This is a genomic window from Kitasatospora sp. NPDC051170 (assembly GCF_044455705.1).
Taxonomy (GTDB): domain Bacteria; phylum Actinomycetota; class Actinomycetes; order Streptomycetales; family Streptomycetaceae; genus Kitasatospora.
In genome coordinates this window covers 1-56,080 of record NZ_JBITFA010000026.1, presented here as the reverse complement: position 1 = coordinate 56,080, position 56,080 = coordinate 1, and the positions used below count along the sequence as shown (strand labels likewise).

At 74.6% G+C, this 56,080-nt stretch carries 51 protein-coding genes (1 of these 51 cut by a window edge); 25 read left to right on the top strand and 26 right to left on the bottom strand.

Annotation, left to right across the window (positions count from 1 at the left end; all coding sequences use genetic code 11):
- Positions 1-938 carry the 5' portion of a hypothetical protein gene (locus ACIBCA_RS35480; protein ID WP_396287296.1) on the bottom strand. The gene continues 547 nt to the left of window position 1, outside the view, so only the first 938 of its 1,485 coding nucleotides appear in the window; the start codon lies at positions 936-938; the stop codon falls past the left edge of the window.
- 313 nt (positions 939-1,251) lie between these two features.
- Between ACIBCA_RS35480 and ACIBCA_RS35475 the strand changes: the two genes are divergently transcribed.
- From ACIBCA_RS35475 to ACIBCA_RS35460, 4 genes are all read left to right on the top strand, one after another.
- Positions 1,252-1,797 carry a hypothetical protein gene (locus ACIBCA_RS35475; RefSeq protein ID WP_396287269.1) on the top strand — a complete coding sequence of 182 codons (546 nt, stop codon included), beginning with the start codon at positions 1,252-1,254 and terminating at the stop codon, positions 1,795-1,797.
- Between the two features lie 141 nt (positions 1,798-1,938).
- Positions 1,939-2,715 (top strand): LamB/YcsF family protein, encoded by a 777-nt coding sequence (locus tag ACIBCA_RS35470; protein ID WP_396287268.1) that lies wholly within the window; start codon positions 1,939-1,941, stop codon positions 2,713-2,715.
- Between the two features lie 68 nt (positions 2,716-2,783).
- The gene (gene pxpB / locus ACIBCA_RS35465; protein ID WP_396287266.1) at positions 2,784-3,440 is read left to right on the top strand and encodes a 5-oxoprolinase subunit PxpB; all 657 of its coding nucleotides are present in this window, start codon (positions 2,784-2,786) and stop codon (positions 3,438-3,440) included.
- A 72-nt stretch (positions 3,441-3,512) separates the two neighbouring features.
- Positions 3,513-4,379, top strand: a complete 867-nt coding sequence (locus ACIBCA_RS35460; RefSeq protein ID WP_396287264.1) for a biotin-dependent carboxyltransferase family protein — start codon at positions 3,513-3,515, stop codon at positions 4,377-4,379.
- On the opposite strand, the gene ACIBCA_RS35455 is transcribed toward ACIBCA_RS35460, so the two are convergent.
- Together ACIBCA_RS35455 and ACIBCA_RS35450 are read right to left on the bottom strand one after the other, a co-directional pair.
- Positions 4,357-5,310, bottom strand: coding sequence for an aminoglycoside phosphotransferase family protein (locus ACIBCA_RS35455; protein ID WP_396287263.1), 954 nt, complete (start codon positions 5,308-5,310; stop codon positions 4,357-4,359). The genes ACIBCA_RS35460 and ACIBCA_RS35455 overlap by 23 nt on opposite strands.
- A gap of 23 nt (positions 5,311-5,333) precedes the next feature.
- A complete protein-coding gene (locus ACIBCA_RS35450) occupies positions 5,334-6,113 on the bottom strand; it encodes an alpha/beta fold hydrolase (RefSeq protein ID WP_396287261.1) in 780 nt (259 codons plus the stop codon).
- Positions 6,114-6,257: 144 nt separating this feature from the next.
- Here ACIBCA_RS35450 and ACIBCA_RS35445 point away from each other — a divergent pair, with 144 nt between their 5' ends.
- From ACIBCA_RS35445 to ACIBCA_RS35435, 3 genes are all read left to right on the top strand, one after another.
- On the top strand, positions 6,258-6,794 hold the full coding sequence (locus tag ACIBCA_RS35445) for a PadR family transcriptional regulator (protein WP_396287259.1): 537 nt from the start codon (positions 6,258-6,260) through the stop codon (positions 6,792-6,794).
- A 59-nt stretch (positions 6,795-6,853) separates the two neighbouring features.
- Positions 6,854-7,567: a class I SAM-dependent methyltransferase gene (locus ACIBCA_RS35440; RefSeq protein ID WP_396287257.1), complete on the top strand. Its 714-nt coding sequence runs from the start codon at positions 6,854-6,856 to the stop codon at positions 7,565-7,567.
- 239 nt (positions 7,568-7,806) lie between these two features.
- Positions 7,807-8,652, top strand: a complete 846-nt coding sequence (locus ACIBCA_RS35435) for an undecaprenyl-diphosphate phosphatase (RefSeq protein WP_396287256.1) — start codon at positions 7,807-7,809, stop codon at positions 8,650-8,652.
- A 178-nt stretch (positions 8,653-8,830) separates the two neighbouring features.
- On the opposite strand, the gene ACIBCA_RS35430 is transcribed toward ACIBCA_RS35435, so the two are convergent.
- Complete coding sequence (locus ACIBCA_RS35430) at positions 8,831-10,333, bottom strand: HEAT repeat domain-containing protein (RefSeq protein WP_396287254.1); 1,503 nt, start codon at positions 10,331-10,333, stop codon at positions 8,831-8,833.
- Between the two features lie 288 nt (positions 10,334-10,621).
- Between ACIBCA_RS35430 and ACIBCA_RS35425 the strand changes: the two genes are divergently transcribed.
- Positions 10,622-11,152 carry a hypothetical protein gene (locus ACIBCA_RS35425; RefSeq protein WP_396287252.1) on the top strand — a complete coding sequence of 177 codons (531 nt, stop codon included), beginning with the start codon at positions 10,622-10,624 and terminating at the stop codon, positions 11,150-11,152.
- A gap of 102 nt (positions 11,153-11,254) precedes the next feature.
- Here ACIBCA_RS35425 and ACIBCA_RS35420 read toward each other — a convergent pair whose 3' ends face one another.
- Positions 11,255-12,751, bottom strand: coding sequence for a hypothetical protein (locus ACIBCA_RS35420; protein WP_396287251.1), 1,497 nt, complete (start codon positions 12,749-12,751; stop codon positions 11,255-11,257).
- A gap of 479 nt (positions 12,752-13,230) precedes the next feature.
- Here ACIBCA_RS35420 and ACIBCA_RS35415 point away from each other — a divergent pair, with 479 nt between their 5' ends.
- Complete coding sequence (locus tag ACIBCA_RS35415) at positions 13,231-14,463, top strand: phosphotransferase (protein ID WP_396287250.1); 1,233 nt, start codon at positions 13,231-13,233, stop codon at positions 14,461-14,463.
- A 54-nt stretch (positions 14,464-14,517) separates the two neighbouring features.
- Here ACIBCA_RS35415 and ACIBCA_RS35410 read toward each other — a convergent pair whose 3' ends face one another.
- The 4 genes from ACIBCA_RS35410 to ACIBCA_RS35395 form a co-directional block, all read right to left on the bottom strand.
- Complete coding sequence (locus tag ACIBCA_RS35410; RefSeq protein ID WP_396287249.1) at positions 14,518-15,933, bottom strand: acyl-CoA dehydrogenase family protein; 1,416 nt, start codon at positions 15,931-15,933, stop codon at positions 14,518-14,520.
- Between the two features lie 229 nt (positions 15,934-16,162).
- On the bottom strand, positions 16,163-16,246 hold the full coding sequence (locus ACIBCA_RS35405) for a putative leader peptide (RefSeq protein WP_350526312.1): 84 nt from the start codon (positions 16,244-16,246) through the stop codon (positions 16,163-16,165).
- A 116-nt stretch (positions 16,247-16,362) separates the two neighbouring features.
- Positions 16,363-16,857 carry a hypothetical protein gene (locus tag ACIBCA_RS35400; protein WP_396287248.1) on the bottom strand — a complete coding sequence of 165 codons (495 nt, stop codon included), beginning with the start codon at positions 16,855-16,857 and terminating at the stop codon, positions 16,363-16,365.
- A 751-nt stretch (positions 16,858-17,608) separates the two neighbouring features.
- Positions 17,609-17,872 (bottom strand): DUF397 domain-containing protein, encoded by a 264-nt coding sequence (locus ACIBCA_RS35395; RefSeq protein WP_396287246.1) that lies wholly within the window; start codon positions 17,870-17,872, stop codon positions 17,609-17,611.
- Between the two features lie 342 nt (positions 17,873-18,214).
- On the opposite strand from ACIBCA_RS35395, the gene ACIBCA_RS35390 reads away from it, so the two are divergent.
- Complete coding sequence (locus ACIBCA_RS35390) at positions 18,215-18,745, top strand: PTS-dependent dihydroxyacetone kinase phosphotransferase subunit DhaM (protein WP_396287245.1); 531 nt, start codon at positions 18,215-18,217, stop codon at positions 18,743-18,745.
- Between the two features lie 58 nt (positions 18,746-18,803).
- Here ACIBCA_RS35390 and ACIBCA_RS35385 read toward each other — a convergent pair whose 3' ends face one another.
- Both ACIBCA_RS35385 and ACIBCA_RS35380 read right to left on the bottom strand, forming a co-directional pair.
- A complete protein-coding gene (locus tag ACIBCA_RS35385) occupies positions 18,804-19,292 on the bottom strand; it encodes an NUDIX domain-containing protein (RefSeq protein ID WP_031071449.1) in 489 nt (162 codons plus the stop codon).
- 203 nt (positions 19,293-19,495) lie between these two features.
- Positions 19,496-19,768 (bottom strand): hypothetical protein, encoded by a 273-nt coding sequence (locus tag ACIBCA_RS35380; RefSeq protein WP_396287243.1) that lies wholly within the window; start codon positions 19,766-19,768, stop codon positions 19,496-19,498.
- A gap of 339 nt (positions 19,769-20,107) precedes the next feature.
- Between ACIBCA_RS35380 and ACIBCA_RS35375 the strand changes: the two genes are divergently transcribed.
- On the top strand, positions 20,108-21,199 hold the full coding sequence (locus ACIBCA_RS35375) for a polysaccharide deacetylase family protein (RefSeq protein WP_396287241.1): 1,092 nt from the start codon (positions 20,108-20,110) through the stop codon (positions 21,197-21,199).
- 165 nt (positions 21,200-21,364) lie between these two features.
- Here ACIBCA_RS35375 and ACIBCA_RS35370 read toward each other — a convergent pair whose 3' ends face one another.
- Positions 21,365-22,138 carry a glutamate racemase gene (locus ACIBCA_RS35370; protein ID WP_396287238.1) on the bottom strand — a complete coding sequence of 258 codons (774 nt, stop codon included), beginning with the start codon at positions 22,136-22,138 and terminating at the stop codon, positions 21,365-21,367.
- Between the two features lie 66 nt (positions 22,139-22,204).
- On the opposite strand from ACIBCA_RS35370, the gene ACIBCA_RS35365 reads away from it, so the two are divergent.
- Entirely contained in the window at positions 22,205-23,362 is a 1,158-nt protein-coding gene (locus ACIBCA_RS35365) for a glycosyltransferase (RefSeq protein WP_396287295.1), read from the top strand.
- Positions 23,363-23,369: 7 nt separating this feature from the next.
- Here ACIBCA_RS35365 and ACIBCA_RS35360 read toward each other — a convergent pair whose 3' ends face one another.
- Both ACIBCA_RS35360 and ACIBCA_RS35355 read right to left on the bottom strand, forming a co-directional pair.
- Positions 23,370-24,041 carry a thiol:disulfide interchange protein DsbA/DsbL gene (locus tag ACIBCA_RS35360; RefSeq protein WP_396287237.1) on the bottom strand — a complete coding sequence of 224 codons (672 nt, stop codon included), beginning with the start codon at positions 24,039-24,041 and terminating at the stop codon, positions 23,370-23,372.
- A 114-nt stretch (positions 24,042-24,155) separates the two neighbouring features.
- Complete coding sequence (locus ACIBCA_RS35355) at positions 24,156-25,430, bottom strand: glycosyltransferase family 4 protein (RefSeq protein WP_396287236.1); 1,275 nt, start codon at positions 25,428-25,430, stop codon at positions 24,156-24,158.
- Between the two features lie 432 nt (positions 25,431-25,862).
- Here ACIBCA_RS35355 and mscL point away from each other — a divergent pair, with 432 nt between their 5' ends.
- The 4 genes from mscL (at position 25,863) to ACIBCA_RS35335 (ending at position 31,242) form a co-directional block, all read left to right on the top strand.
- Entirely contained in the window at positions 25,863-26,312 is a 450-nt protein-coding gene (gene mscL / locus ACIBCA_RS35350) for a large conductance mechanosensitive channel protein MscL (RefSeq protein WP_396287234.1), read from the top strand.
- Between the two features lie 376 nt (positions 26,313-26,688).
- Positions 26,689-27,477, top strand: coding sequence for a DUF6643 family protein (locus ACIBCA_RS35345; protein WP_396287233.1), 789 nt, complete (start codon positions 26,689-26,691; stop codon positions 27,475-27,477).
- 260 nt (positions 27,478-27,737) lie between these two features.
- Positions 27,738-28,613: an MOSC domain-containing protein gene (locus tag ACIBCA_RS35340; RefSeq protein WP_396287231.1), complete on the top strand. Its 876-nt coding sequence runs from the start codon at positions 27,738-27,740 to the stop codon at positions 28,611-28,613.
- A 232-nt stretch (positions 28,614-28,845) separates the two neighbouring features.
- Positions 28,846-31,242, top strand: coding sequence for a right-handed parallel beta-helix repeat-containing protein (locus ACIBCA_RS35335; protein WP_396287229.1), 2,397 nt, complete (start codon positions 28,846-28,848; stop codon positions 31,240-31,242).
- Positions 31,243-31,420: 178 nt separating this feature from the next.
- On the opposite strand, the gene ACIBCA_RS35330 is transcribed toward ACIBCA_RS35335, so the two are convergent.
- Together ACIBCA_RS35330 and ACIBCA_RS35325 are read right to left on the bottom strand one after the other, a co-directional pair.
- A complete protein-coding gene (locus tag ACIBCA_RS35330) occupies positions 31,421-32,572 on the bottom strand; it encodes a PLP-dependent cysteine synthase family protein (protein WP_396287228.1) in 1,152 nt (383 codons plus the stop codon).
- A gap of 119 nt (positions 32,573-32,691) precedes the next feature.
- Entirely contained in the window at positions 32,692-33,867 is a 1,176-nt protein-coding gene (locus ACIBCA_RS35325) for an ROK family protein (RefSeq protein WP_396287294.1), read from the bottom strand.
- Positions 33,868-33,983: 116 nt separating this feature from the next.
- On the opposite strand from ACIBCA_RS35325, the gene ACIBCA_RS35320 reads away from it, so the two are divergent.
- Positions 33,984-35,276 carry an MFS transporter gene (locus tag ACIBCA_RS35320; RefSeq protein ID WP_396287227.1) on the top strand — a complete coding sequence of 431 codons (1,293 nt, stop codon included), beginning with the start codon at positions 33,984-33,986 and terminating at the stop codon, positions 35,274-35,276.
- A gap of 138 nt (positions 35,277-35,414) precedes the next feature.
- Positions 35,415-35,987: a HutD family protein gene (locus tag ACIBCA_RS35315; RefSeq protein WP_396287226.1), complete on the top strand. Its 573-nt coding sequence runs from the start codon at positions 35,415-35,417 to the stop codon at positions 35,985-35,987.
- A gap of 28 nt (positions 35,988-36,015) precedes the next feature.
- Here ACIBCA_RS35315 and ACIBCA_RS35310 read toward each other — a convergent pair whose 3' ends face one another.
- Positions 36,016-36,771 (bottom strand): acyltransferase, encoded by a 756-nt coding sequence (locus ACIBCA_RS35310; RefSeq protein ID WP_396287225.1) that lies wholly within the window; start codon positions 36,769-36,771, stop codon positions 36,016-36,018.
- 135 nt (positions 36,772-36,906) lie between these two features.
- Between ACIBCA_RS35310 and ACIBCA_RS35305 the strand changes: the two genes are divergently transcribed.
- Complete coding sequence (locus tag ACIBCA_RS35305; protein WP_396287223.1) at positions 36,907-37,680, top strand: maleylpyruvate isomerase family mycothiol-dependent enzyme; 774 nt, start codon at positions 36,907-36,909, stop codon at positions 37,678-37,680.
- Positions 37,681-37,758: 78 nt separating this feature from the next.
- Here the strand turns inward: ACIBCA_RS35305 and ACIBCA_RS35300 are convergent, their stop codons facing one another.
- Positions 37,759-38,532, bottom strand: coding sequence for an enoyl-CoA hydratase family protein (locus ACIBCA_RS35300; protein ID WP_396287222.1), 774 nt, complete (start codon positions 38,530-38,532; stop codon positions 37,759-37,761).
- 222 nt (positions 38,533-38,754) lie between these two features.
- Here ACIBCA_RS35300 and ACIBCA_RS35295 point away from each other — a divergent pair, with 222 nt between their 5' ends.
- Both ACIBCA_RS35295 and ACIBCA_RS35290 read left to right on the top strand, forming a co-directional pair.
- The gene (locus tag ACIBCA_RS35295; RefSeq protein WP_396287220.1) at positions 38,755-39,573 is read left to right on the top strand and encodes an ATP-grasp domain-containing protein; all 819 of its coding nucleotides are present in this window, start codon (positions 38,755-38,757) and stop codon (positions 39,571-39,573) included.
- A gap of 270 nt (positions 39,574-39,843) precedes the next feature.
- A complete protein-coding gene (locus tag ACIBCA_RS35290) occupies positions 39,844-42,120 on the top strand; it encodes a glycosyl hydrolase family 18 protein (RefSeq protein WP_396287218.1) in 2,277 nt (758 codons plus the stop codon).
- 76 nt (positions 42,121-42,196) lie between these two features.
- On the opposite strand, the gene ACIBCA_RS35285 is transcribed toward ACIBCA_RS35290, so the two are convergent.
- The gene (locus ACIBCA_RS35285) at positions 42,197-43,435 is read right to left on the bottom strand and encodes a geranylgeranyl reductase family protein (RefSeq protein ID WP_396287216.1); all 1,239 of its coding nucleotides are present in this window, start codon (positions 43,433-43,435) and stop codon (positions 42,197-42,199) included.
- 146 nt (positions 43,436-43,581) lie between these two features.
- Between ACIBCA_RS35285 and ACIBCA_RS35280 the strand changes: the two genes are divergently transcribed.
- Positions 43,582-44,946: a dipeptidase gene (locus tag ACIBCA_RS35280; protein WP_396287215.1), complete on the top strand. Its 1,365-nt coding sequence runs from the start codon at positions 43,582-43,584 to the stop codon at positions 44,944-44,946.
- Here the strand turns inward: ACIBCA_RS35280 and ACIBCA_RS35275 are convergent.
- Both ACIBCA_RS35275 and ACIBCA_RS35270 read right to left on the bottom strand, forming a co-directional pair.
- Positions 44,922-45,779: a DUF4184 family protein gene (locus tag ACIBCA_RS35275; RefSeq protein WP_396287214.1), complete on the bottom strand. Its 858-nt coding sequence runs from the start codon at positions 45,777-45,779 to the stop codon at positions 44,922-44,924. The genes ACIBCA_RS35280 and ACIBCA_RS35275 overlap by 25 nt on opposite strands.
- 138 nt (positions 45,780-45,917) lie before the next feature.
- Positions 45,918-46,988 carry an NUDIX domain-containing protein gene (locus ACIBCA_RS35270; protein ID WP_396287212.1) on the bottom strand — a complete coding sequence of 357 codons (1,071 nt, stop codon included), beginning with the start codon at positions 46,986-46,988 and terminating at the stop codon, positions 45,918-45,920.
- A gap of 397 nt (positions 46,989-47,385) precedes the next feature.
- Between ACIBCA_RS35270 and ACIBCA_RS35265 the strand changes: the two genes are divergently transcribed.
- Entirely contained in the window at positions 47,386-48,303 is a 918-nt protein-coding gene (locus ACIBCA_RS35265; RefSeq protein WP_396287211.1) for a PfkB family carbohydrate kinase, read from the top strand.
- A 57-nt stretch (positions 48,304-48,360) separates the two neighbouring features.
- Here the strand turns inward: ACIBCA_RS35265 and ACIBCA_RS35260 are convergent, their stop codons facing one another.
- The 5 genes from ACIBCA_RS35260 to ACIBCA_RS35240 all read right to left on the bottom strand — a co-directional run bounded on the left by ACIBCA_RS35260 (position 48,361) and on the right by ACIBCA_RS35240 (position 53,458).
- The gene (locus ACIBCA_RS35260) at positions 48,361-49,119 is read right to left on the bottom strand and encodes a C40 family peptidase (protein WP_396287209.1); all 759 of its coding nucleotides are present in this window, start codon (positions 49,117-49,119) and stop codon (positions 48,361-48,363) included.
- A gap of 361 nt (positions 49,120-49,480) precedes the next feature.
- A complete protein-coding gene (locus ACIBCA_RS35255) occupies positions 49,481-50,911 on the bottom strand; it encodes an acyl-CoA synthetase (RefSeq protein ID WP_396287208.1) in 1,431 nt (476 codons plus the stop codon).
- Between the two features lie 144 nt (positions 50,912-51,055).
- Entirely contained in the window at positions 51,056-52,018 is a 963-nt protein-coding gene (locus ACIBCA_RS35250; protein WP_396287207.1) for an electron transfer flavoprotein subunit alpha/FixB family protein, read from the bottom strand.
- 45 nt (positions 52,019-52,063) lie between these two features.
- Complete coding sequence (locus ACIBCA_RS35245) at positions 52,064-52,849, bottom strand: electron transfer flavoprotein subunit beta/FixA family protein (RefSeq protein ID WP_396284525.1); 786 nt, start codon at positions 52,847-52,849, stop codon at positions 52,064-52,066.
- A 270-nt stretch (positions 52,850-53,119) separates the two neighbouring features.
- On the bottom strand, positions 53,120-53,458 hold the full coding sequence (locus ACIBCA_RS35240; protein ID WP_396287206.1) for a TlpA family protein disulfide reductase: 339 nt from the start codon (positions 53,456-53,458) through the stop codon (positions 53,120-53,122).
- A gap of 271 nt (positions 53,459-53,729) precedes the next feature.
- Here ACIBCA_RS35240 and ACIBCA_RS35235 point away from each other — a divergent pair, with 271 nt between their 5' ends.
- The gene (locus ACIBCA_RS35235) at positions 53,730-54,500 is read left to right on the top strand and encodes a lysophospholipid acyltransferase family protein (RefSeq protein ID WP_396287204.1); all 771 of its coding nucleotides are present in this window, start codon (positions 53,730-53,732) and stop codon (positions 54,498-54,500) included.
- A 200-nt stretch (positions 54,501-54,700) separates the two neighbouring features.
- A complete protein-coding gene (locus tag ACIBCA_RS35230) occupies positions 54,701-55,975 on the top strand; it encodes a TolB family protein (protein WP_396287203.1) in 1,275 nt (424 codons plus the stop codon).
- Positions 55,976-56,080 lie beyond the last annotated feature (105 nt).

The following is a 56,080-nucleotide window of genomic DNA, read 5'->3' as shown; positions in this document are numbered from 1 at the left end:
CGGGCGCCGGGGGTGGCGAACGCCTGACGGTCCTGTTCGGCGCGGAAGAGCGGGCCGGCCTCCAGCAGGCGGGTCTGGAGCTGGGTGTGGCGGCGGATGCAGTCCTTGACGATGTCGACGAGTTCGGCGGCGCGGCGCTTGTGCTCGGCGTCCTCGGCCTCGTCGCGGGCCTTGCGGATGTTGGTGAGGATCGCGTTCTCGTGCCGGTAGCGGTCGGCGATGTGGTCGAGCGCCTCGTCGATGAGGTCGGGGACGGCCTGCATCCAGTCGACGGCGCGGACGTTGCGGCGGGTGGCCTCCAGGGCGCGGCGCAGCGTCTCGGCGTACTGGACGGTGCGGTAGCGGGCCTGTTCGGCGGCGAGCTGGGCGTCGGCAAGGCGGCCGCGGCGGATGAGCACCTCGAGCTTGACCTCGGCGGCGATCTGGGCCGAGGTGACGTCGGTGTCGAGGGCGCCGACCAGGACGTTGACGGCCTCGTCGGTGGTGCGCAGGTAGACGCCGCCGTCGGGGCCGGGGACCTCTTCGATCAGCTTGAAGTCGTAGTCCCGGCGCACGTAGGCGCCGTCGGCGCCGAAGGTGCCGTAGACGGCGCGGAAGCCGCGGTCGACGCTGCCGACGTTGATCAGCGACTCGAGCACCCAGCGGGCGACGCGCTCGTGCTCGGCGGCGTGCCGGGCGGGGGCCTGGGCGGCGACGCGGGGCAGCATCCGGGCGAGGACTATGTCGCGGTCGGCGCCGGTGTCGAAGTCCATGTGGAGGGTGACCAGGTCGATCGCGGCGAGGCCGACCTCGGCCATCGCGTAGCCGCCGTACTCGCCGGCCAGGTTGACCTTGCGGTTGTCCAGGTCGTGCAGCGGGGCGGTGCAGGCCAGCGCCTTGAGCCGGCGGGCGAGGCCCTCGTCGGCGGCGGGCCCGGGCGCGGGGCGCGCGGCGGGCACGGCGGCGGCGCCGGCGACGGCGGGCCGGAGTCCGGGCTCGGTGGGCGGGTCTGCGATGGCGGTCACGGTGGACAAGATTAGGGGTTCGCACCGACATCGACCGAAACGGACCTCCAGGCCAGGGCATGTTGAACACGTTCAAATATAGGGTCTAGAGTCGTGCCGTGCAGGCGGGACAAGGCCCGGCCTGCGATTTCGGCGGGCCCGGCCATGCCCGGGCCCGCCCTGCACGGAGGTGTGTGCGATGGACGGCCGACCCGCGAATGTCCCGCCTGCGGATGTCCCGCCCGCGGCTGCCCTGCCAGCGGTTGTCATGCCCGCATCCGTCCTGCCTGCGGATGTCCTGCCCGCGGATGTCCTGCGACGTGTCCGGCGCTGGCTCTGGTTCTTCCTGGTCTGCCTCGTCCTCAGCGGACTGACCGCCTTCCCCCTGGAGACCGAGACCCGGCTGGTGGTCGACCTCCTCCACGGGCCCTTCGCCCCGGTCGCCGACCTCATGCCCGGCGCCACGGCCTGGTTCGAGCACGTCCACCAGGGCATCGTCGAGACCGACGAGCACTACCCCTTCCTCCGGTACGGCACCGACTGGCTCGCCTTCGCCCACCTGGTGATCGCCGCCGCCTTCTGGGGGCCGCTCAAGGACCCGGTCCGCAACATCTGGGTGATCCGCTGGGCCGTCCTCGCCTGCGGGGCCGTCATCCCACTGGCCCTGTTCTGCGGGCCGGTGCGAGGGATCCCCGTGGTGTGGCGATTCATCGACATGTCGTTCGGGGTCTTCGGCGTCATCCCCCTGCTGATCGTGCTGCGGGCCCTGCGACCGCTGGAACGTTCCTTCGTGGGAGGACCGGCCGAGAGCTGAGCGGGCCGCGCCCCGGCGCAGCCCCCGGGCGCGCGCCGGGGCGCCGCGCGCCCGTACGTGCGCCGGGGGTCGGGTCACGGAACACGGGCGTCATCCGCAGGCCCTACCATCTGGCTCAACAGCAGCTGGGAGGCGGACTGCGTGGCCGATGCGGTGATCGATCTCAATGCGGACCTCGGCGAGGGATTCGGGCGCTGGACCCTGACCGACGACGAGGCGCTGCTGTCCGTCGTGACCAGCGCCAACGTCGCCTGCGGCTTCCACGCCGGCGACCCGTCGACGATGCGCCGGGTCTGCGCGCTCGCCGCCGAGCGGGGCGTGCGGATCGGCGCCCAGGTCTCCTACCGCGACCTCGCCGGCTTCGGCCGCCGCCCCATGGACGTCCCGCCGGAGGAGCTGGCCGACGAGATCGCCTACCAGATCGGCGCCCTCCAGGTCTTCGCGCTCGCCGCCGGCTCCCGGGTCTCGTACGTCAAACCGCACGGCGCGCTCTACAACCGGGTCGTCGACGACTCCGAACAGGCCGAGGCCGTCGTCGCGGGCGTGCTGCGGGCGGGCGCGATCTGCGGCGGGCCGCTGCCCGTCCTCGGGCTGCCCTCCTCCCGGCTGCTCGCGGTGGCCGAGGGCGTCGGGCTGCCGGTCGTCACCGAAGCCTTCGCCGACCGCGCCTACACCCGGACCGGCACGCTCGTGCCGCGCCGCGAACCCGACGCGGTGGTGCACGACCCCGAGTCGGTGATCACCCGGGCGGTGGGCATCGCCCGGGACGGGTCCGTCGAGTCCTCGGGCGGCGAGCGCATCGGCGTCGCCGCCCGCTCCCTGTGCGTCCACGGGGACACCCCGGGGGCCGCGCAGCTGGCCTGGCGCATCCGGGGGGCGCTGGCCTCGGCGGGCATCCGGGTGGAGGCGTTCACGTGACGGCGGGGGCGGGGCCCGGGGCTCGGCCCGACGAGGGTCGGGCCCTGGGTCACGTCGCGCGTCGCGTCGTGCGTCGCGTCGGTGAGCGGGCGCTGCTGGTCGAGCTCGCCGACACGGACGAGGTCTCCGCCCTGTACGCCTGGGCACGAGATGCGCGGGCGGCGGGCGCGCTGGGCGAGGTCGAGGAACTGGTACCCGCGGCCCGCACCCTCCTCCTGGACGGCGTCGCGGACCTCGACGCCGTCGCCGCCCTGCTGCGCACCGCCCGTCCACGCGGGGCCACGGCGGCGGGCGGGGCGCTGGTGGAGGTGCCGACGGTGTACGACGGCGCCGACCTGGCCGAGGTCGCCGCGCTGTGGGGCGTCTCCGAGGAAGCGGCCGTGCGCATCCACACCGCGCCCGAGTACGTGGTCGCCTTCTGCGGGTTCGCCCCCGGCTTCGGCTATCTGACGGGCCTGCCCCCGCAGTACCACCCGCCGCGCCGGGCCACCCCGCGCAGCGCCGTCCCCGCCGGCTCGGTCGCCCTGGCCGGCGCGTTCACCGGCGTCTACCCGCGCTCCTCCCCCGGCGGCTGGCAGCTGCTCGGCCGTACGGCGCTGCTCCTGTGGGACGCGGCGCGGCGGCCGGCGGCGCTGCTGGAGCCGGGGGTTCGGGTGCGGTTCGTCGCGGTACGGGCCCCAGGTGCGCCTTCGGGTCTCGCCGGGGGCGCGGCACTACGTATGTAGTGGCACTACTCGCGTAGTGACACTACAGATGTCGTGGCCGTCCGGCCCCTCCGCCCGGCAGAGGAGAACGAGTTGAGCGAGCTGCTGACAGTGCGGCCAGGGCCGCTGACCACCGTGCAGGACCTCGGGCGGCGCGGCGTCGCGCACCTCGGGGTGCCCAGAGCCGGGGCGCTGGACGAACCGGCGCTGCGGGCGGCGAACCGGCTGGTCGGCAACGAGCCCGGGGCGGCCGCCCTGGAGACCACGCTCGGCGGGGTCGCCCTGCGGGTGGTCGGGCGCCCCGCGGTGATCGCGGTGACCGGCGCGCCCGCGCCCGTCCTGGTGGACGGCCGACCGGCGGCCTGGGGAGCGGCGGTCACGGTACCGGCCGGGGCCGTGCTGGAGGTCGGGACGGCGACCGCCGGGGTGCGCAGCGTGGTGGCCGTGGCGGGCGGCATCGCCGTCGCGCCCGTGCTCGGCAGCCGCTCGACGGACCTGCTCGCGGGCCTGGGCCCCGCCCCGCTCGCCGCCGGCGACCGCCTGCCGGTCGGCCCTCCTCCCCCGCACGCGCCCCGGCCCGACCTGGTGCCGCTGCCCGGCCCCGGGGCCGAACTGGTCCTGCGGCTGCGCCTGGGCCCGCACGCGCACTGGTTCACGCCCGGGGCGCTCGCCCGGCTCGGCCACGACCGGTACGCCGTCTCCCCCGCGAGCAACCGCATCGGCCTGCGCACCCAGGGCCCGCCGGTGGAGCGCGCCCGGGCGGGCGAACTGCCCAGCGAGGGCATGGTGCTGGGAGCGGTCCAGATCCCGCCGGACGGCCAGCCGGTGGTCTTCCTCGCCGACCACCCGACGACGGGCGGCTACCCGGTGATCGGCGTCGTCCCGGCCACCGACCTCGCCGCCGCGGCCCAGGCCCGCCCGGGGACCCCCGTACGCTTCACGCCCCTGCCGGAAAGGTAGGCCCGCGGCCGAGCAGGACCTCGGCGATCAGCCGCGGCGCCGGGTCGAGCGCGGTGCGCCCGCCGTCGACGACCGACCAGCGGGTGTTCTGGAGCACCCGGCCGAGGGTCCAGGCCGTCGCCTCCGCGCGGTCGAGGTCCAGCGCCTCGGTGAGCAGGTCGAAGCGGCGGCGCAGCGCGCGGGCGGTGTCGCCGGTGGCGCGCAGGTCGTCCCAGCGGTTGGTGAGCGCGGGCAGGAGTTCGAAGCCGGGGTGCCCGGCGAGGGGTTTGGGGTCGATGGCGAGCCAGGGTGCGCGGCCGTCGCCGTCCGGGAGCGGGGCGAGGACGTTGCCGTAGTGGAGGTCCCAGTGGAGGAGGCGGTCGCCGGGTCGGGTGCGGACCTCCGTCAGGGCGCGGGCGCAGGCGGCGATCAGCCGCCGTTCGTCCGGGTCGGCGAGCCGGCCGTGGATCCCGGGGGCGTCGAGGAGCAGGTCGTGCGTGATCTCGCCCAACTGCCGCATTCCCGGCGGCGCCTGGTGTCGCGTCAGTTCGCTCAGCAGTTCGGCGATGGCGCGCAGCGCCTCCTCCTCGGGCACGTCGAGCAGGGTGCGGGTGGCGTCGAGGCGCTCCAACAGCATGGCGCCGGTGGCCGGTTCGTGGTCGAGGAGCCGGACGGCGCCGCGCCCGTGCCAGGTCCGCAGGGCGAGCGGTTCGCCCTGTGTCTCCTCGTCCACCGGCTGGAGCTTGAGCGCGGCCCGCGAACCGTCCGCGCGCCGTACGGGCAGGACCAGCGCGACCACCCCGTGTGCGGCCGGGCCGTCCGGGCGCAGCTCCCAGCGCTCCAGCGACTCCCGCGCCAGCGCGGGCAGTCCGCGCACCCAGGCGAGCCCGCCCGGGCCGAGGTTCTCCTCCAGGGACACCGCCAGCGCGGGCGGGATCTCGACGGCCGTCACGGGAACGCTCCTCTCGGTTCCGGTCAGCGTAGAGGAGGAGCCGCGAGGGCCGCGGCGGCGGCCTCGGCGAAGCCGTCCGGGTTGTCGATCATGAGATTGTGCCCGCTGTCCGGCACCGCCACCACCCGTACGCCCGCCGCGCGCAGGGCGTCGGCGCCGGCCGGTTCGCCGTCGGCGGCGGGATGGAGGAAGGTGCGCGGGTGGTCGAGGGCGAGCAGCATCTCGCGCATGGTCGGCACGCTCGCCCGGGCGAGGTGGACGGCGCTGCGGTGGAGCGCCTCGGGGCCGGCCAGCCGCATCGTGGACCACCAGAACGGGCCCACGCGCTCGGCGACCTCCTCACGCCCGCCGTTCAGGAACTGCTCCTCGGTGTAGCTCGCGATGCCGCTGCTGCCCGGCCGCAGTGGCGTGGGGGCGATCGGGTCGAGGTTGGCGTCGGCCAGGAGGAGCCGGGTGACCAGCCGGGGGTGCCGGTGGGCGAGGACGATCGCGACCGCCCCGCCCATGCTGTGGCCGATCACCTCGACGCTGTCGAGTCCGGCCGCGCCGACCGCCGCCGCGACGGCGTCCGCGTGTTCCTCCAGGGTGTACGCGCGGTCGGCGGGCCGGTCGCTGAGGCCGAAGCCGAGCAGGTCGAGCAGCAGCGAGCGGCGCCCGGCGAGCAGCGGGTGGGTGGCGGCGGCCGCGAAGTAGGCGGGCGAGCTGGAGCCGAGGCCGTGGAGGTAGAGCCGGGCGGGTTCGGCGCCGGGCAGTTCGACCCAGCGGATGCGGTCGCCGTTCGGGGTGACGGGGGCTTCGAGCATGGCGGGGCTCCTTCCGGAGCGGTACGTCTCGGGCGGGTGGCGGGGTGACGGGGTGTCTGGAGCACCGCAACCATACCTCGCCATCGAGGTATCTCAACAGCGATATACCCGCACCCCGAGGGACGGATCTGCGACAGTGGCCCCATGCTCACGCTCGCCATCCTCGGATTCCTCCACGACCGGCCGCTGCACGGCTACGAGCTGCGCCGCCACCTCAGCGCGCTCACCGGCCACGTCCGCCCGATCAGCGACGGCACGCTCTACCCCGCGATCAAGCGCCTGGAGACCGCCGGCCTGCTCGTCCGCGAGACCGAGCCCGGCAGCGCCGCCGCCCCCCGGCACACCCTGCACCTCACCGAGGCCGGGCGCGCCGCCCTGCTCGACCGCCTGCGCGAGCCCGAGCCGCTGGACATCAGCGACGAGAACCGCTGGTTCACCGTGCTCGCCTTCCTGCGCCACCTCGCCGACCCGGCCGCGCAGGCCGTGGTGCTGCGCCGCAGGCTGGCCTTCCTCAGCGAGCCGGCGAGCTTCTTCTACGAGGGCCGGCGCCCGCTCGGCGCCGAGGACTTCGAGGACCCGTTCCGCCGGGGCCTGCTCCTGGTCGCCCGCGCCACCAGCGAGGCCGAACTCGGCTGGCTGCGGGCGACCTTGGCGGAGCTGGAGGGCCGCCCGCGAGACTGACCGGATTCCGCCGGTCAGCTGCCTTCCGCCCCCACGGAACGCGTGTTCCGATGGTCGGCATGAGCGACGACACGTACACGAGCAATGAGCGGCGCCCCGGCTACGAGGGCACGGGACCGGGGGCGATCACCCCGGACGGCTGCGCGGTCGAGATGTGGACGCGCCTGCCGGTGGGCGACGGCCCGGACGTGATCGAGGCATCCGTTCCGGCCGGGGCCACCATCCTCGAACTCGGCTGCGGCGTGGGCCGGATGACCCACCCGCTTGCCGACAAGGGCTTCACCGTGACGGCCGTCGACGAGTCCCCGGACATGCTGGCGCGGGTGCGCCCCGAGGTCCGCAAGGTCCGCAGTCCCATCGAGAGGCTGGACCTCGGCGAGCGCTTCGACGTCGTCCTGCTCGCCTCCTTCCTGGTCCACGCCGGGGACGAGAAGGTCCGCCAGGGCCTGCTGGAGACCTGCCGCCGCCACGTCGCCGACGACGGCTGCGTGCTGATCCAGCGCGAGGGCGGCCAGGCGCACAAGGACGTGCCCCGTGAGGTCATGGTCGGCCCGGACATGCTCGCCCGGGTCGTCTCCTCCACCCCGATCGGCGACGGCGTCAACTCCGTCTTCGTCGAGTACGAGTTCCCGGACGGGAACTGGACGCAGACCTTCCTGTCCCGCCCGCTGACGCCCGAGCGGTTCGAGCGCGCGCTGACGGAGGCCGGGCTGCGGATCGAGACCGTCCTGAGCGGCGACGGCACCTGGGTGCGGGCCCGTCCGATCGTCTGACGCAGCCCGCACCCACAGCCCGCGGCCCGCAGCCGCGTACGAGCCCGGTGCGCAAAGTCCGATTAAAGGGTGAACCAAGTACTGTCATCTTCACCCCGTACCATCGGCCGCGCGCCGGGCTCGTGCGCGGCCGTGGGCCGTGGGGGTCGCGGCGCCCCGCACCGCCCGCCAACGACCCGCGAGGAACCGCTCATGCCGCACCCGCACGACCGCCGCCCGATACCCCTGGCGGGTGCCCGGTGAGCGAATGGTTCCACGGAGCCGTCCTCGGCCTGATCCAGGGGCTCACCGAGTTCCTGCCCGTCTCCTCCAGCGCCCATCTGCGGGTCTTCTCCGCCCTGTTGGGCTGGGACGACCCCGGCGCGGCCTTCACCGCGGTGACGCAGCTCGGCACCGAGACGGCCGTGCTGATCTACTTCCGCAAGGACATCGTCTCGATCATCCGGACCTGGGCGCTGTCCCTGTTCCGTCCGGCGCTGCGCTCCGAACCGGACGCCCGGATGGGCTGGTTCGTCATCATCGGCACCCTGCCGATCGGCATCCTCGGCAAGCTGTTCCAGGACACCATCGAGACGCATCTGCGCGATCTGCGGATCGTCGGCACGACCCTGATCGTGTTCGGCCTGGTCCTGGCCTTCGCCGACCGGACGCGGGCGATCCGGCACGCGAAGCCGATCACCGAGCTGACCCTGCCGCACGCGGGCCTGTACGGCCTGGCCCAGGCGCTGGCGCTGATCCCGGGCGTCTCGCGCTCCGGCGGCACGATCAGCGCGGGCCTGCTGCTCGGCTACAGCCGGGAGGCGGCGGCCCGCTACTCCTTCCTCCTCGCGATCCCGGCGGTGCTCGCCTCAGGAGTGCTGGAGCTGTTCAAGATCGGCGAGGGCCCGGCACCGGCCTGGGGGCCGACCGTCCTGGCGACGGGGATCGCCTTCGTGGTCGGCTACGCGGCGATCGCCTGGTTCCTCAAGTACATCTCGCACAACAGCTTCCTGCCGTTCGTCGTCTACCGGGTGCTCCTCGGCATGCTGATCATCGGTCTGGTCGCGGGCGGGGTCCTGACGGCCGACGCGGGCTCGGTGAAGTAGAACGGCGTTTCAGATCCGAGCTCTCCCGCTCAGTCGTCCGAGCGCTCCCGCTCAGTCGAACGGGGAAGCTCGAACAGCGAAAGACCGTGGGCCGGGACTCCGAGGAGTCCCGGCCCACGGCCGTGTCTGTGGTGGGAGGTGCGCGCCTGACGCGGTGCGGGCCTGACGCGGCCGTACCCTAACGCCGGAACTCCCGGGCGGCGGCGGTCAGCCTGCCCCGGACGGCGGCGTGGACCTCGGCCTCCTCGGCCGGGTCGGCGGCGAGCCTACGCAGCCGCTCCAGCACACGCGCGTCGCCCGTGGTGGCGACATGGCGCGCGGCGAGCTCGCGCGTGGACTCCTCGCAGTCCCAGAGGCACTCGACGGCGGGCCCCTCGGGGAAGTGCACGTCGGTGGCGGCGAGCGCCCGGGCTGCGCGGCCGCGCAGCTCCGAGGAGACGGCCTCCCCGTAGATGTGGCGCAGGACGGGCACGGCGTCGGCGGCGGCCAGCCGCCCCGCACCGTCCACCAACGACCCCAGACCGCAGCCGCTCACGCCCCGCACGGACACCCACCGGCGCAGGCCCGCGACGACCAGCGGACCGTCGTCCGGTTCGCCGGCGTCGGCGAGCAGGCGCACGGCGGCCTCGCCCAGCGCGCTGTCGGCGGCGCCGCCGACCGGGTCGGCCCAGCGGCGGGCGTGCGCCAGCACCTCGGGGCCGCGCATCCGGCCGAGCAGTTCCAGGGCGGCGCGCACCACGCGGTCGTCCACGTCGGCGGCGGCGGCCTCGATCAGCCCGATGGCGGCCGGATCGCGCTGGTCGACGAGGTGGCGCAGCGCCGCTCTGCGGGCGCCGGGCAGTCCGTCCCTGGCGGCCTCCAGCAGCAGCGGGCGGTCCTCGGGGCGGACGACGGCGGTCAGGCAGCGGGCGGCCGCGGCGGCGCGGCGGTCCACGGCGTCGGGCGCGTCCGGGTCCTCGTCGGCGCGCGGCGCGGCGCCGCGGCCGAGGAAGTCGCCGGCGCCGAGGCCGCCCAGGTCGCCCTGGTCGGCCCAGGCCAGCACGTCGGCCGTGGACCAGCCCGGGGTGACGCCGCTGCGGTTGAGCTGGCGCTGCCACAGGTCGAAGGGTGAGTGCTCGGAGGCGGCCGCGACCCTCGGGTGGTAGGCGGCCCACAGGCGCCAGGGCCGGGGCTCGTAGGCGTTGCGGATGAACTCGCGCAGCTCGGCGTCCCCTTCGGGACCGGGCGCGAAGTGGTCCAGCACGGCGGTTCCGAGCAGCAGCAGGCCCCGGTCGTCGTCCCGCAGGGCGAGCTCGTCCAGGGCCCAGGCCCAGTTGGCGCCCGTGGCGGCGTACTCGCGCAGCATCAGCAGCGCGTCGCGACGGCCGTAGGCGGCGAGGTGCCCGAGGACGGACAGGGCGAGGCCGGTACGGCACTCGTCGTCGCTGACCAGGTCCTCGGCGGAGTGGAGGTGGTCCTCGATCCCGTCGAGGGGGGCTTCCAGCTCCATGTAGAGGCGGGCGTAGTAGAGGGAGCGGCCCTCGACCTGCCAGTCGGCGCGCGGATCTCTGGTGACGCATTCCTCGAGGGCGGCGATGGCCTCGGTGCGGTCGGCGGCCAGCGCGTGGAGCTGCCCGTCACCGCGGCCTCGCTGCAGGAGGCCGAGGAGGCTGGCACTAGGTGCTATCACTGGCTCGAACATGAGGTCAGCATCCGTTGCGGCGGTCGTAGTGGCAACGGGATTTCCGTCGCCGGGGTCTCTGGTCGGTACTGCGGCGGGCGCCCGGGCGCCGGAATCACCGAAGGTTACCGCCTCGGGCACCCTTCCGCACACAGGGCGACGGAGGGCGGCGCCACAGTGGCATATGCCACGGGAATTTTGCGTGCGTTCTGTCCAAATCGCCCGCACGGGTGAGGACGCTGTGCGACAGTCGTCCCGTCACCCCCACGGCCCGCATCCGGCGGACCGCACCCGACCGATGGACCCGTCATGACCATGCCGTTACGCCCCACCACCGCCACCCGCCCGCCCGGCGACGCCACGGCGGACGGCGCGCGGACGGGCACGGCGGACGGGGCCGCGAGGGGCCGCCCGCAGCCGGACGGGGCGGACGGCGGAACGGACGGCGGCAGAGTGACCGGCGGCGCGGAGAGCGGCGCGGGAACCGGCGCGGACAGCAGCGTGGACAGCGGCATCGGCGTCGGCTCCGCCGAGTGGGACCTCCTCACCGACGAGGTCCGCTGGAACGCCGAGACCTACCTCCTCCTCGGCTGCGAACCGGGCACGGCCCCACTCAGCCTCGACCGCCTCCCCGACCGCCTGCCCGAGGCGGACCGGCCGCTGCTGCGCCGCATGATGACCGACGCCCTGGTCCACGGCCGCCCCTCCGCCGGAACGGTCCGCGTCCGCCGCGCCGGCGGCCGCCACGACGGCGTCGAGTGCGCGGGCGAACCCGTCCTCGGTCCTGACGGCACCGTCACCGCCCTGCGCATGCGCCTGCGGCCCGCTCCGGTCGACTAGGACCTCGGCGTGGCACTACTCCGGTAGTGGAACTACTGCAGTAGTGGCACTACGGGAGTAGTTCCGGACCCTCCGGCCGCCCCGCCCCGGACGCCGCCCGCCTCAGACGCCGCCCGCCGACCGCGGCCGGTTCTTCGCGTCCGCGATGCGCAGCTGCCGCCCCAGGTCCTCCCGCAGCTCGTCCACCACCGGCAGGCCCCGGTAGCGCGCCGTCAGCCGGTACATCTCCCGCAGCCGGTCCCACGTGCGGTGCGAGGAGTTCTGGGCGATCCCGTTCAGCGCCATCCGCGCCTGGAACGCCGCCGCGTCCGGCTGCCCGGTGATCCAGTGCACCGAGGCCAGGGTGATCCGGTCGAACAGCGCCGAGCGCAGCTGCCCGGTGCCCTCCCGCAGGGCGATCACCCGCTCCGCGTGCCGCTGCGCCTGCGGGGCCGCCGAGGCGTCGTGCTCGGCCAGCGTGCGCAGCACCAGCGCCTGCATGCCGCGCAGTTCGGCCTCGTCGAACACCTGCATCCAGGTCGGCGCCGGCTCCGACGCCTCGTCGGCGAACAGCTCCTCGGCCTCACCGAGCAGGCGGTAGGTGTCCTGGGCGTGCCCGACCGAGGCGTGCGCCCACGCCTCGACGGTGTTGAACATGGCGCGCGTTCTGGGCAGCAGCCGGCCGCCGGTCGTCTTCGCCGCCGCCATCAGGTCGATCGCGTCGTCGGCCCGGCCCAGGTGGACCATCTGCCGAGCGGCGCGCGAGACCGCCTCCCCGGCGCGCGGACGGTCGTCCGCCTCCTTGGCCGCGTCCGCCGCGATCATGAAGTACCGCTGGGCGGTGGGCTCCAGGCCCACGTCGTGCGACATCCAGCCGGCCAGCACCGCGAGGTTGGCCGCGACCAGCCACAACCGCTGCTCCACGGCCGTGCCGTGGCGGTGGGTCAGCAGCCCGCCGACCTCGTTGAGCTGGCCGACCACCGCCTTGCGCTGCAGCCCGCCGCCGCGCGCCGCGTCCCAGGCGCGGAACACCTGCACGGAGCGCTCCAGCGACTCCACCTCGTCGAGCCCGATCGGGCCCGCGTCGTACGTGTCCACCGCGGGGCGCGCCCCGCCCGCGGTGACCACCTGTCGGGGCCCGGGCACGGAGGCCGCGTAGGCGACGGCGTCCCCTCCCAGCCAGCCCTTGAGCGAGTCGGCGATGACAGCCCCGGCCGTGAGCGCGGCGCCCGCGCCCACCAATCCACGTCGGTTCAGCATGAGGTCCATTCCCGTGAACTCGGTGAGGACCGCGGCTGTTCGATCCGGCGACCACGGGACTGGTGCGGAGGCTGACGACGCCCCTTGGGACCTGGTGGGCCGGTGTCGTTCCAGACCGAGGTCCTCAGTGGTGACGACACGGCCGAGCCGCTCCGTGAACACGGCTGCCAGCACCCGCGGAACCGGATCGCGGGGGATCTCCCCCTGTTCGATCCAGCGCCGTACCCTCGAGGTGTCCGTGGACAGCTGCTGCTGGCCCAGCGCGGCACCCCGGCGGTTGACCAGCCGGGCCAGTTCGCCCTTGGACCATCCGGTCAGGACGAACAGGTCGGCGAGTCGGGTGTTGGGTTCCCTGCTCAAGTGAAGCCCCCAGGTTTCCTCGGCACCTCCGAGGCTAGAGCGTCCGGCAAGTGCCGGGCGAGCATTCGCCACGGTTCGCCAGGGCCCGCCAGACTACTAAGCCAGTGCGCCGCGGGTGTGTTGTAGGGGTGCGCCACCTCGCCTCCGGGTCGGGCGGCGTCCCACCGGTGTCGGGGCCGTCCCCCGACCGTGGCACGGGACGCCTCCGGTCCTCACCCGAGGGGGTGGCGCGGCCGGGTGGCGCGGGGGCGCCGGGCACGGCCACGGCTCTCCGGCCGACCGCATTCCCCAGGGTGCGGCCGGCCGACAGCCGAACAGGGGTTCCTGACCCCGCGTCCGTGCCCGGCGCCCGCGCACCACCCGGTCCGACCGAAGAGCAGGGCCGCCGCGCGCAACCCCCCTGGAGCGCACGGCACCGGCCCTCCCCCGCACCGCGGGGCCGCACCCGCAGCCGGACCGGAAGGGACCACCCTCACCCCATGCACTCCTCAGCGACGACCCCGACGCCCACCGCGACCCGCACCGCGCTGCGTCCCCCCACCGCAGCCACCGGCCGCCCCGGCCCCAAGCAGGTGCCGCCGGGCACGCGGCCGATCGCCCCGCGCGGCGTCGAGGGCCGGACGGCCACGGGCCGGACCGCCGAGGGCCGGGTCGTCCCGGCCGACCGTACGGCGCTGGGGCTGCGCGCCCCCGAGGCCGTCCCCGCGCCCGGCCAGCGCCTCCCGCTCGCCCGCCAGGCCGACAGCCAGGTGCTGCGCCGCCCGCACCGGCCGGGCGCCCCCCTCGGACCCGAGCGGGTCGACCCCTCCGCCCTGCAGACCCCGGCCGTACGGGCCGCGCTGGCGAGCGTCTCGCGGATATGTCCCGCGTTCACCCCGCGCCAGGTCCTGCGCGAGGGCAGCCGCCACATCCTGGTGGCGGGCACCATCGGGCGGGCGCCGGTGGTCGCCAAGTGCCTGGCGCCGCAGGCGGTGCGGAGTGAGTACTTCGAGCAGCTGGTGGCCGACTTCCACCACGAGGTCGCGGTCTACCGGGCGTTCGTCCGCCACCGCCCGCCGGTGCGGCTGCCCCGGCTGGTGGCCGCCGACCACGACCGCTGCGTGCTCGTCATGGAGCGCGTGCCCGGACGCCCGGCCGCCCGCGAGCGCCACCCCGTCAACGCGCCCACCCCGGGCGAGGTGCGGGCGCTCCTGGGGGCCGTGCGGACGCTGAACCTCTGGCGGCCGCCGAGCGACGTGTTCCAGCCGCGCCTGGACTACCAGTTGGAGATCTCCCGCTACCACTCGGTGGGCCAGCTCACCGACCGGGACGCGGGCGACCTGCGGGGCCTGCTGCACGGCCTGGGCCACACCCCGATGCAGCTGTGCCACGGCGACGCGCTGCTCAGCAACATGCTGCTGGCGCCCTCCGGACCGGTCCTGGTCGACTGGGAGCAGGCCGGCTGGTACCTGCCGGGCTACGACCTGGCGGTGCTGTGGAGCGTGCTCTCCGGGGACACCGCGGCCCGCCGCCAGATCAGCCAACTCGCCCAGAGCGGCGGCACGATGGCCCGGGACGCGTTCCTGGTGAACCTGGTGCTGGTGCTGATGCGCGAGATCCGGCTGTACGACGTGCCCGGCGCCGGCGAGGAGCAGCGGATCATGATCCGCCGGCTCTACGACGACGCCGCGCTCGCCCGCCGCGCCGTCCGGGCGGCGGTCGGCACCCGCTGAGCCTCCGGACCGCCGGATCGCTGGACCGCTGGACCGCTGGACCGCGATGCTCCGCTACGGCCGGGCGCCCCGCTCGAGGGCGACCCGGCCGGCGGCGTCCAGGACGGCCTCCTCGGGGGCCAGGTGCACCCGGCTGCTGAGCACGTCCCGCAGGTACCGCTCCAGGGGGTGACGCCGGCTCAGGCCGGGGCTGCCGGTGAGGGCGACGGCCTGCTGGACGGCGGTGGTGGCGGCCCGGATCGCCAGCAGGTGCGCCGGGCCCGTCCGGGCGACGGCCTCCGGATCGCCCCGGTCCACCCGGGGGGCGAGCCCCTCCACCAGTTCCTCGGCGCCGATCAGGTGGGCCTCGATCTCGCCGAGGGCGCAGCGGTAGCGGGGCAGGGTGCCGAGCGGCTCGGTCAGATTGGCCGGGGTTCGCTGGTTGAGGAAACGAATCAGCCAGTCTTCGGCGGCGCGGGCGACGCCGATCGCGACGGCGGCGAGGGCCAGGTCGTGCCAGGCACGGGCGAGCCGGGCCTCGGTGTCCTCGACGGCGAGCCCGGACGCGGGGGTCGCGGTGAGGCCGAGCGCCAGGTCGGCGGGGACGCGGACGCCGTCCAGCACCACGTCGTGGCTGGCACTGGCGCGCAGGCCCAGCTGGTCCCAGGTGGGGTCGATCTCCAGGCCCTCGCTCTCGCCGCGCACGAGGAACGTCCCGGTCCTGGGCTCGGGTTCGTCGGTCCGGGCGGTCACGGCCATCCAGGCCAGGGCCTCGGCGCCGGTGCAGTACGTCTTGCGGCCGGTGAGCAGCCAGCCGCCCTCGCCGTCCGGTCGGGCCACGGTCGCGGGCGGGGTGCCGGGTTCCCGCCCGCCGGGTTCGGCGTCCAGGGTGTTGACGAGGGCGGGCCCGCGCCGGGACTCGGTGAGCAGCCGCCGGTAGCCGGCCGCGGGCCAGCCGGGGCGGCGGGCCTCTCCGGCGTGCCGGAGCAGGGTGAAGGCGGTGACCACGGCGACGGAGGCGTCGCCGCGCCCGAGCCGGGCGAGCACCCGGACGGTGTCGGCGAGCGTGCCGCCCGGCCCGCCGTGGCGCGGGGAGACGGTCAGGGTGAGCAGTCCGGCCTCGTGGACGGCCTCGATGCCCTGGTACGGGAAGGTGGCGTCGCGGTCGTGCTCCTCGGCACGGGCGGCGAGCAGGTCGACCACCCGGGGCAGCCGGGCCAGCGCCGCCTCGACGGCCTCCCGGTCGGGCGCCGGGCCGGGTTCGGCGGACCGCTCGCCCGCCGAACGAGCGTCCCGGGGCTGCGTGGTTCGGCTCTGGGCCGTTCGCGGCTGTGCGGTTCGCGGCTGTGCGGCGCGGGAGCGGCCGCGGGCCGGGCGCGCCTCCGCGGCCGGTTCACCGGAGGAACGCTCGTCCGTCGGACGATCGTCGGTGGAACGATCCTCGCTGGAACGATCACTGCGCGGACGGTCGGCTGCGGCGATGGTCGTCATGATGCTGGTGCCTCCGGGCGGCGGCGTGGGCTCGGCCCGTACGGCCCGCCCGTCGGGCGGGGGCGTCGTACGGAGGGCGCGGAGCGGCACGCGGGACGGACACGTCGGACGGGCGTGCGGAGAGCGGTCGGCGGCCCCGGAGTCCGGCCGGTGCACGGCCCGCCCCCGGTCTCGGCGCGTGGACCGCCTTCCGGTCCGGCCGCGCCCGCCGCCACGGGGACGAATCCCCTCAGCGGCCCGGACACGCCGCGCTGGCGGTGCGTCGCAGGTCGAGGTGCCTACGACGGGTCAGCAACGGGAGACGGCACGGCATGTTCGCGACTGTACGAACCGTTGATCGATACCGTCAAGCAGCGTCCGGCCCCCGGGCGGGGCCGCTCCGGCCGGCCGCCGTGACCGGCCACCGGGACCGGCCGGCCCGACCGGGCGTCAGCCCTGCTGGAACATGTCCGACGGGAGCGGCTTCAGCAGCTGATAAAGGTCGTCCGAAATCGGTCGGTCCCAGGAGGCGATCGTCACCTGGACGCCGTCGCTGCGGCCGAACTGGGCGCAGAACACGCGCTCCTCGCTGACCTTGACCTTCTTCACGATCAGCAGGTCGTCCCCGAGCATGACCGGGAAGTCCTCGACCGAGACGAAGTCGACCGACTCGTCGTTCTCCAGCGCCGCGAGCAGCTGCCGCACCTCGAAGGGCACGTTGTCGCCGGTGTCCCGGGCGGGCGAGCCCTCGGGGAGGTTGCCGATGAACATCGCCGGGCCTCTGCCGCCGAACAGGTCGTAGCGCAGGAAAATCCCCTGGCAGGAGCCGTCCGGGCCGGTCATCATGGCCGCACCGAAGTCACCGGGCCAGTCGCCCGGGTCCATCGCGAGCACGTCGAAGTCCGGGCCGGCGGGCTGTCCGGAGCGACGGCGGAGAAAAGACATGGGACCATCGTACGTGCCCGGCACACCAGGCTCGCGGGGTGGGTGGGGCATCTTCCGGACCCGTGCGGGGGCAGGCGGGAGATCGACGCTCAGAGACCAATGTTGACTCTGAGCAACCGTCCGGGCTACGTTCGGTTCTGCACGACAGCCGTTCCGGGTTTCACCCTCCGGGGGGACGGCATGTCGCAACGCGGCCCTACCCGCGTATCCCTCACTGTGCACCTGTCGTGCCGAACCGCCGAGCACCCAGCTTCGTCGTCCGCACACAGCACCACACACAAGCCAACAGTTCCATCACCACAAGCCAGATTCGCGGGGCCCCGGCCTGTCGCTCCGTGGATCTGCTCGGGACGCCGCCGCGTGGGGGCGTGCGGGTCCCGAGCGTTTGGGTGCCGTCCGTCGAGTCGCTCTCGGCGTCGGCGCCAGCCTCCCGGCGACTGCCGGCCCCTTGTGGGCCGGGACCGGCCGACGCACCCCGGTGCGCAGGGGATGACTGGGAGGATGGCCTGGCAGGCATGCCGGGCCGCACAGCAGGCGCCGTGTCTGGCCGCGTGGGGGCGGTGGGCACGGCGTCTGCCTGTGCTCATACTCTGAGCTGCGTTTGTCTAACAGTCAACAGAAATTCTGACGGGGCACGCTCAATAGATCATCAGTTGTGATGTTCGTGCCCGGAGTCCCTCGCGGAGTGATCCCGTACCGGACGGGACCACTCCGCTTCGAGGTCGTCCGGCCGAGGCGCCCGGACGCGGGATCAGGTCAGGTCGAACTCGCCGTCCCTGGCACCGAGCACGAAGGCCCGCCACTCGGCCGGCGTGAAGACCAGGACCGGACCGTCCTCCTGACGGCCGTCCCGCATCCCGATGTAGCCGTCCACGAACGCGATCTGGACGTCCCCGACACCCTGGCTGCTGCAGAGCCACTCCGCGCCGGTGAAGTCCACCTTCGGCTTCCCGCTGGGGGCCAGCTCCGGCTGGGCGCCCCCGGCCTGCACGTCCGTCCCGCTGTTGACTGTCACTGATCGATCTCCTCCCGACGGCATTCCGGGGCCAGCCTAGCCACAGGCCCGCGGCCCGGTCAGCGGGTTCGCGAGGTCTCCCCCCGGGAGGGTGGCGGCCCCCGGGAGGCGCCGGGGCGTGTCCCGACCGGCGGCGGGCTCCGGCAACTGCCACAGTGGCGCCAGGGCGCGCGGCGGGCCCCGCCGGGGCCTCGGCCCGCAGAGCCCTGCCCGAGGGATCACCGACCGGCCCCAGCCGCCTTCAGACCACCTCGCGATCGGAACCGACCGGGCCGGACCGAATGGGACCGGACTCGACCGGCGCCGGCCGCGATCCACCGCAAGCGCCCAAGGGAGCAGCCGATGAGCCGCCGGGAAGCCACCCGCGCCGACGTCATCCCCATCTCCGACGCCCCCTCGGCCCACCCCCCGGCGCCCCGGACGCCCACCACGCTGCCCCGGCCCACCCCGGCCCGGGCGGGGACGCACGGGCGGGTCGGGATCGTCCTGGTCTCGCACAGCCGGGAACTGGCCACCGCCGTACGGGCCCTGGCGCTCGCTCTGGCCGGTTCCGACTCCCCCGCCCCGATCGCCGCCACGGGCGGGGACCCGTCGGACGGACCGGGCATCAGCGCGGTGCTGGTGGCCGCCGCCACCCGCCGGGTCGACCAGGGCCACGGCGTGGTCGTGCTCGCCGACCTGGGCGGCGCCGTCACCACCGTGCGGGCGCTGCTGGCCCAGGCGGACGAGCACGGGCTGCCGTTCCCGGTGCGCTTCGCCAACGCCCCCTTCGTCGAGGGCGCAGTGGCCGCCACGGCGACGGCCACGGCCGGCGGGGACCTCACGGCCGTCCTGGACGCGGCCGAGGAGGCGTACCGGCAGCGGAAGGGATAGGGCCTCTCCTTCGGATCTTGCCGGGCGACAACATCCGAGAGAGGCCCCAGAGGCTTCCTCAGGGCCGCCGGGCGCCGTCCAGGGTGAAGAAGGCCGGGCCGGTGGACTCCAGGGCGTCGCGCAGCCGCTGGTGCTCGGCCTCGATCATCGGCGGCAGCCCGTCCAGCGGGAACCAGCCGACCTCCAGGGACTCGTCGTCGTTCACCCGGGCCTCGCCGCCGACGGCGCGGCAGCGGAAGGTCAGCACCAGGTACTGCGTCACGTCGCCGTTCGGGTACGTCACCTCGGGCGTGACGCTCGCCGAGGCGAGCAGCTCCGGCACGACCTCCACGCCCGTCTCCTCCAGGCACTCGCGCACCACGCCGTCGGCCGGCTGCTCGCCGGGGTCGAGGATGCCGCCGACCGACGCCCAGCGCCCGTCGTCGGAGCGGCGGGCGAGCAGCACCCGCCCGTCGTCGTCCCGGACGACGGCGACGACGGCGCTCAGCCAGAGGGGGCGGTGGCCCACGACGGCGCGGAGTTCGGCGAGGAAGTCAGGGATGGCCATGGGCGGCAGACTACGGGTACGCCCGGACGCCCACGCGCATTCGCGGGAGCGGGAAGATGAAGCCGATGCCGGGAATTGGTGAAAAAAGAGCGAAGAGTATTGCGGGACGATGGGGAATTCGGTCGCGGTGACTGAATTCGATCGTTGTCGTACCGACTTCGATCAAGCCCCGATCGCCCCCGGAGCGGGTGGCTCCGGGCCCGTCAGAGCGCCGCGCGGCGGCGGTCGCGCAGCACGCCGAAGGCGATCCGTCCGAGCAGCAGGACCCCGGCGGCCAGGCATCCGGCCACTGCCATCGCCCAGGCCGGACCGTCACTGTCCGGAACGACCACGGCCACGACGATGCCCAGCGCCAGGCAGGCCAGCCCGGCCAGGGTGAGCGGAATCTGGTGCGTGACCAGCGCTCCGCCGCTGCAGGCGCGCGCCAGCCGGGTCGCACCGTGCAGGTGGAGGGGATCACGGTCCGCATCTGCCATGAGGCCAAGGTACCCCGGGCGGGCGGCGAAGGCAGCCCGCGGAACGTAGGGAACCGGCCACCCTGCGCCACCGCCCCGAACGGCACGGACGGTCGCTTTCCAGCTCCACAATCAGTCCACGGAAAATCCCCATCCCCCCGGTACAACCATCCATGCGGTGCAGCGGTCTCATGGGCATCGAGTGATCCGGGAGCCGCTCGCGGGACGGTTGTGCACCCCCTGTACACCCCCACCGCGAACCGGAATTCCCAGGGGGCGGAGCCGCCGCGCCCTGGGGCCGGGGGACGGGCTCCGCCCCCCGGCGGTACCACCACGCCGCTCGGCAACCGAGGGGGAACCGTGCCGCAGTCCCAGTCCACGACGTCGATCTCCCGGGCCCCGACCGGGCCCCCGTCCCCGCTCCGCGCACTGCCGCCCCCGGCGGCGGGCGCCCGCGAGGCCGACCGCCACGGGGGCGGTCCGCACGCGGGCGCCGACTCGAACAGGATGACCGTGCTCCCGTCCGGGACGGCGGAGCAGCAGGACGCACGGGGCGAATGGCTGCGGTTCGCCCCCGTCCAGCCGCTCTTCCGGGCCCGGGCCGCCCAGCGCCTCGCCGTGCTCGCCTACCACGGGGTGACCGACCACCGGACGTTCGGCGCCCAGCTCGACCGCCTGCGCAGGCTGGCCACCCCGGTCTCGCTCGGCGCCGTGCTCAAGGCCGTCACCGAACGCCGCCCGCTGCCCCCGCGCAGCGTGCTGGTCACCTTCGACGACGCCGACCGGAGCGTCCTCACCCACGCCCTGCCCGCACTCGACGCCCGGAGGATCCCGGCCACCGCCTTCGTCATCTCCGAACTCATCGGCACCGAGCGCCCGTTCTGGTGGCACGAGGCCGACTTCCTCGCCCGCAACGGCGGCCGGGCCCGCTCGCTGGACTGCGGGCACCCCTCCCAGTTGCTCCCCCGGCTCAAGGCCATGCCCGACCCGGACCGCCGGCGCAGCCTGCACGAGCTGCGGGTCAGCGCCGACCGGCGGCCGCCGAGCCAGGAGCAGCTCACCCCGGAGGACCTGCTGGCCCTGCGGGACGGCGGCGTCGCCATCGGCAACCACACCCAGGGGCACCCGTGCCTGGGCCGGTGCGACGACGCGACGGTGCGCGCGGAGATCACGGGCGCGCACGAGGCGCTCACCCGCTGGCTGGGTGAGGCGCCCACCGCGTTCGCGTACCCGGACGGGGGTCATGATCCACGTGCTGAAACCGTTTTGCAGGAGCTCGGGTACCGGCTCGGGTTCCTCTCCGACCACCGCCTCGGCCCGCGGCTGCCGTCCAACCCCCTGCAGATCAGCCGCCTCCAGGTCGACTCGTCGACCACCACCCGCCGCTTCGACACCATCCTGTCGGGCCTCGAGCCCGCCTACCGCCGCTGGCGCGGCCAGGCGGTGGCCTGAGAACACGCGGGTCTGAGGAGGCGCGTACGGGAACGCGCCCCCGGGAGGAGACGATGCGCGGGAAGTCGGCCGAACCGACTTCCCGCGCATCCGTGCGTCGTGGCGCCCTTCGCGGCGTTCCTTCGCCGTTCCGCAGCCGCGCCTTCGCCGTCCCTCAGCCGCGCCTCAGCCGGCGAGGGCCGCCGTCAGACCGCGGCCCTGCGGGTAGAGGGCGGCGGCGGCCGGGAGGACGGTGGGTGCGCCGGCGTGCAGCACGGTGAGGGTGCCGGTGCCGGGCGCGCCGGGGGCGGCGGCGCGGCGCAGCGCCTGGGCGGCGACGGCCTCGGCGGAGCCGTGGTAGGTGACGGCCGGGGAGACGACGGGGGCGAGGGCCTCGCGGATGCGGTCGTCCACCAGTTCGTAGTGGGTGCAGCCGAGCACCAGCTCGTCCGTGCCGGCGGGCGTGCGGGAGGCGGCGTCGGCGACGGCGGCGGTGATCGCCTCCTCGTCCCCGTGCTCGATCGCGTCGGCCAGGCCCGGGCAGGCGACCTCGGTGACCTCGGCGGCGCCGCCGAACTCCCGGATCAGGCCCCGCTGGTAGGCGCTGCCGGTGGTGGCCGGGGTCGCCCAGATGGCGACGCGGCCGCCGCGGGCGGCGGCGGGCTTGATCGCCGGGACGGTGCCGATCACGGGGATCCGCGGCTCCAGCTCGGCGCGCAGCGCGGCCAGCGCGTGGACGGAGGCCGTGTTGCAGGCGACGATCAGGGCGTCCGGCCGCTCGGCGGCGGCGGCCCGGGCGCAGCCCAGGGCGAGCTCGGTGATCTCCTCAGCGGTGCGCGGCCCCCAGGGCATCGAGGCCGGGTCGGAGGACAGCACCAGATCGGCGTCCGGGCGCAGCTTCCGAAGGGCGGCGGCGGCGGCCAGGAGGCCGATCCCGGAATCCATCAGTGCGATCTTCACGGGTCAAGACTCTAGTCGATCCGCCTCTCGGGGCCGGTTGTGCGGCAGACTGCCGGGGTGACCGTCCTGCTGTGGATCGCCGCATCGTCCCTGCTGATCTGGCTCTGGCTGGCGTGCTGCCACGGCCTGTTCTGGCGCACCGACGTCCGGTTGCCGGCGCGCCGCCCGCCCGCGCGCTGGCCGGTGGCGGCGATCGTGGTGCCGGCGCGGGACGAGGCGGCGGTGCTGCCCGCGAGCCTGCCCTCGCTGCTGGCGCAGCGGTACCCGGGGCGGGCGCGGGTGATCCTGGTGGACGACCACAGCTCGGACGGGACGGGCGCGCTGGCGGCCGAGCTGCGTACGGTCGGCGGGCTGGACCTGACGGTGACCACTCCTCCCCCGCTGCCGCCGGGCTGGACGGGCAAGCTGTGGGCGCTGCGCCACGGGGTGGAGCTGGCCGGGCCGGAGGCGGAGTACCTGCTGCTGACGGACGCGGACATCGCCCACGGCCCGGATTCGCTGGCCGACCTGGTGGCGGCGGCGGAGTCGAACGGCCTGGACCTGGTCTCGCAGATGGCGCGGCTGCGGGTGGAGACGGCCTGGGAGCGGCTGATCGTGCCGGCGTTCGTCTACTTCTTCGCGCAGCTGTACCCGTTCCGGCGCAGCAACCGGCCCGGTGCGCGGACGGCGGCCGCGGCGGGAGGCTGTTCGCTGGTGCGGCGGGAGGCGCTGGAGCGGGCGGGCGGGGTGGCGGGGATCAGGGGGGCGGTGATCGACGACGTGTCGCTGGCCCGGGCGGTGAAGTCCTCGGGCGGGCGGACGTGGCTGGGCCTGGCGGAGCAGGTGGACAGCGTGCGCCCGTATCCGCGGCTGGAGCAGCTGTGGCGGATGGTGTCGCGCAGCGCGTACGCCCAACTTCGGTATTCGCCGGTGCTGTTGGCGGGGACGGTGGCGGGGCTGGCGCTGGTGTACCTGGTGCCGCCGGTGGCGGTGGTGGCCGGGGTGGCGGCGGGGTCCTGGGCGGTGGCGGCGGTGGGCGGGGCGGCCTGGGCGCTGATGGCGGGGACGTTCGTCCCGATGGTGCGCTACTACGGGCGGCCGGCGCCGGCCGCGCTGCTGCTGCCGTTCACCGCCGGGCTGTACCTGCTGATGACGGTGGATTCGGCGGTGCAGCACTGGCGCGGCCGGGGCGCGGCGTGGAAGGGGCGCACGTACCCGGCGCCCTCGCATTCCGAGGACGGCTGAACGGGCTTCAGTGGGTGCGCAGTTGCTCCTGCTGGACGAGGTAGTCGAGCACCTCGGGCATGGCGTCGACGCCGCCGGCCTTGGTCGGCGAGGTGCGGTACTCGCCCTGGATGACGACGGTGGGCAGCTCGTTGACGCCGTAGCGCACGAACTCGGCGGCGGCCTGGTCGATCCGGTGCTGCACGTCGGCCGAGCGGTAGGCGGTGCGGAAGCTCTCGGCGTCGACGCCGTGGCGCACGGCCCAGTCGGTGGCGGCGGTCTCGGTGGTGAGGTCGGCGCGGTCGGTGTGGATGGAGCGGAAGGCGGAGGACTGCAGCCGTTCGACCAGGCCGAGGCGGTCGAGGGTGTAGAAGAGCCGGGCGTGGGCGCGCTGGGTGTTCTCGTCCGGACTGCCCTGCCAGATGGCGGGGACGCGGCGCAGCGCGACGTCGGCGCGGTGCTTCTCCTCCCAGCCCTGGAGGGGCTGTTCGAGCTGCTGGGAGTGACTGCAGTCATACCAGAAGAACTCGAGGGCCTCGGTGCGGGTGCTCTCGCGCACCGGCTGGGGCTGGTCGAGTTTGACGTACTGGGTTCCCTCGGCGGGGGTTTGGTGGGTCGCCGCGCCGGCCTGGACGGGGGACGCGGCGATCCCGGCGGCGAGGGCGAGCAGGGCGGCGGAGCGCAGCAGCTTCGAGTTCACACCGGGCAGTGTGCTGGTGACGACCCGTTACCGGCGAGTCGGTGCGGTGCGCCCGCGCGCGGTTTCGCCCGATCGGCCCAAGCCCCGGCGGCAAGATCCGAAAGAGAGGGCCGCCTAGCTTCGCGGGGTCGTGCTGTCCTCCCACACCTCGGTGACGAGCCGCTGCCAGTCGTCGACCACGGCGCCGAGTTCGAAGTGCTCCAGCGCGTGCGCCCGGGCGGCCGCGCCGAGGCCCGCGCGGTTGCAGGCGAGCACCTTGCCGAGCGCCTCGGCGAGGGCGAGCGGGTCCCCGGGGGCGACGAGCGCGCCGGTGGCGCCGTCGCGGACGACCTCGCGGACCCAGCCGACGTCGGTGGCCACGGCGGGCACGCCGGCGAGGGCGGCCTCGATCAGCGCGCCGGGCACGCCCTCGCTGTCGCTGGTGAGCAGCAGCGCGTCGGCGGCGCGGTAGAGGGGGGCCGGGTCGGGCAGGGCGCCGAGGAAGTGGGCGCGGGCGGCGGCGGGGTGGCGGGCGAGGACGTCGCGCAGCGGGCCGTCACCGGCGACGGCGAGGCGGACGTCGGGCAGGCGGTCGAGCACGTCGAGGGCGAGGTCGAGCCGCTTCTCGGGGGCGATGGCACCGATCCAGGCGACCAGGAGGACGTCGGCGGGCAGGCCCAGCTCGTGGCGGGCGGCGCGGCGGTCGTCGCGGCCGTCGGCGGGCGGATAGCTTTCGGCAGCGCGGGAGTTGGGGATGACGTGGACCTTGCCGTCGGGCAGGTGGAACTGCTCCTCGAGGACGGCGCGGGCCTCGTCGGTGAGGGTGGTGACGGCGGCGGCGCGGTGCATCAGGGTGCCGCCGCGGGCGCGGCGCAGCCGGGTGGCCGTCCAGTAGCGGGGGTGGCCGACGCTGACGTAGACGAAGGGGGTGCGGGTTCCGGCCAGGGCGAGGGCGCAGGCGGCGAGGGTGTCGGAGCCGTGGGCGAGGACGACGTCGGCGGAGCGGGCGGCGGAGCGCAGGGCGCGCAGGGTGCCGGGGCGCAGGCGGCCCGCGCCGAGGACGGCGGCGCGCAGGGCGGCGGTGGGCTCCTCGTCCCGGCCAGGTGACGCCTCGGATGACGCCTCGGATGACGTCGCGGATGACGTCGCGGATGACGCCTCGGCCTCGGCCGAGGGGTCGCAGGCGCGGTCCGCGGAGAGGTCGGTGCGGCGGCCGTGGTGGGTGTCGACGGCGGGCCGGCCGGCGGGTTGCGGTGCGAGGGCGCAGAGCGCGGAGGCCTGTCCGCGGCGGCGCAGTTCCCGGTGGAGGTCACGGGCGAAGTTCTGAGCGCCGGCGCGGCGTTGGTCGCTGATCAGGTGCAGCACGCGAGGGCGGGTTCCGGCCGGATCGGCCGCCGTATGGTCGGGCATGGAGAGACCTTGGCACAGGTCAACGCGCGTTACATCCCCTTCGCGCAACCTGGTGGTGGCCCGATCGCCAGCGTTCGTACACCAGACGTGCGCCGATCGGCCGCCGTCGTGCGCGGGTTGCGACCTCCGTGCGCCCCCTTTCGCCCCTTGCCGCGCCCGGGCGCCTCCGGGGGTGTCTGAGTGCGCCGCGTCAAGGACCGGCTCAAGTACCGGCTCACACTGACGAGTTACCAGGGCGGGCGGGCGCTGATACGCCCGTACGCGGAGGGCCCGGGCGGGGAGCGGCCCGGGGCGCGTCGGTGCGCAGGGGGTTACGCGGATCGGGTGAACGCGGTTGGACCTCGGCCCGGCCGCCTCGGCAGGATGTCCGGCCGGGGCGCGCGTCAGGCGGCCCCGCCTCACCCTCCCCCGTACGGATATTGGAGTCACCTGGTGCTCAAGGGATTCCGCAGCTTCCTGCTGCGCGGAAACGTGGTGGACCTCGCGGTCGGCATCGTGATCGGCGCGGCCTTCACCGCCGTCGTCACCGGGTTCGTCAGCGCCTTCCTCACCCCGCTGATCGGCGTCGCCTCCGGGGCCGTCGGCGACTTCTCCCAGAAGACCTTCGACGTGGCGGGCACCCGCTTCCCGTACGGCGTCTTCGTCAACGCGCTGATCAGCTTCGTGCTGGTCGCGGCGGTGATCTACTTCGCCGTGGTCGTGCCGGTCACCAAGCTGCAGGCGCGCATGGACCGGGACAAGCCGGCCCCCGTCGCCAAGACCGAGTGCCCCGAGTGCCTCAGTTCGATTCCGGCCGCGGCCAGCCGCTGCTCCTTCTGCACCACGGAGCTCACCGCCCGGCCGGGCCTGCCCGCACAGGCCCAGGCGCTTCAGGCCGGCTGACGCCTCCCGGGAACGCCGCCCGCGGAGGCCGGCGAGGCCCCGTCGCGCGCTGACGGGGGCCTTATCCCCGAAACATTCACGAGCCCCCGTCGCGAGGTCGGCGGGGGCTCGAACGCGCCGGCGCACGCCCCGTCCGCAAAAGTTTCTCCGGCGGACCCCCGGACGGCTACCGGCCGGTCACCGCAAGGGCTCCGCCGGTGGGGTTCGGACGCTGTTCGATCACTGACAGAGCGTCGGAGTTGTCCGGAACCGATCGCCGGTTTGTCCGTTCTTCCCACTTTCGAAACCTTTGTGCGAGCGAAGACTGTGTAAACACTCGAACTGCTCCCCCTCCCGCTCTCCTCAGCAGGCGCATTGTGGGCTTACCGTATGCCCCATGACCTCGCCCCGCTCCTACGACGGAGTCGGCTACCCCCCTCCGTCCTTCTCCTCCGGCACGCCGATCTACGACAGCCTCGTGGCTGAGCGCGGCGTCCCCCAGATCGCGCCCATCAACGTGCCGGCGGCCCTGCCGCCCGCACTGTCGTCCGGTTACGGGAGCGGGCTCGGCCCCAACCCCTACGACAACCGCTACGGCACCGGGTACGACACCCCCGGCAGCAACCTCCCCGCGCTGCCCCCCGCGCGCCTCGCCCTGGGCCCCGGCCCGAGCAGCGCGCCCTCCTCCTCCGGCCCCGCGACCGCGTACATCCCCCCGCAGTCCGCGTACGCCGCCGCGCCGCAGCCGCCCCTCCCCGGGTACGGCGGCCAGCAGCAGTACCAGCGGCCGCAGCCCGCCCCCGCCTTCCCCCAGGGCAACGGCGCCCCCCAGCCGTTCGGCGCGCAGCCCAGCGGCGGGCAGAGCTTCGGCGGCCAGAACACCTTCGTCGGCGGCCAGGCCGGGCAGCAGACCTTCGGTGCGCAGCCGGCCGGCGGCCCGGGCGGTTTCGGCCACGGGCAGGGCGGCGGCCAGCCCCAGGGCTTCGGCGCCCCGCAGGCGTTCGGCGGCCAGAACCAGGCCGGCCCCGGATTCACGGGCCCCGGCGGCGACCAGAGCTTCGGCGGCGGGCAGCTGCGCCCGGCCATGGCTCCGGTGCGCCCCATGCAGCCGCAGCGGCCGGGCCCCTACGGCGAGCACGGCCAGTTCCAGAGCAACGGCTACCAGCCGCAGGCCCAGGGCTACTAGCCCCGGCCGCCAGGACCGCCCGCGAGCGGTCCGCACCCGCACCACCTGAGCACCACCCGGCGATCCCCCCTGTACGCCGGGCGAACGGAGAAACGGGTCATCCACGGACCGCCCGGTGCGCCTCACGGCGACCGGGCGGTCCGTGCGCGTTCGGGGCCCTGTTCAGGGCGGCTCACAGCGCGTGTTCAGGGTGTGTTCAGAGGTGTGTTCAGGGGCAACCGGGCTGAGACGGCTGACAAGGAGCCTGGCAGGATGGGGGGATGCAGCTCACCGGACTCCACGTCTACCCCGTCAAGTCGATGTACCGCCTGAGCCCCGACACCGCCGAGGTCCAGCCCTGGGGCCTGGCCGGAGACCGTCGCTGGATGCTCGCCGACCCCACCGGACGCTTCGTCAGCCAGCGCGAGAACGCCGCCCTCGGCCAGATCCGCCCCGGCCTGCTGCCCGGCGGGGCCCTCGCCCTCACCGCCCCCGACGGCTCCCGGATCGAGATCGCCGCCCCCACCCCCGCGGCCGGCGACCCCGTCGCCGACGTCGAGGTCTGGGGCACCCGCTTCCGCGCCACCGAGGCCGCGAAGGAGGCGCACCTGTGGATCGAGGAACACCTCGGCGACTACCGCCTCGTGCACCTCGACGACCCGCGCGCCCGGCCCGTCGAGCCCGAGTACAGCGAGCCCGGCGACACCGTCTCCATGGCCGACGGCTTCCCGCTGCTGCTCACCACCACCGCCTCCCTGGACCGGCTCAACGAACTCATCGCCGCCGAGCACCCCGAGGAGTACGAGCCGCTGCCGATGACCCGCTTCCGCCCCAACGTCGTCGTCGGCGGCGCCGAGGCGTGGGCCGAGGACGGCTGGCGGCGCGTGCGCATCGGCGAGCTGACCTTCAAGGTGGTCAAGCCCTGCGGCCGCTGCGTCGTCACCACCACCGACCAGGAGACCGGCGAGCGCGGCGGCAAGGAGCCGCTGCGCACCCTCGCCAAGCACCACCGCCTGCTGCGCAAGGCCGCGTTCGGGCAGAACCTGATCCCCGAGCGCCCGGCCGGCGTCGAGGGCGACGTGCTCGGCACCCTGCGCCTGGGCGACGACGTCGAGGTGCTGGAGGACGGGGCGCACTGGCCCGCCGACGGGCGCTGACGCCTCCCGCGTGCCCCGGGCGGACCCTCCCGTCCGGAACCCGGGGCGTGCGCGCTCGTTGAAACAGAACCGACGGAACGCGTGGCCGGGCCGTGTGCCGGAGGTGTGCGCACGTCGGCGGACGGGCGGGAGCACTCGTGCGGGCGCGCTACGGTGGGCGGACGGCCCGCGCAGCCCCGCGCGTACGGCCCGTTGGACGCCGGCACGACGAAGGTGGGGACGACAGACCGTCATGGCTGAGCACAGGGTCAGGGTCACCCAGGACAGCGCATCCCGCTGGCGTCGCCGCGCGGGCGAGTACGACACCCTCGCGGAGGCGCTCGCGGCCGCCGAGGCGGGCGACACCGTGACCGTCCGGCCGGGCACGTTCCGGGAGAACGTGGTGCTGGACAAGGCGGTGACGATCGTCCCCGCGCAGGGCCCCGGCACCGTGCGGATCGAACCGGCCACCGGGGTGGCGCTCACCGTCACCGCCGCCGCCACCGTCCGCGACCTGGTCATCGAGGCCGGCGACAGCTCCGCCCCCGCCGTCCTCGTCACCGGGCCCGACGCCACGCCCTCCCTCGGCGGCTGCCGGATCGAGACCCGCTCCGCCACCGGCGTCGAGATCACCGGCGGCGCCCGGCCGACGCTGCGCGGCTGCGTCGTCGCCAACCCGGCGGGCCTGGGCCTGCGGCTGCGCGGCGAGGGCACCGCCGCCGCCTTCGAGGACTGCGAGGTGGCCGCCGCCGGACAGGCCGGACTCGCCGTCCTCGGCGGCGCCACCGCCGTCCTCGACCGCTGCCGCCTCCACCACGCCTCCGGCGCCGGCGTCCTGCTCTCCGACCCGGGCAGCGCCGCCGAACTGACCGGCTGTGAGATCTACGAGATCCGCGGCAGCGGCGTGCAGGCCGACTCCCAGGCCGGCGGGCGGCTCATCGACTGCGAGATCCACCGCGTCACCGGCAACGGGCTCACCCTGGACGGCGAGGCCGTGCTCTCCCTCACCGGCTGCCGCATCCACGACGTGCCCGAGAACGCCGCCGACCTGCGCGGACGCGCCCGGCTCACCCTCGCCAACAGCACCGTGCGCGACTTCGGGCGCGGGGCGCTGTCCGTCTGGGACCAGGGCACCGAGGCCGTCGCCGAGTCCTGCCAGATCCACGGCTCCACCGGCGAGTACCCGGCCCTGTGGGTCAGCGACGGCGCGCGGCTCACCCTCACCGACTGCTCGCTGCACGACCTGCCCGACGCCCTCTTCGTCCTCGACCGGGACTCCGCCGCCACCGCCGAGGGCTGCTCCTTCAGCCGCATCCGCAGCTCGGCCGTCTCCGTCAGCGGCGGCGCGAACGTCAACCTCACCGGCTGCCGGGTCCAGGAGGCGGGCACCGGGCTCTGGTTCCGCGACCACGGCAGCGGTGGACTGCTCACCGGCTGCGAGATCTCGGACGTGGCCACCGGGGTCATCGTCACCAAGGGCGCCGACCCGGTGCTGCGCGACTGCACCGTCCGGGCCAGCACCGACGCCGGGGTGTACGTCTCGGCGCAGGGGCGCGGCACCTTCGAGGAGTGCCGGGTCTCGCACGGCAAGGGCTTCGGGTTCCACATCATCGACGGCTGCCGCACCCAGCTCACCCGGTGCCGGGCCGAGCAGAACGAGCGGGCCGGGTTCGAGTTCTCCGAGCCCGGGCCGGTCGCGGAGGGCTGCACCTCGGACGACGTCCTGCCCGCCGGCGGCGACCTCCCGGCGCCTCGCACCGCCCAACTCACCGCCGCCGCAGCGCCGTTGGCTTCCGCCGCTCCGACCTCGGCGATCGCGCCGATCCCCGACTGCCGCCCCGCCGACGAGGCGCTCGCCGAGCTGGACACGCTCGTCGGGCTCGCCACCGTCAAACAGGAGGTGCGCACCCTGATCGACCTGATCTCCGTCGGGCGCAGGCGGCGCCAGGCCGGGCTCAAGGCGCCCTCGCTGCGCCGCCACCTGGTCTTCACCGGCGCCCCCGGCACCGGCAAGACCACCGTCGCCCGGCTGTACGGGGAGATCCTCGCCTCCCTCGGGGTCCTCCAGCGCGGGCACCTGGTCGAGGTCGCCCGCGTGGACCTCGTCGGCGAGCACATCGGCTCCACCGCCATCCGCACCGCCGCCGCCTTCGACCGGGCCCGCGGCGGGGTGCTCTTCATCGACGAGGCGTACGCCCTCGCCCCCGAGGACGGCGCCCGGGACTTCGGGCGCGAGGCCATCGACACCCTGGTCAAGCTGATGGAGGACCACCGCGACGAGGTGGTCGTCATCGTCGCCGGCTACACCGCCGAGATGGAACGCTTCCTCTCCGCCAACCCCGGTGTCTCCTCGCGCTTCTCCCGCACCATCGGCTTCCCGGACTACACGGCCGACGAGCTCCTGGAGATCGCCAGGTCGCAGTGCGCGGAACACGAGTACGCCCTCACGGACGCGGCCGAACTGGCCCTGCTCGACCACTTCGGCCGCCTGGAGCGCGGCCCCAACTTCGGCAACGGGCGCACGGCGCGGCAGGTGTTCGAGACGATGGTCGAGCGCCACGCCGTCCGGGTGGCGCACCTGGCCGACCCGTCGACGGAGGAACTGCAGCTCCTCGTCCCGGAGGACCTGCCGGCCGGCCGGCTGCCCTGACGGCGGGGCGGGTGGGGCGGATCGTGATCCGGCGGCCGGCAGGCGGGTGACGGCGGACGACTGACAACTGCCAACTGCCAACTGCCAACTGCCGGCGAACGGATGACAGCTGACGGATTTCATCATCCGTCAGCTGTCATCCGTCATCTGTTTTCCGTCCGCCGTCAGCTGTTCGCCGTCAGCCCGTCCAGGCGCCGCCCGCCAGGAAGGACTCCAGGGCCGCCCGGTACGGCGCGATGTCGATCCGCTCCCCGGCCAGCCAGTCGTCCGAGTAGTACTTGTCGAGGTAGCGGTCCCCCGGGTCGCAGATCAGGGTGACCACGCTGCCCCGGCGCCCCTGCGTGCGCATCTCGGCGACGATGCGCAGCGCGCCCCACAGGCCCGTGCCCGTCGAGGCGCCCGCCTTCTTGCCGAGCACCTGCTCCAGCACCCGGACCGTCGCGATCGAGGCGGCGTCGGGCACCTTCATCATCCGGTCGACGGCGCCCGGCACGAAGCTGGGCTCCATCCGGGGGCGGCCGATGCCCTCGATCCGCGAGCCGCTCTCGCAGACCTCCTCCGGGTCGTGGCGCACCCAGCCGTTGAAGAAACAGGAGTTCTCCGGGTCCGCGACGCAGATCCGGGTGTCGTACTGCATGTAGTGCACGTACCGGGCGATGGTCGCCGAGGTGCCGCCCGTGCCCGCGGTGGCCACGATCCAGGCCGGTTCGGGGTGCGGCTCCAGGCGCAGCTGGGCGAAGACCGACTCGGCGATGTTGTTGTTGCCGCGCCAGTCGGTGGCCCGCTCGGCGTAGGTGAACTGGTCCATGTAGTGCCCGCCGGTCTCCTCGGCGAGCCGGGCGGACACCTCGTAGACCTCGTCGGAGCGCTCGACCAGGTGGCATTCGCCGCCGTGGAACTCGATCAGGTCGATCTTGGCCTGGCTGGTGCTCTTGGCCATGACGGCGATGAACGGCACCCCGATGAGCTGCGCGAAGTACGCCTCGGAGACGGCCGTCGAGCCGCTGGATGCCTCGATCACGGGCTTGCCCGGCCGGATCCAGCCGTTGCAGAGCCCGTAGAGGAACAGCGAGCGGGCGAGGCGGTGCTTGAGCGAGCCGGTCGGGTGGGTGGACTCGTCCTTGAGGTAGAGGTCGATGCCCCACTCCGGCGGCAGCGGGAAGCGCAGCAGGTGGGTGTCGGCGGAGCGGTTGGCGTCGGCCTGGACCTTGCGCACGGCCTCCTTGAGCCAGGCCCGGTACTGCGGGTCGGTGCGGTCGACGTCGAGGGTCGGCTCCAGGCCGACCGCCCCGTCGTCCGTACCGTGCTGGCCACCCGGCTGCGTGCTCATGGTCACTCTCCTCGTCGACTCCCCCCGTTGCTCACTACGAGTGTACGAGAGTCACGATAAGTGACGGTTTTCGCCGGTCCAGCTTCCGCTTATCGCCTCCGGGGCGACCGGCCCCCGCCCTACGCCTGCACCGACTGCGGGTCCGCGAGGTACGGCCGCCAGCCCAGCTCGGCCGCGCCGGCCAGCGCGCCGTGGGCCAGTTCCGCGCCGACGATCGGCACCCGGCCGCTGCGCCCCCACAGGCAGCGCTCGGCGACGACCGCGCGCAGCCGCTCGGGGGCGGCCTCGAGCAGGTCGAGGTGGAGGCCGCTGAGGACCACGCGGTCGGGGTTGAGGATGTTGGCGACGCCGGCCAGGCCGAGCCCGAGGCGGTCGATGACGTGCTCGACCGCCGCGCGCGCCCGCTCGTCGGTGGCGGCGGCCCGGCAGAGTTCGCGGGCCTGGTCGAGAAGGGGGCGGCCCGGTTCGGGGGTGAGGCCGGCGGCGGCGAACAGGGCGTCCGGGTCGGTCTCGGAGTTGAGGCAGCCGCGGTTGCCGCACATGCAGGGGCGGCCCTGCGGGTCGACGGTGAGGTGGCCGACCTCCAGGGCCAGCCCGGCGCTGCCGGTGTGCAGCCGCCCGTCGATCACCAGCGCGCCACCGACGCCGCGGTGGCCGGAGGTGACGAGGAGCAGGTGGCGCGCGCCGCGCCCGGCGCCGTGGCGGTACTCGGCGAGGGCGGCCAGGTTGGCGTCGTTGGCCAGGGCCGTGGGCAGCGGGTTCAGCGCGTTGGGGCCGTGGTCGGCGCGGCCGACCTCCACGTCGTACAGGTCGGCGACCGGCGTGCCGCTGGGCCAGGCGAAGTGCAGGGCGGCGAGCGCGGTGCCGTCCGGCTCGGTGACCGGGTTGGCCAGCGCGAGGGCCGCGCCCAGGCAGCGGCGGCTGGAGGCGCGGGCGAGTTCGGCGCCCGCCTGGGCGACGGCGCGCAGCATCCGCACCGGGTCGGTGGCGGCGGGCAGCGGCAGGTGGACGGGCGGGTCGAGCAGTCCGCCCAGGCCCGCGAGGGTGACGCTCAGTCCGTCGGCGTGGATCTGTCCGGCGACGATGACCGGGCCCTCGGGGTCGATCGCCAGCCGGTGCGAGGGGCGTCCGCGCCCTCCGCCGGCCGGACGGGAGTCGACGGTGATCAGCCCGAGCGCCTCGAGTTCGGCGGTGACGGCGCCGGCGGTGGCCCGGGTGACGTCCAGCGCGCGGGTGAGCGCCGAGCGGGTCGGCGTCTGGCCGGTGTGGATGAGCGAGAGTGCGGGGCCGAGCAGCGTCCGCCCTCGGTCGGGGGCCGCGCGGCGGTGGGCGTCGCGCTGGGCGTCGGGTCCGGTCGCGGCACTGGGCCGAGGGCTTGAAGGTGAGAGCTGCACGACCCTATTGTGACTTTGTGCCGCTTCGAAACAAAATTCGTTCGTTCGCCCGACCCGGTCAACCCTCACCCCAGTCTCTCAGCCCGACCCCCGCCACCGACAGCCCCTGGAGCGCCGCACGTCTCGCGCTCACCGTCATCTTCGCCGTCGACGGATTCCTCTTCGCCGCCTGGGTCGTCCGCATCCCCGACGTCCGCAGCCAGGTCAGCGCCTCGCACAGCGCGCTCGGACTCGCCCTGCTCTGCCTGTCCGTCGGCGCCGTCCTGGCCATGCCCCTCGTCGGACGGCTCTGCCTACGGTACGGCTCGCGCCCGGTGACGGTCGGCTCGCTCACCCTCCTCAGCCTCGCGGTGCCGCTGCCCGCCCACGCCCACTCCGTCACCGCGCTCGGCGCGGTGCTGCTGCTCTTCGGCGCCGGGTACGGCGGCGCCAACGTCGCGATGAACAGCGCCGCCGTCGACCTGGTGGCGCAGCTGCGCCGGCCCGTCATGCCGAGCTTCCACGCCGGGTACAGCCTCGGCGGGCTGCTCGGCGCGGGGCTCGGCGGACTGCTCGCGGGGCGGCTCAGCGCCGCCTGGGCATTGGCGAGCAGCGGACTGCTGGGGCTGGCGGTGACGGCGGGCGCGGGTGTCGTCCTGCTGCGCAGCCCGGCGGCCCCGATGATCGCCCCGGAGCGGTCGGGCGGGCGGACGGGAGCGGGCCCGCGCCCGAACGCCGGGCACGTGCGGCTGCTGGTGCTGCTGTTCGGGCTCACGGCACTGTGCACCGCGTACGGCGAGGGCGCGGTCGCGGACTGGACCACCCTGCACCTCACCGACGACGTGCACGCGGGCGCCGGGACGGCGGCGGTCGGGTACGCCGCGTACGCCTTCGCGATGACCACCGGGCGGTTCTGCGGCACCTGGCTGTCCATCCGGCTCGGCCAGAACCGGGTGATGCTGCTCGGCGGGGTGCTCGCGGGGGCGGGGATGCTGGTCGCCGCGCTGGCACCGGCGGTGCCGGTGGCGATCGGCGGGTTCGTGCTGGTGGGCCTCGGGCTCGCGAACCTCTTCCCGCTCGCCATCGCCCAGGCCGGGGTGGCGGGCGGCCCGCAGGGCGTCGCGCTCGCCTCGACGCTCGGGTACGGCGGGATGCTGATCGGGCCGGTGGTGATCGGCTTCCTCGCGGACGCGATCGGGCTGCCGCTGGCCCTGACCACCGTCGCGGTCGCGGCCTCGGCGGCCGCACTGCTGCCGCTGGCGACGCGGCGGCACACGGGCGGCGGCACGACGGCGGTGGCGAGCAGCGAGCGGCTGACGGATCACGGCTGACAGCTGACAGCTGTCAGATGACGAGTTTCATCGAACAGATGTCACCTGGCAGTTTTCGTCATCTGTTCGCCGTCATCCGTCATCCGCTCCCCGTTCCCGCCCCCGCCCCCGTCTCCCGCTGTGGCAGGATGCGGCCCCATGACGACCAGCGGACGCATCCAGGTACTGCGGGCCAGTGAGCGCCCGGCCACCGCGTGGCTCAACGGTGGCGGGGTGACCAGGGAGGTCGCCGGGTTCCCGGCCGGGGCCGGGCTGGACGGCTTCGACTGGCGGGTCAGCCTCGCGGACGTCGCCTCCGCCGGGCCGTTCTCCGTGTTCCCCGGCATCGACCGGGTGATCACCCTGGTCGAGGGCGCCGGGATGGTCCTCACCGTGGACGGCGCCGAGCAGGCGGTCGACGCCCCGTACCGGCCGTTCCCCTTCTCCGGTGACGCCTTCACGGACTGCCGGCTGCTGGGCGGCCCGGTGGTCGACTTCAACGTGATGACGCGGCGCGGCCGGGTCGAGGCGTCCGTCGACATCGTCACCGCGCCCGCCGACCTCCACGTCCCGACGGGCGGCACCACGCTGCTCGTCTGCCTGGCCGGTACGGCCCGCCTGGACGAGACCGAACTCGCCCGCTACGACGCCGTGTCGCTCACCACGCCCGGCCCGTACGGCCTGCGGCCCGACGCCGCCGTCGCGGTCGTCACCTTCCGGACGTCCGGCTGAACTCCCCGGCCCCGCAAGGGAACCGGCCTCAGCCCTGCTCCCCCGGCAGCCGCAGGTCCCACCCGACCAGCGCGCGCAGCTGCTCCGCCGTCACCCCGTCCGGCACGGGCGGGGGCGCGTCGTGGCGGAACGGCGGCTGCCAGCCGTCCTCCTCCGTCCAGCTGCGCACCACCTTGGCGGGCGCCCCGGCCACCACGCAGTGGTCGGGCACCTCGCCGCGCACCACCGCGCCGGCCGCGACGACCACGTTGCGTCCGATCCGCGCCCCCGGCAGGATCACCGCGCCGGTGCCGATCCAGCTGCCCGCGCCGATCTCCACCGGCTCGTTGCGCGGCCACTGCTTGCCGATCGGCAGGTCCGTCGCGCGGTACTCGTGCGCCTGGTCGGAGATGTAGACGCCGGGGCCGGTCCACACGTCGTCGCCGAGCACGATCGACTGGTGCCCGACGATGTGGCTGTCCCGGCCGATCACACAGCCGCCGCCGATCCGCACGATCGGCTCGGGCCCGAGGTCGAGGCCGGGCAGGAAGCCCGCGCTGATCGTGACGCGCTCGCCGATGATCGAGAACGGCCCGATGGTGATCCACTGCTCGTTGAACACCGCCCCGAGCGGGAAGGCGAGCGTCGTGCCGTCCCCCAACTCCCCGAACCGGTACGGGCCGGGGCTCCGGTTGGTGACCGCGCCGGTCCGCTGCACCCAGCGCCAACCCCGGTGGACGAGGCGCCCGGCGGCCCGGCGACCACCGGCCCGGGCGGCGGAGAGGAGGGAACGGGATATCGGCATGCGCTCACGCTACCGGCCCGTAGCGTCGGCCCGGAGACCGGGCGGCCAAGATCACACCCACCCGACGGACCCGCCCGTTCACCGAAGGTCCGAAACCCGCGACCGCCGGCGCGGCGCCCTGGCAGACTCCCTCCCGTGGAGATCACCGAACACCTCGACGCCCTGCGCCGCGAGGGCGCCCTGCTGGCCGAGGCCGCCGCCGCGACCGACCTGTCCGCGCCCGTCCCCACCTGCCCCGACTGGCGGCTGGCCGACCTGCTGCGCCACACCGGCCGGGTCCACCTCTGGGCCGCCGCCCACCCCGCCCGGGGCCTTCACAAGCCACTCGACGAGGCGGGCGAGCGGGAGGTGTTCGGACCGGATCCGTCCGACGCCGCGCTGCTCGACTGGTACCGCGAGAGCCACGCCGCCCTGGTGGACACCCTCGCCACCGCCCCAGCCGATCTCGAGTGCTGGACCTTCCTGCCCGCGCCCAGCGCGCTCGCCTTCTGGACGCGGCGCCAGGCGCACGAGACCGCCGTCCACCGGATCGACGCCGACGCGGCGGCGGGCCGCCCCGGCCCGGAGGTGGAGGCTCCGCTCGCCCTCGACGGAGTGGACGAACTGCTGCGCGGCTTCCTGCGCCGCGACCGCTCCCGGCTGCACAGCGACGTGCCCCGCACCCTCCTGATCCAGGACGCGGACGGCCCCACCTCCTGGCACGTGACCGTCGGCCCGGGGCCGCTCGAGGTCGTCACCGGTGAGGAGGCCTCCGCCGGACCGGCCGAGCTCACGGTCACCGGCCCGGCCCACGATCTCTACCTGCTGCTGTGGAACCGCCTGCCCGCCGGGCCGACGGCGGCCCGCGTACGCCTCGACGGCGACGAGGGCCTGCTCGACCTCTGGCGCTCCAAGGCCAGGGTCGGCTGACCGCCCGGTGACCGGACTACGCCGGTGGTGCCACGACCGGCGTAGTCGGTGCCGCCCCCCAGATAGCGGGCGAACCGCTCAGCGCACCCAGCGCGCCGGCCGCTTCTCCAGGAACGACCGCATCCCCTCCTGCGCCTCCTCCGAGCCGAACAGCCGCGCCGACAGCTGCACCAGCTCGTCCGCGTCCCGCGCGAAGGAGCGCACCACCTCGGCGTTCGCCAGCCGCTTCGACTCCGCCAGCCCCTGCGGCGAGCCCTGGCGCAGCGCGTCCAGCAGCTCCTTGAGCGCGGTCTCCCGGCCCTCGGCGGAGTCCACGGCCCGGGTGATCAGCCCGATCCGGGCGGCCTCGACCGCGTCGAACACCTCGCCGGTGAGGTAGTAGCGCGAGGCCGCGCGCGGGTCGAGCTTGGGCCGCAGCGGCAGGGAGATGACGGCGGGCGCCAGGCCCAGCCGGACCTCGGTGAAGGCGAAGGTGGCGGCCGGCCCGGCGATGGCCAGGTCCGCCGCGCCGATCAGGCCGAGGCCCCCGGCGCGGGCGTGCCCGTCGACCACGGCGATGACCGGCTTCGAGCAGTCCACGATCGCCTTCTGCAGCTCGACCAGCCCGCGCGGCCCGACCGTGGGGTCGGCCCCGGTGGCCTCGGAGAGGTCCGCGCCCGCGCAGAACACCTTGCCGACGTGGGTGAGCACGACCGCCCGCACGTCCCGGTTCGCGGCGGCGACGGCCAGCCCGGCGTGCAGCTCGGACATCAGGCGGCTGGAGAGCGCGTTGCGGTTGTGGGGCGAGTCGAGGGTGAGGGTGGTGACGGCGTCGGCGGTGCTGACGTGGACGAGGGGCGCTGCGCTGGTCATCGGTGTGGCCTGCTTTCCGGCTGAGGGTGGGTCGGACCGCTGGCGCCGTCCGGGGTGCCCGCACGGCGCCCGGACGACTCTGGCACGCCCACCCGCCCCCCGACCAGACCAGCCCGCCCCCACCTGCTCCCGAACCCACCGGCTCCCAAACCCACCTGCACCGAAACCCGCCTGCACCGAAACCCACTGGCCGCCCACCTCGCCCCACGGCACCATCACCCCATGACCACCACCGGATCCGCCGTCCTCCTCCTCGCCCCGCGCGTCACCGAGACGGGCCACCAGCTGCGCGTGGCCGCCGGCCTGCGCGGCCTGAGGGCGTTCACCGCGCCGTCCTGGCGGGCGCCCGAGGAGCTGGTCGGCGAGCCGGTGCACCTGTACGGCGGGCCGATCTTCGCGGACGCGGTCGGGCGCGCCCTGGACCTGGCGCTGCTGGAGCCGCCCGCCGACTGGCTGGCCCGGCTGCCGCTGGCCGTGACCGGGCGGCAGGTGGCGTTCAGCACGCTCGACGAGACCCGCCGCATGCGCGGCCCGGCCTTCGTCAAGCCCCCGGCGGACAAGCTGTTCGCGGCCCGCGTCTACCCGGACAGCAGCCACCTGCCCGGCCCGGAACTGGTGGACGGCGACACGCCGGTGCTGGTGAGCCAGGTGGTGCACTTCCGCCGGGAATACCGGCTGTTCGTGCTCGACGGCGAGGTCACGGCCGGTTCGCGCTACGCCGTCGACGGCGAGCTCTCCGTCGCGCCGCTCGCCCCGGAGGACGGCGTCACCTCCGAGGTGCTCGCCTTCACCCGCGAGGTGCTGGCCGCCTCCGCCTCCACCCCGGACGCGCCGCTGCCGAGCGCCTGCGTGGTGGACATCGGCCTGACCTCGGAGGGGAGTTGGGCCGTGGTGGAGGCCAACGCGGCCTGGGCGAGCGGGGGTTACGCCGCCGACCCCGCCGGCGTGCTCGACGCGGTGCTGCGCTCCGCCGGTCCCACCGCCTCGCTCCACACCGACGACCGCCCGTTCCTGCGCGAGCTGCCCGAAGTCACGGACTGAGAACCACCGAGAGCCACCTGCGAAGGCGCGCAGTCCACAGGGGCCCGGTCTCCCCGCGCGGGGAGGCCGGGCCGCTGTGCAGTCAACTCCCCAGTGGTACAGACCTGTTGACGCATTGGTCCAGTCCTCCTACAGTGCCCATGCCCCGTCTCCCCACGGCGCGGGCACCGATCGCACGCGCACCACAACTCCGGTTCTACGCACCCCTGTTCAACCCCCACGACCACAGGGAGAACCATGTCCGCTCGTTCCCGGGCGGGACGCCCCCGCATGCGCAGCAGAGTGCTCGCGCTGCTCTCCGTCCTGCTCCTTCCGCTCGCCGTGCTGACCGCGCTCGCGGCCCCCGCGAACGCCGCCGGCAAGCTCACCGCCACCTTCACCACCGCCGACAACGGCTCCTGGTGGCAGGGCACGTACATCGTCCACAACGACAACGCCGCCGCCGTGTCCGGCTGGACGCTGGAGTTCGACCTCCCCTCCGGCGTCACCATGGGCAACACCTACAACGGCACCGCCACGGTCAGCGGCAGCCATGTCACGGCCGTCGCCGCCTTCTACAACTCCACCGTCAACGCCCACAGCACCACCGAGCCGTACAGCTTCTGGTTCGTGGGCAACGGCCCGGTCTCCGCGCCGCTCAACTGCCGTATCAACGGCGACAAGTGCGACGGCACGCCCGACGTCCCGCCGGGCGCCCCGGGCGCGCCGACGGTCACCGAGTCGACGGCGCACACGCTCGCGCTGAGCTGGCCGGCCGCCAAGGGCGGGGACTTCCCGGTCGCCTCCTACGACGTCCTGAACGGCGCCGCGGTGGTGGCCTCCGCCACCGGCACCTCCACCGTGGTCACGGGCCTCACCCCGGCGACCTCGTACACGCTGACCGTCCGGGCCAAGGACGGCCGGGGCAACACCGGGCCGCTCAGCGCACCCGTCACGGCCTCCACCTTCGACCCGTCCTCGGACAAGGTCCCGCCGACGGCGCCGCCCAACCTCCGTGCCACGAAGGTCGGTTCCTCGGACGTGACGCTCGCCTGGGACGCCGCGACGGACAACGTCCGCGTCGCCGCGTACGACGTCTACCAGGGGTCCGCGCTCGTCGCGACCGTCACGGGCGGCACGCTGACCGCGAGCGTCGGCAGCCTGTCGCCGTCCACCACCTACACGTTCACCGTGCAGGCCCGCGACCCCGCCGACAACACCTCCCCCGCCTCCGCCCCGCTCTCCGTCACCACCGGCGACATCGTGGGCGCCGGGAAGTACGCCCGTGTCGGCTACTTCGTCCAGTGGGGCATCTACGGCCGCCAGTTCTTCGTCAAGAACCTCGAGACCTCGGGCACCGCCGCCAAGCTCGACGTCATCAACTACGCCTTCGAGAACATCGATCCGACCAACCTCACCTGCCTCGCGGGCGTCACCAAGGGCACCACCTCCAACCCGCAGGACCCGGACCAGGGCACCGGCGCCGGTGACGCCGACGCCGACTACGCCCGGCCGATGAGCGCCGACCAGTCCGTGGACGGCGTGGCCGACGACGGCTGGGGCAAACTGCGCGGCAACTTCAACCAGTTGAAGAAGCTCAAGGCCAAGCACCCCAACCTCAAGGTGGTCGTCTCCCTCGGCGGCTGGACGTACTCCAAGTACTTCTCGGACGTGGCCGCCACCGACGCCTCCCGCCAGAAGTTCGTCAAGTCCTGCGTGGACACCTGGATCAAGGGCAACCTGCCTGCCTACAACGGCGCCGGCGGCGACGGCACGGCCGCCGGGATCTTCGACGGCATCGACCTCGACTGGGAGTGGCCCGGCTCCGGCGACGGCCACGCGGGAAACCACTGGAGCCCCAACGACAAGGCCAACCTGACGGCCCTGATCGCCGAATTCCGCAAGCAGCTCGACGCGTTGGGCGGCTCGCACAAGCTGCTCACCGCCTTCACCCCGGCCGACCCGGCGAAGGTCGCCGCCGGCTGGGACCTCGGGAAGATCTTCACGGGCCTGGACATCGCCAACGTCCAGGGCTACGACTTCCACGGCTCCGGCAGCGACAACTCCTGGGAGCCCAACCGCACCGGCCAGGCCAGCAACCTCTACCAGGACCCGAAGGACCCCTACCCGTTCCACTTCAGCATCGACGCGGCCGTCCAGACCTACCTGTCCGCCGGCGTCAACCCGCGCAAGCTCACCATCGGCTTCCCGTTCTACGGCCGCGGCTGGCAGGGCGTGGCGGCGGGCGACGCCGGGGCGAACGGCGCCTGGCAGTCCGCGAACGGCGCGGCGCCCGGCCAGTTCGCCGAGGAGGCCGGGACGCGCGGCTACAACAACCTGATCACCGGCGTCCCCAACCTGACCGTCTACCACGACCCCAAGTCCGTGTCCACGTACGCCTACACGGGCGCGGGCGGCCAGTGGTGGACCTTCGACGACGCCTGGTCGATCGCCCAGAAGACCGCCTACCTCAGGTCCAAGGGCCTGCTGGGCGGCATGATCTGGGAACTGTCCGGTGACACCCCCTCCGGCACCCTGATGGGCGCCCTCGACGGCGGGCTCAAGTAGCGGCGCCGGCATGCGAGAAGGCGCCCCCGCCCGTCCACGTAGGACGGGCGGGGGCGCCCCTGCCCAACCGGCTGCCTCAGCGCGCGGCCGTCGCCGCCAGCCTGCGCGCCGCCCGGTACTGCCGCAGCACCTGGGCGAAGGTCGTGTGCCCCTGCGTCGCCCGGGCGAAGGCCCGCCAGGCCGCCGGCACCAGGCAGACCGCCGCGTGGAACAGGTACGGCCGCCGCTCGAACGCCCCGAGCAGCTGCTTGCCCGCCCGCATCTCCACGCCCAGCCCGGCCTTGACCGCGAACGAGTAGTTCAGCGCCTCGCGCCGCACCGACTCCGCGTCCCCGGCCTCCGCGACCTGCACCGCCCACTCCCCGGCCAGCCGGCCCGAGCGCAGCGCGTACGAGATGCCCTCGCGCGTCCACGGCTCCAGCAGCCCGGCCGCGTCCCCGGCGACCAGCACCCGGCCGCGCGACAGCGGCGAGTCCTCGGTGCGGCAGCGGGTCAGATGCCCGGACTCCATACTCGGGGTGAAGCCCGACAGACCCAGGCGCCGGATGTAGTCGGCGAGGTACTGCTTCGTCGCCTCCCCGTCGCCGCGCGCCGAGATGACGCCCACGGTCAGGCTGCTGCTCTCGGTCTTGGGGAACACCCAGCCGTAACTGCCGGGCAGCGGGCCCCAGTCGAGGTGGATGCGGCCCGCCCAGTCGGCGACGACCTGCGGCGGCACCGGGATCTCCGCCTCCAGGCCCAGGTCGATCTGGTCGAAGGTCACGCCGACGTGCCGGGCGATCCGGCTGGCGCTGCCGTCCGCGCCGACCACCGCGCGCGCCTCGAAGCTCTGCCCGTCCGCCGCCGTCACCAGCGCCGTCCGGTGCCCGCCGCCGCGCTGCTCCACGCCCGTGACGGTCACTCCGGTGGCGAGCACCGCGCCCGCCTGCTCGGCCGCCTGCACCAGGCGCAGGTCGAACTCGTCCCGGTTGACCAGGCCGAACAGCATCCGCTCGTTGCGGCGGGTGCGGGTGTAGCGGCCGTTGTAGGCGAAGGTGACGGCGTGGATCCGGTCCTGCAACGGCAGCTTGAAGTCCGGCGGCAGGCTGTCCCGGGAGGGGCCGATGATGCCGCCGCCGCAGGTCTTGTAACGGGGGTGCTCGGCCTTGTCGAGCAGCAGCACCCGGCGGCCCTGGACGGCGGCGGCGTGCGCGGCCGACGCCCCGGCCGGTCCGGCGCCGACCACCACGACGTCCCAGACGCCGCCCAGCCGTTCGGCCTCGGCAGCGGGTTCGTCGAGCGGGCTGGGGGAATCGGGGCTTCCGGAGTCAGTCACGACCAGCAATCCTATGCGTCCGTCCGACCCGGCGGTGGCCGCAGCACCCCGAACCGGGCCGATCGGCTCCCGCCTATGATCGTCGGTACCCCGATCGACCGCGCCGCCCGCACCCCCAGGGCGGCACCCGCCCCCACGGAGCACCGATGTCACAGCCCCTGGCCGACGCCGTCCGGTCCCTGATGGACCGTGCCCGCACCGACCTCGCCGAACTGGTCGCCTTCCCCTCGGTCGCCGACCCCCGCCAGTTCCCCGTCGAGGAGTGCGAGAAGGCGGCCCGCTGGGTGGCCGACGCCTTCGCCGCCGAGGGCCTGACCGGCATCCGCTTCCTCGACACCCCGGACGGCACGCAGTCCGTCTACGGCGAACTGCCCGGCCCCGAGGGCGCCCCGACCGTCCTGCTCTACTCGCACTACGACGTGCAGCCGCCGCTCGACGAATCCGCCTGGCTCAGCCCCGCGTTCGAGCTGACCGAGCGCGACGGCCGCTGGTACGGGCGCGGCGCCGCCGACTGCAAGGGCAACATCCTGATGCACCTGACGGCCCTGCGGGCGCTGCGCCAGGTGTACGGCGACGCCTACCCGGTCGGCCTGAAGATCATCGTCGAGGGCTCGGAGGAGCAGGGCACCGGCGGCCTGGAGCGCTACGCCGAGGCCCACCCCGAACTCCTCGCCGCCGACGCCATCGTCATCGGCGACACCGGCAACTTCGCCGCCGGCCTGCCCACCGTCACCGCCTCCCTGCGCGGCATGACGGCGATCGAGGTCGGCATCACCACCCTGGCCGGCAACCTGCACTCCGGCGCCTTCGGCGGCGCCGCCCCCGACGCGTTGCAGACCCTGGTGCGCATCCTCGCCTCCCTGCACGACGAGCACGGCGACGTCGCCGTCGACGGCCTGGCCGCCGACCAGACCTGGGAGGGCGTGCAGTACCCGGAGGAGCAGTTCCGCGCCGACGCCAAGGTGCTCGACGGCGTCGCCCTGACCGGCACCGGCACCGTCGCGGACCGCCTCTGGGCCCGCCCCTCCCTCACCGTCCTCGGCATCGACGCCCCGCCGGTGATCGGCGCCACCTCCTCCGTCCAGGCCGCCGCCAAGGCCCTGGTCAGCCTGCGCGTCCCGCCGGGCACCGACCCGGCCGCCGCCCAGCGGGCCCTCGTCGCCCACCTCGAGGCCCGCACCCCGCTCGGCGCCCACCTCACCGTCGAGCGCCAGGGCAACGGCGCCCCCTTCCTCGCCGACACCACCGGCCCGGCGTACGAGGCGATGGGCGAGGCCATGCAGGCGGCCTTCGGCACCCCGATGGTCGCCTCCGGCGAGGGCGGCTCGATCCCCCTCTGCAACACCCTGCGCACGCTCTACCCGCAGGCCGAGATCGTGCTGATCGGCGTCGAGGAGCCGACCACCCAGATCCACGCCGTCAACGAGAGCGTCGACCCGCTCGAACTGGAGCGCATGGCCCTCACCGAGGCCCTCTTCCTGCGCCGCTACGCCGAACTGCGCTCCGCCTGACGGACGCTGCGACCCGCAGGCCGCCCGCCGCGCCGCCACCGGCGGGAGGCCGCGAGCAGCGCCGCGTACCCGACCGCGCCCACGGCCAGGCCCGCCCCGGCGCCGAAGCACACCTCGGGGACGAGGTTGCGCCGCAGCGGGACGATCCGGTGCACCACCCCGGCCGCCGTCGCCGCGCCCAGCGCCGCGACGGCGGCCCGCCGCGTCCGGGGCGCGAGCCGCACGGCGGACGGCACGACGGACGGCACGACGGACGGCACGACGGACGGCACGGCGCGCGCGGACCGTACGGCGCTCGCCGCCCAGCCGCCCATCGCGGCCAGCGCGAGCGCCGAACTCCCGTACTGCGCCGCCTCGTAGAGCGGCACCCCGGCCACCCGCCGCTCCAGGACGGGCAGCAGCCGCACGCCCAGCCGGCCACCGTGGGTGAACGCGTCCCAGCCGACGTGAGTGGCGGCGCCGATCGCCGCCGAGGCCGCGAACCACGCCACGCCCGCCCCCGGCCCCGGCCCCGCTCCGGGCCGCCGAGCCGTCAGTGCCTCGGCGCCGCCGGCCCACCGCTCGGGCAGCAGCGCGACCATCGGCCCCCGCAGCAGGCCGTGCCAGCCGGCCACCAGCGCCGCGGCGATCGCCACGTCCACCGTCGGCACGGCCCACCAGCGGTGCGTCAGCCCGCCGTGCCCGTACACCCCCGGCAGCAGCGACTCCGCGAAGAACGGCACATCGGGCGCCATCGACCCCGCCACCAGCGCCGAGGCCACCAACGGCCCACGCTCCCCGGCGACACGCAGCAACGGCAGGACGGCGGCGGGATGGCTCAACGTGAACGGCATCCCCCCATCCTGCCGCCCCGAGGCCGAGGCCGGCACCGGCAGGCAAGCGGCGGGCGGCGGGCGGCGGGGGGCGGGCGGCGGAGCCAGTACGGCGGGACGGCTCGGCGGGAGCGACATGCCCCCGCCGAGCCGCCCTCGTCAGGCCGCGTCCGCCGTACGTGCCGCCATCCCCTGGGCGACCCGCGCACCCGCCTCCAGGTAGCGCAGTTCCCCGCAGCGCCGGGCCTCCAGCGCTGCGGCGAGCCGACGGTAGCGGCTGGGCGGCAGCAGGTCGGCGGCCTCGTCCAGGGTGACGAAGCGCCAGCCGCGCAGTTCCTCCTGCTGGAGGAGCAGGTTCTCCCGGCCCTCCTCGTCCAGCAGCCCACCGTCGTACATCAGCCGCAGGCCGCCCCGGCGCGGGCCGGTCCGCGGTTCCCAGTCGACGGCGAGCAGCCGCAGCAGGGAGGGGTCGAGGCGCAGGCCCAGTTCCTCGGCGGTCTCGCGCAGGGCGGCGTCCGTCGGGGCCTCGCCGCGTTCGACGACGCCGCCCGGGAAGTCCCAGTCGGGCTTGTAGACCGGGTCGACGAGGAGCACCCGGTCCTGCTCGTCGAAGAAGAGCACCGCGGAGGCGACGGTGTCGCCGGTCGCCTCCGGGGTCTGGACGATCGGGCAGCGCGCGGCGCCGACGCGGAAGAGGTCGGCGATCCGGTGCGCGGTCTCGCGCGGGGTGAGGGCGCCGGTGTCGATCATCCGGGCGTCCTGGACGAGCCAGCGGCGGGCGGCCCGGTAGCGCGGCAGGTGGTCCAGGCACCACCGGCGGACGCGTTCGCTGGCCTGCGGATCTCCCGGGCACTCCTCTCTATGGGCGATGCGGTCGCGAAGGATCGTTTCTTCTGGGTCCAGCACGAAGTGGTGCACGGCGATGCCGTGCTGGGCGAGGTCACCGAAGATCTCGTCGCGGTAGTCCTCCCTGAGCAACGTCATCGGGACGATCAGCGGCCCACCGACCTCGCCCAGCAGCGCCGCCGCCGTCTCGGGGACCAGCCGGCGCCAGGCCGGGAGGTCCTGGAAGTCGGACACCGTCGCCAGCCGGTCGGCCGGGAGCATCCGGCGCAGGCCGAAGCCCACCAGCTCGGGATCGAAGAGCACGCTCCCGGGCAGCAGTTCCACCAGCTCGCGGCAGGCACTCGTCTTGCCCGCCCCGAACGTGCCATTGACCCAGACGATCACAAGGCCCCCTGCGCTCGACTCACCCCGGTGCCGTTCTGCAACCGCACCGGCAGTCGCACTACGGATGTAGTGCCACTACCGGCGTAGTCTGACTACGCCCGTAGTCGCACCGGGCGGCGCCCGCCCACCGACCGGCGCCACCCGTGGTGGTACCCGCGCCACGCCGCTCCCCATGCCTCCCCGACGCACCCTGCGCCGGGCTTCCGCGCGCCCCTTGACAGGGGCATGTGCCCAGGCCAGACGCCTGGCGTGCGCGCACCCGGGCCGACCGGCCCCAAAGCTGCACGCCGCCCCCACCGCTCGCGCACACCCGCCCCGGCGTGCACACCTGTCCCACGCGCCCCTCCCGTGAGCCCTCACCTTGCGCCACCGGCGCCCCAGCGCCTACGAAGGGACCGTGAAGCTGCTTCCCGCCGGTCGTGTGATCGTCATCGGTTCGGTCAACGCCGACCGCATCCTGCGCTGCCCCGTACTCCCCGCCCCCGGCGAGACCGTGCTCGCGGCCGAGGCCGCCCACGGCTTCGGCGGCAAGGGCGCCAACCAGGCGGTGGCCGCGGCCCGGCTCGGCGCGGCGACGCACCTGGTCGCCCGGGTCGGGCGCGACGCGGAGGGCCGGGCGGCGCTCGCCGATCTGCACGGCGCGCAGGTGGAGACGGGCTCCGTGCTCGTGCACCCGGACGCGCCCACCGGGCAGGCGATCGTGATGGTCGACCCGGCGGGCGAGAACAGCATCGTCGTCCTCCCCGGCGCCAACGCCCACCTCACCCCCGAGGACGTCGAGGCCGCCCTGGCCCGCCTGCACCTGCTGCCCGTCGACGTGGTCCTGACCAGCAACGAGGTCCCCGAGGACTGCGTGCGCGCCGCCGCGGCCGCCCTGCCGCCCCCGGACTCGGTGGGCCGCACCACCCGCTGGGTGCACAACGCCGCCCCCGCCGGCCCGCTGCCCGACACCGGCCCGGGCGGACACCGCCCGCTGCTGGTGGTGAACGCGGTCGAGGCCCGGCAGCTCGCCGGCGCCGAGGACACGCAGGAGGCGGCCCGGGCCCTGGCCCCGCGCACCGAGGGGGTGGTGATCACCCTCGGCGGCGAGGGCGCGCTGGTCGCCACCGGGGGCGCGCCGCTCCTGCTGCCCGCCCCCGCCGTCCGGGTGGTCGACACCACCGGCGCCGGGGACGTCTTCTGCGGAGCGCTCGCCGCCGGGCTCGCCCGGGGCGCCGACCTGCCCGGCGCGGCGGCCACCGCCGTGGCCGCGGGCACCTTCGCCGTCACGGCCCTCGGCGCCCGCGGCGCCCTCCCCCGGCCCTCCGACCTCTGAACGGTCCGGGGGCCGGGGGCGGGAACAACGACCGGCGCAGCGACGACAGGACGGGCCCTACGGCCGGCCCATGTACGACGGGTAGTAGCCGCTGCTGATCCGCGAGATCCGGATCAGCGTCCCGGGCCGCGCGGCCTCGACGTACTGGTTGTCGCCCAGGTAGATCGCCACGTGCTGGATGCCGCGCTTGGTGCCGTTCGGCGACCAGAACAGCAGGTCCCCCCGGCGCAGCTGGCCGGCGCTGATCGGCGTGGTCGCCGCGTACTGGTCGTTGGCCACCCGTGGCAGGTCGATGCCGCCGCGGCGGAAGGACTGCTGCACCAGGCCCGAGCAGTCGTACCCGTCCGGCCCGTTGCCCCCCGTGCGGAACGGCTTGCCGAGCTGGGCGAGGGCGTACTCGATGGCCGTCTCCACGTCCCGGTCCACGGCCACCGAACCCGAGGAGCCCGAGGAGCCCGAGCCGGAGGAACCCGAGGAGCCCGAGGAGGAGCCGCCCCCGGTGCGCGCCAGGTAGACGTCGTAGTGGGTGGTCCAGCGCCACTGCCCCTGGCTGTTCCTGAACCAGTACCGGGAGCCGTCCCACCCCTGGGTGATGCCGCCGGAGCGCACCGCCGTGGAGGAGGACGACGACCCGCCGCCCGTGCGCGCGACGTACACGTCGTAGTGGGTGGTCCAGCGCCACTGCCCCTGGCCGTTCTTGAACCAGTACTTGGAGCCGTCCCACCCGGCGTGCGCCGGGGCCGGCTCGGCGGCGGCGGGGGTCACCCCCGTGCCGAGGCCGATCACGCCCGCACCGGCCACGATCACGGCCACCATGCCTATCCCCCGCCGCACCCTCGCCGCCCGGGAGGGACGGGCCTGGGCGGAGGGAGCGGTCGGGCGGGCGGGACGCTGAGGGGTCCCGGGGGCATCCGGTGCGCCGGTGTTGACGGTGGTCATGGTGCTGACTTCCTCACTGCTGCGATCTGCCGCCGTGTCAGCGGCTGCGGGAACGACTGCGGACTCGAGGCGTCGCCCCGTGGGGCTCGGCCTGCGTGTCACGGTAGGCACGCGTCCGCTCACCGTGCGCAGTGGAGTGAGCCAAAGGAAGGGTTCTCGGGTGGTGGGCGTCGACGGCGCATCAGGGTGAGGGCCCGTCACCGGACGGCTGGCACCGCGCACCCGACACGCCGACGGGTCACCGTCCGGCGTCCTCCGAGAGCAGCTGCTTCTTGAGCACCTTTCCCAGGGCGTTCCTGGGCAGTTCGGGCACCAGCACCACCCGCCGGGGTCGCTTGTGCACCGAGAGCCGCTCCGCCACGAAGGCCGTCAGCTGGTCCCCCGTCACGGAACCCTCCGGGACGACGTACGCGACGATCGCCTGTCCGAGGTCCGCGTCCGGCGCGCCGATCACCGCCGCGTCGGCCACCGCCGGGTGGTCGCGCAGGGCGGCCTCGACCTCGCCGGCGCCGATCCGGTAGCCGCCGCTCTTGATCAGGTCGACGGAGGCGCGGCCGACGATCCGGTGGAAGCCGTCCTCGCCGATCACGGCGACGTCCCCGGTGCGGAACCAGCCGTCCGCCGTCCAGGCTTCGGCGTCGGCGTCCGGCCGGTTGAGGTAACCGCTGAACAGCGTCGGCCCGCTGACCTGCAGTTCGCCCACGCTCTCCCCGTCGTACGGCACGGGCTCGCCGTCCTCGCCGACCAGCCGGGTGCGCACGCCCTCCACCGGCAGGCCGACGCTGCCGGGCCGGCGCTCGCCGTCCGCCCGGGTGCTGACGGTGATCAGCGACTCCGTCATCCCGTAGCGCTCGATCGGGGCGTGCCCGGTGAGCGCCGCCAGCTTCTCGAACACCGGGACGGGCAGCGGCGCGCTGCCGGAGACCAGCAGCCGGGCCGGTGCCAGCCGGGCGGCCGCCGCAGGGTCGGCGGCGAGGCGGGACCAGACGGTGGGCACGCCGAAGTACAGGCTGCCGCCCGCCGCCGCGTACGCGTCCGGGGTGGGCCGCCCGGTGTGCACCAGGCGGCCGCCGGTGCGCAGGGCGCCGAGGACGCCGAGCAGCAACCCGTGGACGTGGAAGAGCGGCAGGCCGTGGACGAGGGTGTCCTCGGCCGTCCACCGCCAGGCGGCGGCCAGGGCGTCCAGGTCGGCGGCGATCGCCGCGCGCCCGATCACGGCGCCCTTGGGCGCGCCGGTGGTGCCGGAGGTGTAGAGCACGAAGCCGGTGGCGTCGGCGGGCGGCTCGGCGTGGCGCGCGGCGGAGCGCTCGGCGGGGTCGACGGGCAGGGCCCCGACACCCTCGGGCACGCCGTCCTGCGGCACCGGCTCGCCCACGGCGTGCGCGAGCAGCGCCGCCCCGGAGTCGCGCAGGATGTGGGCGCGCTCCTTGGGCCCGGAGTCCGGCGGCAGCGGCACCACGGGCACGCCCGCCAGCAGCCCGCCGACCACGGCGACGACGGTCTCGAGGGTGGGCCGGGCGAGCACGGCGAGGGCGGGGGCGCCGGCCACCCGGTCGGCGACGGCGCTCGCCGCGCCCAGCAGCGCCTCCCGGGAGAGCGCCCGCCCGTCGACCCGCAGCGCGTCCGCCGTGTCGCCGTACTCGCCGTGAAGTGCCGTCAGCAGTGCCATGCGCCCGTCCTCGCCCCTCGCTCCAGCTGTCGCGCCCGACTCTACGGGGCCCGCCGGCGGGCGCGGGAGTGCCCCGGGGAACGCCGGAGGGCGTGGCCCCCGGTCTCCCGGGTGCCACGCCCTCCGAAGCGGTGCGCCGACGGATCAGCCCTTGCGGGCCTTCACCTCGGCGGTCAGCTGCGGCAGCACGGCGAACAGGTCGCCGACGACGCCGTAGTCGACCAGCTCGAAGATCGGGGCCTCGGGGTCCTTGTTGACGGCCACGATGGTCTTCGAGGTCTGCATGCCCGCGCGGTGCTGGATCGCGCCGGAGATGCCCGCCGCGATGTACAGCTGCGGGGAGACCTGCTTGCCGGTCTGGCCGACCTGGCTGGTGTGCGGGTACCAGCCGGCGTCGACGGCGGCGCGCGAGGCGCCGACGGCCGCGCCGAGCGCGTCCGCGAGCTCCTCGACGACGCCGAAGCCCGCGGCCTCGCCGACGCCACGGCCGCCGGAGACCACGATCGCGGCTTCGGTCAGCTCGGGGCGGCCGGAGGAGACGCGCGGGGTGCGCGAGGTGACCTTGGCGGCGTTGCCGGTGAACTCCACCGACACGTTCTCCACCGCACCGGCGGCGGCAGCGGCCTCGGGGGCGACGGCGTTCGGCTTGACGGTGATGACCGGCGCGCCCTTGGTGACCTTGGACTTCACCTGGAACGAGGCGGCGAACACCGACTGGGTCGCGACCGGACCGCCGTCGCCGGCCTCCAGGTCGATGGCGTCGGTGATGATGCCGGAGCCGATCCGCAGCGCGACGCGGGCGGCGACCTCCTTGCCCTCGCCGGAGGAGGTGACCAGCACGGCGGCCGGGGAGACCGTCCCGGCGATCTGGGCCAGGGCGTCGACCTTGGGGACGACCAGCTGGTCGGTGAACTCGGCGCCGTCGGCGACGTACACCTTGGCGGCGCCGAACTCGCCGGCCTTGGCGGCGATGTCGGCGGCCGCGGCGCCCGCGCCGAGGACGACGGCGGACGGCTCGCCGATGCGGCGGGCCAGGGTCAGCAGCTCCAGGGCCGGCTTGCGGACCACACCGTCGGCGTGGTCCACCAGAACCAGGATTTCAGCCATGATTCGTTGCTCCTGATCGATCGTTGGATGCGCGAACGGGTGGGGTTAGATGAACTTCTGGTCGGCGAGGTAGGCCGCGAGCTGCTTGCCGCCCTCGCCCTCGTCCTTGACGACCGTGCCCGCGGTACGCGCCGGACGGGCCGCCACCGACTCCACCGCCGTCCAGGACCCCGACAGACCGACCTCGTCCGCCTCGATGCCCAGATCGTCCAGGTCCAGCTCCTGCACCGGCTTCTTCTTCGCCGCCATGATCCCCTTGAAGGAGGGGTAGCGGGCCTCGCCCGACTGGTCCGTCACCGAGACCACCGCCGGCAGCGACGCCTCGACCAGCTCGGTCGCCGCGTCCCCGTCACGACGGCCCTTCACCACACCGCCCTCGACCGACACCTCCGACAGCAGCGTCAGCTGCGGCACGCCCAGACGCTCCGCCAGCAGCGCCGGCAGCACACCCATCGTGCCGTCCGTCGACGCCATGCCACCGATCACCAGGTCGAACCCGGTCTTCTCGATCGCCTTCGCCAGCACCGCCGACGTCCCGATCACATCGGTGCCGTGGATGTCCTCGTCGTTGACGTGCACGGCCTTGTCCGCACCCATCGACAGCGCCTTGCGCAGCGCGTCCTTCGCGTCGTCCGGGCCCACCGTCAGGACCGTCACCTCGGCGCCCTCGTTCGCCTCCGCGATCCGCAGCGCCTGCTCCACGCCGTACTCGTCCAGCTCCGACAGCAGGCCGTCCACGCCCTCCCGGTCGGTGGTGTGGTCGTCCGAGAAACGACGGTCACCCGTCGCGTCCGGCACGTACTTCACGCAGACAACGATCCTCAAGCTCACGGCCTGTCTCCTGTACTGGTCTCGTCCGGCGGCTGCAGCTGGGCAAGCGGGTGCGAACTCTTCACGCGCCCGCTCCGGGGCAGCGGGGTTCCCGTGCCGGTCCGGAACTTGTCCAGCAGCATACTCGGCGGTATCCCGACGGTCACTACTGGCCAGTAGCTTACGCCGCGAGACCCTCGTCACCGCCCGCGTCCATCCTGCCCCGGCGAACGGCCGGCCCACCCCACGGGTCGGCTCGGAACAGCTCGGAACAGCTCGGAACGGCCCGTCTCAGAGCACCCGGCCGAGCGCCGCGATCACGTCCGCCTTGCGGGGCATCCCGGCGGCCCGGCGCACCACCCGGCCCCCGGCGTCGAGCACCAGCACCGTCGGGGTCCGCAGGACCTCCAGCCGGCGGACCAGCTCCAAGCGGTCCTCGGCGTCCAGCTCCACGTGCGCGACCCCGTCGACCATCCCGGCGACCTCGGCGAGCACCCGGCGGGTGGCCCGGCAGGGCTGGCAGAAGGCCGTGGAGAACTGCACCAGCGTCGCCCGCTCGCCGAGCACCCCGCCCAGCTCCGCCGCCGACAGCCGTATCTCCTCCCCGTCCCCGCCAGGCACCCTCGTCATCCCTCCAGTCTGCGGTACGGGCCCCGCGCCGCCGAGCCCGGCCCCGGCCCCGGCCCCGGCCCCCAAGAGTTCCCGTCCCGGCCCATCACGGAGATCACACCGTGAAAATCCGCTTGACCGCACGGCTCAGGTGACAGCAGGCACTCGTTCGGGGGATCATCTCCGTGTATCACCCGTGACCGCCGCGGCGTGCCGTGCTCCGGTCGGCTGCCGCGTCAGGCGCGGGCATCCCGCCGTACCGGGCCCCGACCCGTGGAAGTCAGGACTGACCGTGGCAGAGTTCGTCTACCCGCCGGTGATCGGCGCCGCCCTCACCGTATTCCGCGCGCTCGACGTGCGGATCAAGATCGTGGGCGCCGAGCACATCCCCGCCACCGGCGGGGCGGTCCTGGTGAGCAACCACATCAGCTACCTGGACTTCCTCTTCGCCGGCCTCGGCGCCTACCGCGGCGGAAAGCGCAAGACGCGCTTCATGGCCAAGGACGACGTCTTCAAGCACCGCATCTCGGGCCCGCTGATGCGCGGCATGAAGCACATCCCGGTCGACCGCACGGACGGCCAGCCCGCGTACGAGGCCGCCGTGCGCGCCCTCAAGGCCGGCGAGGTCGTCGGGGTGTTCCCCGAGGCGACCATCAGCCGCTCGTTCATGCTCAAGAAGTTCAAGACCGGCGCCGCCCGGATGGCCGCCGACTCCGGCGCCCCGCTGCTGCCCGTCGTCCTCTGGGGCACCCAGCAGCTGTGGACCAAGGGCCGTCCGAAGACCCTCACCAAGCGGCACGTCCCGGTGACGATCATGATCGGCGAGCCGATCCGCCTGGCCGAGGGCGACAAGCCCGTCATGGTCACCCGCAGACTCCGCGCCGCCATGAGCGAGATGCTCGACCGGGCCCAGAGCGAGTACCCCGCCAAGCCCTCCGGCCCGGACGACAGCTGGTGGCTGCCCGCCCAGCTCGGCGGCACCGCGCCGACCCTCGAGGTCGCCGAGGCCGAGGACGAGGCGGAGGCCGTCGCCAAGGCCGAGCGCCGCGCCGCCCGGAGCTGACCCGCTCCCTCCCTCCCCCGCGTCCCCTCCCCCACGTTCCCTACTCCGAGTGACCGAGCGGAATCGTTCCGTCGCGTGTCGCCCCGGCCTCCAGCCCCACCCGTCTGACACAGTGACAGCTCCTCCCAGGGGCCCGGCCGTTCGTCCTGAACCGGTGCCGGAGCACACGTCGGATCGGTCGGGAAAGGTCGAAGACGGAGATGACGCGGAACAACCGTCCAGGGCAGTCCCTCACCAGCAGGGCCCGCACCCGCGCGAGCGCCGGTGCGGGCCTCCTGCTTCTCGCCGCCCTCCTCACCGGCTGCGGAGCCGAACCCGGCGACATCCCGCTCTCCGAGATCCGGCCGGAGTCCCCCACCGCCACCCCCACCTTCCCCGACAAGATCGGCGCCGCCGTGGCGGACCCCGTCAACGCCGCCGCCCCCGCGAACACCGCGCACAACGGACAGATCGTCAGCCGCGCCTTCGTGGACACCACCCGCAGCACCAGCGCCATCGTCACCCTCGCCCCGGACGGCACCGCCGGGCGCCAGGTCACCCTGCCGCCCGAGCACTTCCTCGACGACCGCCCCGACTGGTCCCCCGACGGCGCGACCATCGCCTTCGACCGCACCGACTCCCAGACCGGCGCCGCCCGCCTCTGGACCGTCGCCGCCACCGGCGAGAACCCCCACGAGCTCGGCCGCCTCTGCGACGGCGGCACCGCCGACTGCGCCAACGAGGACGAGCGCTCCCCCGCGTACTCGCCGGACGGCAAGCAACTCGCCTTCAGCCGCTCCTGGGGCGCCCTCGACCAGACCGCCAACAACCAGATCCAGTTCTCGGACCTCTACCTGATGCGCCCCGACGGCACCGACGTCCAGCGGCTCACCTTCCTCACCAACGACAAGCCGTACTCCGGCAGCGTCAGCAACCCCAGCTGGTCCCCCGACGGCAAGCACCTCACCTTCGAGTACCGCACCAGCGCCAGCGGACAGCCCGCCAACAGCCGCGCCGTCTACGTCGTCGACGCCAACGGCACGGGCCTGCGCCAGCTCACCCCCTGGGGCCTGCGCGCCGGCGACCGCACCAGCTGGTCCCCCGACGGCAGCCAGATCCTCTTCACCACCTACCCCACCGACGCCGACTACGCCCCAGGCGGCGGCATCTACAGCGTCCACCCCGACGGCACCGCCATCACCGCGCTCACCCCGGCCCCCTCCGACACCTACTACGGAACGGCCGCCTACGCACCGGACGGCAAGTCCGTCGTCTTCGTCCAGGCCCCCACCGGCGCCGGCGCCGACCTCTACACCATGCACCCCGACGGCACGGCCGTCGCCCGGCTCACCAACATCGGGGAGAAGTGGCTCAGCCGCCCCGCCTGGGGCACCGCCCCGGTCGCCGACGCCCAGCCCTCGGCATCGCCGTCGCCCTCGGCGGCCGCGGCACAGGCCGCCGCTCAGCCGCAGGGGCAGCCCGCCGAGGACAACTGATCGCATTCCCGAAACGCAAAGAACCCCCATCCGGATCCCGGATGGGGGTTCTTCACAATGATTGTTCGGCGGCGTCCTACTCTCCCACAGGGTCCCCCCTGCAGT

Excerpts from the sequence above, each read along its gene's own strand:
- ACIBCA_RS35475 (WP_396287269.1), top strand. The coding sequence starts at position 1,252 with ATGCCCGCATCCGTCCTGCCTGCGGATGTCCTGCCCGCGGATGTCCTG.
- ACIBCA_RS35450 (WP_396287261.1), bottom strand. The coding sequence starts at position 6,113 with ATGCTCGAAGCCCCCGTCACCCCGAACGGCGACCGCATCCGCTGGGTC.
- ACIBCA_RS35445 (WP_396287259.1), top strand. The coding sequence starts at position 6,258 with ATGCTCACGCTCGCCATCCTCGGATTCCTCCACGACCGGCCGCTGCAC.
- ACIBCA_RS35440 (WP_396287257.1), top strand. The coding sequence starts at position 6,854 with ATGAGCGACGACACGTACACGAGCAATGAGCGGCGCCCCGGCTACGAG.
- ACIBCA_RS35430 (WP_396287254.1), bottom strand. The coding sequence starts at position 10,333 with ATGTTCGAGCCAGTGATAGCACCTAGTGCCAGCCTCCTCGGCCTCCTG.
- ACIBCA_RS35425 (WP_396287252.1), top strand. The coding sequence starts at position 10,622 with ATGACCATGCCGTTACGCCCCACCACCGCCACCCGCCCGCCCGGCGAC.
- ACIBCA_RS35415 (WP_396287250.1), top strand. The coding sequence starts at position 13,231 with ATGCACTCCTCAGCGACGACCCCGACGCCCACCGCGACCCGCACCGCG.
- ACIBCA_RS35410 (WP_396287249.1), bottom strand. The coding sequence starts at position 15,933 with ATGACGACCATCGCCGCAGCCGACCGTCCGCGCAGTGATCGTTCCAGC.
- ACIBCA_RS35405 (WP_350526312.1), bottom strand. The coding sequence starts at position 16,246 with ATGCCGTGCCGTCTCCCGTTGCTGACCCGTCGTAGGCACCTCGACCTG.
- ACIBCA_RS35400 (WP_396287248.1), bottom strand. The coding sequence starts at position 16,857 with ATGTCTTTTCTCCGCCGTCGCTCCGGACAGCCCGCCGGCCCGGACTTC.
- ACIBCA_RS35390 (WP_396287245.1), top strand. The coding sequence starts at position 18,215 with ATGAGCCGCCGGGAAGCCACCCGCGCCGACGTCATCCCCATCTCCGAC.
- ACIBCA_RS35385 (WP_031071449.1), bottom strand. The coding sequence starts at position 19,292 with ATGGCCATCCCTGACTTCCTCGCCGAACTCCGCGCCGTCGTGGGCCAC.
- ACIBCA_RS35380 (WP_396287243.1), bottom strand. The coding sequence starts at position 19,768 with ATGGCAGATGCGGACCGTGATCCCCTCCACCTGCACGGTGCGACCCGG.
- ACIBCA_RS35355 (WP_396287236.1), bottom strand. The coding sequence starts at position 25,430 with ATGCCCGACCATACGGCGGCCGATCCGGCCGGAACCCGCCCTCGCGTG.
- ACIBCA_RS35345 (WP_396287233.1), top strand. The coding sequence starts at position 26,689 with ATGACCTCGCCCCGCTCCTACGACGGAGTCGGCTACCCCCCTCCGTCC.
- ACIBCA_RS35340 (WP_396287231.1), top strand. The coding sequence starts at position 27,738 with ATGCAGCTCACCGGACTCCACGTCTACCCCGTCAAGTCGATGTACCGC.
- ACIBCA_RS35335 (WP_396287229.1), top strand. The coding sequence starts at position 28,846 with ATGGCTGAGCACAGGGTCAGGGTCACCCAGGACAGCGCATCCCGCTGG.
- ACIBCA_RS35330 (WP_396287228.1), bottom strand. The coding sequence starts at position 32,572 with ATGAGCACGCAGCCGGGTGGCCAGCACGGTACGGACGACGGGGCGGTC.
- ACIBCA_RS35315 (WP_396287226.1), top strand. The coding sequence starts at position 35,415 with ATGACGACCAGCGGACGCATCCAGGTACTGCGGGCCAGTGAGCGCCCG.
- ACIBCA_RS35310 (WP_396287225.1), bottom strand. The coding sequence starts at position 36,771 with ATGCCGATATCCCGTTCCCTCCTCTCCGCCGCCCGGGCCGGTGGTCGC.
- ACIBCA_RS35300 (WP_396287222.1), bottom strand. The coding sequence starts at position 38,532 with ATGACCAGCGCAGCGCCCCTCGTCCACGTCAGCACCGCCGACGCCGTC.
- ACIBCA_RS35295 (WP_396287220.1), top strand. The coding sequence starts at position 38,755 with ATGACCACCACCGGATCCGCCGTCCTCCTCCTCGCCCCGCGCGTCACC.
- ACIBCA_RS35290 (WP_396287218.1), top strand. The coding sequence starts at position 39,844 with ATGCGCAGCAGAGTGCTCGCGCTGCTCTCCGTCCTGCTCCTTCCGCTC.
- ACIBCA_RS35280 (WP_396287215.1), top strand. The coding sequence starts at position 43,582 with ATGTCACAGCCCCTGGCCGACGCCGTCCGGTCCCTGATGGACCGTGCC.
- ACIBCA_RS35275 (WP_396287214.1), bottom strand. The coding sequence starts at position 45,779 with ATGCCGTTCACGTTGAGCCATCCCGCCGCCGTCCTGCCGTTGCTGCGT.
- ACIBCA_RS35260 (WP_396287209.1), bottom strand. The coding sequence starts at position 49,119 with ATGGTGGCCGTGATCGTGGCCGGTGCGGGCGTGATCGGCCTCGGCACG.
- ACIBCA_RS35255 (WP_396287208.1), bottom strand. The coding sequence starts at position 50,911 with ATGGCACTGCTGACGGCACTTCACGGCGAGTACGGCGACACGGCGGAC.
- ACIBCA_RS35250 (WP_396287207.1), bottom strand. The coding sequence starts at position 52,018 with ATGGCTGAAATCCTGGTTCTGGTGGACCACGCCGACGGTGTGGTCCGC.
- ACIBCA_RS35240 (WP_396287206.1), bottom strand. The coding sequence starts at position 53,458 with ATGACGAGGGTGCCTGGCGGGGACGGGGAGGAGATACGGCTGTCGGCG.
- ACIBCA_RS35230 (WP_396287203.1), top strand. The coding sequence starts at position 54,701 with ATGACGCGGAACAACCGTCCAGGGCAGTCCCTCACCAGCAGGGCCCGC.